General features: G+C 33.2%; 58 protein-coding genes and 2 riboswitches (1 of these 60 running past the window's edge). Of the genes, 14 read left to right on the top strand and 44 right to left on the bottom strand.

Features of this window, described 5'->3' with window-relative positions; translation table 11 throughout:
* From yqfD to gpr, 16 genes are all read right to left on the bottom strand, one after another.
* On the bottom strand, nt 1-697 hold the 5' portion of the coding sequence (gene yqfD / locus ACFHWD_RS10860; RefSeq protein ID WP_229981091.1) for a sporulation protein YqfD. It extends 455 nt beyond the left edge of the window; the window shows 697 of its 1,152 coding nt (coding positions 1-697); its start codon is at nt 695-697; the stop codon falls past the left edge of the window.
* The gene (gene yqfC / locus ACFHWD_RS10855) at nt 684-953 is read right to left on the bottom strand and encodes a sporulation protein YqfC (protein ID WP_268253773.1); all 270 of its coding nucleotides are present in this window, start codon (nt 951-953) and stop codon (nt 684-686) included. The genes yqfD and yqfC overlap by 14 nt, the downstream gene beginning before the upstream one ends.
* A 150-nt stretch (nt 954-1,103) precedes the next feature.
* Nucleotides 1,104-1,553: a GatB/YqeY domain-containing protein gene (locus tag ACFHWD_RS10850; RefSeq protein ID WP_378061838.1), complete on the bottom strand. Its 450-nt coding sequence runs from the start codon at nt 1,551-1,553 to the stop codon at nt 1,104-1,106.
* Nucleotides 1,554-1,581: 28 nt separating this feature from the next.
* The gene (rpsU, locus tag ACFHWD_RS10845; RefSeq protein WP_007061146.1) at nt 1,582-1,758 is read right to left on the bottom strand and encodes a 30S ribosomal protein S21; all 177 of its coding nucleotides are present in this window, start codon (nt 1,756-1,758) and stop codon (nt 1,582-1,584) included.
* 173 nt (nt 1,759-1,931) lie between these two features.
* A complete protein-coding gene (locus ACFHWD_RS10840) occupies nt 1,932-2,276 on the bottom strand; it encodes a histidine triad nucleotide-binding protein (protein WP_150358120.1) in 345 nt (114 codons plus the stop codon).
* Nucleotides 2,277-2,335: 59 nt separating this feature from the next.
* The gene (gene mtaB, locus ACFHWD_RS10835) at nt 2,336-3,640 is read right to left on the bottom strand and encodes a tRNA (N(6)-L-threonylcarbamoyladenosine(37)-C(2))-methylthiotransferase MtaB (protein ID WP_378061861.1); all 1,305 of its coding nucleotides are present in this window, start codon (nt 3,638-3,640) and stop codon (nt 2,336-2,338) included.
* An 83-nt stretch (nt 3,641-3,723) separates the two neighbouring features.
* Nucleotides 3,724-4,482 (bottom strand): 16S rRNA (uracil(1498)-N(3))-methyltransferase, encoded by a 759-nt coding sequence (locus ACFHWD_RS10830; protein ID WP_150358121.1) that lies wholly within the window; start codon nt 4,480-4,482, stop codon nt 3,724-3,726.
* Between the two features lie 4 nt (nt 4,483-4,486).
* Nucleotides 4,487-5,428, bottom strand: a complete 942-nt coding sequence (prmA, locus tag ACFHWD_RS10825) for a 50S ribosomal protein L11 methyltransferase (protein WP_179976975.1) — start codon at nt 5,426-5,428, stop codon at nt 4,487-4,489.
* 89 nt (nt 5,429-5,517) lie between these two features.
* Nucleotides 5,518-6,666 (bottom strand): molecular chaperone DnaJ, encoded by a 1,149-nt coding sequence (gene dnaJ / locus ACFHWD_RS10820; RefSeq protein WP_150358123.1) that lies wholly within the window; start codon nt 6,664-6,666, stop codon nt 5,518-5,520.
* 140 nt (nt 6,667-6,806) lie between these two features.
* A complete protein-coding gene (gene dnaK, locus ACFHWD_RS10815) occupies nt 6,807-8,699 on the bottom strand; it encodes a molecular chaperone DnaK (RefSeq protein WP_150358124.1) in 1,893 nt (630 codons plus the stop codon).
* A gap of 68 nt (nt 8,700-8,767) precedes the next feature.
* Entirely contained in the window at nt 8,768-9,484 is a 717-nt protein-coding gene (gene grpE / locus ACFHWD_RS10810) for a nucleotide exchange factor GrpE (RefSeq protein WP_150358125.1), read from the bottom strand.
* An 80-nt stretch (nt 9,485-9,564) separates the two neighbouring features.
* A complete protein-coding gene (gene hrcA / locus ACFHWD_RS10805; RefSeq protein WP_150358126.1) occupies nt 9,565-10,608 on the bottom strand; it encodes a heat-inducible transcriptional repressor HrcA in 1,044 nt (347 codons plus the stop codon).
* A gap of 190 nt (nt 10,609-10,798) precedes the next feature.
* Nucleotides 10,799-11,932: a radical SAM family heme chaperone HemW gene (hemW, locus tag ACFHWD_RS10800; protein ID WP_150358132.1), complete on the bottom strand. Its 1,134-nt coding sequence runs from the start codon at nt 11,930-11,932 to the stop codon at nt 10,799-10,801.
* Nucleotides 11,933-12,080: 148 nt separating this feature from the next.
* Nucleotides 12,081-13,889, bottom strand: a complete 1,809-nt coding sequence (gene lepA, locus ACFHWD_RS10795; RefSeq protein ID WP_150358127.1) for a translation elongation factor 4 — start codon at nt 13,887-13,889, stop codon at nt 12,081-12,083.
* Between the two features lie 92 nt (nt 13,890-13,981).
* Nucleotides 13,982-14,305, bottom strand: coding sequence for a hypothetical protein (locus ACFHWD_RS10790; protein ID WP_150358128.1), 324 nt, complete (start codon nt 14,303-14,305; stop codon nt 13,982-13,984).
* 147 nt (nt 14,306-14,452) lie between these two features.
* Nucleotides 14,453-15,427 carry a GPR endopeptidase gene (gene gpr, locus ACFHWD_RS10785; protein WP_150358129.1) on the bottom strand — a complete coding sequence of 325 codons (975 nt, stop codon included), beginning with the start codon at nt 15,425-15,427 and terminating at the stop codon, nt 14,453-14,455.
* Nucleotides 15,428-15,732: 305 nt separating this feature from the next.
* On the opposite strand from gpr, the gene rpsT reads away from it, so the two are divergent.
* Nucleotides 15,733-15,999, top strand: a complete 267-nt coding sequence (gene rpsT / locus ACFHWD_RS10780; protein ID WP_179976972.1) for a 30S ribosomal protein S20 — start codon at nt 15,733-15,735, stop codon at nt 15,997-15,999.
* Between the two features lie 28 nt (nt 16,000-16,027).
* Here rpsT and holA read toward each other — a convergent pair whose 3' ends face one another.
* The 13 genes from holA to ACFHWD_RS10715 all read right to left on the bottom strand — a co-directional run bounded on the left by holA (nt 16,028) and on the right by ACFHWD_RS10715 (nt 31,214).
* A complete protein-coding gene (gene holA, locus ACFHWD_RS10775) occupies nt 16,028-17,062 on the bottom strand; it encodes a DNA polymerase III subunit delta (protein WP_179976971.1) in 1,035 nt (344 codons plus the stop codon).
* Nucleotides 17,063-17,093: 31 nt separating this feature from the next.
* Nucleotides 17,094-18,842 (bottom strand): ComEC/Rec2 family competence protein, encoded by a 1,749-nt coding sequence (locus ACFHWD_RS10770; RefSeq protein WP_378061830.1) that lies wholly within the window; start codon nt 18,840-18,842, stop codon nt 17,094-17,096.
* A 79-nt stretch (nt 18,843-18,921) separates the two neighbouring features.
* A complete protein-coding gene (locus ACFHWD_RS10765) occupies nt 18,922-21,510 on the bottom strand; it encodes a cation-translocating P-type ATPase (RefSeq protein ID WP_378061828.1) in 2,589 nt (862 codons plus the stop codon).
* 118 nt (nt 21,511-21,628) lie between these two features.
* Nucleotides 21,629-21,802: a hypothetical protein gene (locus tag ACFHWD_RS10760; RefSeq protein ID WP_378061826.1), complete on the bottom strand. Its 174-nt coding sequence runs from the start codon at nt 21,800-21,802 to the stop codon at nt 21,629-21,631.
* Nucleotides 21,795-22,367 carry a sigma-70 family RNA polymerase sigma factor gene (locus tag ACFHWD_RS10755; RefSeq protein ID WP_378061824.1) on the bottom strand — a complete coding sequence of 191 codons (573 nt, stop codon included), beginning with the start codon at nt 22,365-22,367 and terminating at the stop codon, nt 21,795-21,797. Before ACFHWD_RS10755 ends, ACFHWD_RS10760 begins: the two co-directional genes overlap by 8 nt.
* A 23-nt stretch (nt 22,368-22,390) precedes the next feature.
* On the bottom strand, nt 22,391-23,527 hold the full coding sequence (locus ACFHWD_RS10750) for an acyltransferase (protein WP_179976968.1): 1,137 nt from the start codon (nt 23,525-23,527) through the stop codon (nt 22,391-22,393).
* Between the two features lie 189 nt (nt 23,528-23,716).
* Nucleotides 23,717-25,540 carry a glycosyltransferase family 2 protein gene (locus tag ACFHWD_RS10745; protein WP_179976967.1) on the bottom strand — a complete coding sequence of 608 codons (1,824 nt, stop codon included), beginning with the start codon at nt 25,538-25,540 and terminating at the stop codon, nt 23,717-23,719.
* Between the two features lie 68 nt (nt 25,541-25,608).
* Nucleotides 25,609-26,334, bottom strand: a complete 726-nt coding sequence (locus ACFHWD_RS10740) for a DUF6385 domain-containing protein (RefSeq protein ID WP_150358100.1) — start codon at nt 26,332-26,334, stop codon at nt 25,609-25,611.
* Nucleotides 26,335-26,437: 103 nt separating this feature from the next.
* Complete coding sequence (locus ACFHWD_RS10735; protein ID WP_179976966.1) at nt 26,438-27,286, bottom strand: DNRLRE domain-containing protein; 849 nt, start codon at nt 27,284-27,286, stop codon at nt 26,438-26,440.
* Nucleotides 27,287-27,470: 184 nt separating this feature from the next.
* On the bottom strand, nt 27,471-29,075 hold the full coding sequence (locus ACFHWD_RS10730) for an NAD(P)H-dependent oxidoreductase (protein ID WP_378061820.1): 1,605 nt from the start codon (nt 29,073-29,075) through the stop codon (nt 27,471-27,473).
* Nucleotides 29,076-29,310: 235 nt separating this feature from the next.
* Nucleotides 29,311-30,324, bottom strand: coding sequence for a CPBP family intramembrane glutamic endopeptidase (locus tag ACFHWD_RS10725; protein ID WP_150358103.1), 1,014 nt, complete (start codon nt 30,322-30,324; stop codon nt 29,311-29,313).
* Between the two features lie 133 nt (nt 30,325-30,457).
* Nucleotides 30,458-30,604 (bottom strand): hypothetical protein, encoded by a 147-nt coding sequence (locus tag ACFHWD_RS10720; protein ID WP_236035217.1) that lies wholly within the window; start codon nt 30,602-30,604, stop codon nt 30,458-30,460.
* A 247-nt stretch (nt 30,605-30,851) separates the two neighbouring features.
* A complete protein-coding gene (locus ACFHWD_RS10715) occupies nt 30,852-31,214 on the bottom strand; it encodes a hypothetical protein (RefSeq protein WP_229981066.1) in 363 nt (120 codons plus the stop codon).
* A gap of 565 nt (nt 31,215-31,779) precedes the next feature.
* On the opposite strand from ACFHWD_RS10715, the gene ACFHWD_RS10710 reads away from it, so the two are divergent.
* The 3 genes from ACFHWD_RS10710 (at nt 31,780) to ACFHWD_RS10700 (ending at nt 34,566) form a co-directional block, all read left to right on the top strand.
* A complete protein-coding gene (locus tag ACFHWD_RS10710; protein WP_179976963.1) occupies nt 31,780-32,157 on the top strand; it encodes a GtrA family protein in 378 nt (125 codons plus the stop codon).
* Nucleotides 32,158-32,292: 135 nt separating this feature from the next.
* Nucleotides 32,293-34,404, top strand: coding sequence for a glycosyltransferase (locus ACFHWD_RS10705; protein ID WP_179976962.1), 2,112 nt, complete (start codon nt 32,293-32,295; stop codon nt 34,402-34,404).
* Between the two features lie 24 nt (nt 34,405-34,428).
* On the top strand, nt 34,429-34,566 hold the full coding sequence (locus tag ACFHWD_RS10700; protein WP_179976904.1) for a hypothetical protein: 138 nt from the start codon (nt 34,429-34,431) through the stop codon (nt 34,564-34,566).
* 32 nt (nt 34,567-34,598) lie between these two features.
* Here ACFHWD_RS10700 and ACFHWD_RS10695 read toward each other — a convergent pair whose 3' ends face one another.
* From ACFHWD_RS10695 to ACFHWD_RS10670, 6 genes are all read right to left on the bottom strand, one after another.
* Nucleotides 34,599-35,261 (bottom strand): GntR family transcriptional regulator, encoded by a 663-nt coding sequence (locus ACFHWD_RS10695; protein WP_229981062.1) that lies wholly within the window; start codon nt 35,259-35,261, stop codon nt 34,599-34,601.
* A 78-nt stretch (nt 35,262-35,339) separates the two neighbouring features.
* Nucleotides 35,340-35,546 (bottom strand): helix-turn-helix transcriptional regulator, encoded by a 207-nt coding sequence (locus ACFHWD_RS10690; RefSeq protein ID WP_150358160.1) that lies wholly within the window; start codon nt 35,544-35,546, stop codon nt 35,340-35,342.
* Between the two features lie 14 nt (nt 35,547-35,560).
* Complete coding sequence (locus ACFHWD_RS10685; protein WP_179976961.1) at nt 35,561-36,034, bottom strand: DUF2975 domain-containing protein; 474 nt, start codon at nt 36,032-36,034, stop codon at nt 35,561-35,563.
* A 159-nt stretch (nt 36,035-36,193) separates the two neighbouring features.
* Entirely contained in the window at nt 36,194-37,351 is a 1,158-nt protein-coding gene (locus ACFHWD_RS10680) for a sensor histidine kinase (protein WP_378061815.1), read from the bottom strand.
* On the bottom strand, nt 37,344-38,027 hold the full coding sequence (locus tag ACFHWD_RS10675; RefSeq protein WP_378061813.1) for a response regulator transcription factor: 684 nt from the start codon (nt 38,025-38,027) through the stop codon (nt 37,344-37,346). The genes ACFHWD_RS10680 and ACFHWD_RS10675 overlap by 8 nt, the downstream gene beginning before the upstream one ends.
* A 154-nt stretch (nt 38,028-38,181) precedes the next feature.
* Complete coding sequence (locus ACFHWD_RS10670) at nt 38,182-38,643, bottom strand: DUF4342 domain-containing protein (RefSeq protein ID WP_179976959.1); 462 nt, start codon at nt 38,641-38,643, stop codon at nt 38,182-38,184.
* 176 nt (nt 38,644-38,819) lie between these two features.
* Here ACFHWD_RS10670 and ACFHWD_RS10665 point away from each other — a divergent pair, with 176 nt between their 5' ends.
* The 3 genes from ACFHWD_RS10665 (at nt 38,820) to ACFHWD_RS10655 (ending at nt 39,795) form a co-directional block, all read left to right on the top strand.
* Nucleotides 38,820-39,218, top strand: coding sequence for a hypothetical protein (locus ACFHWD_RS10665; protein WP_378061811.1), 399 nt, complete (start codon nt 38,820-38,822; stop codon nt 39,216-39,218).
* A gap of 1 nt (nt 39,219) precedes the next feature.
* Nucleotides 39,220-39,417 (top strand): helix-turn-helix transcriptional regulator, encoded by a 198-nt coding sequence (locus ACFHWD_RS10660; RefSeq protein WP_150358166.1) that lies wholly within the window; start codon nt 39,220-39,222, stop codon nt 39,415-39,417.
* 114 nt (nt 39,418-39,531) lie between these two features.
* Entirely contained in the window at nt 39,532-39,795 is a 264-nt protein-coding gene (locus ACFHWD_RS10655) for a hypothetical protein (RefSeq protein WP_236035223.1), read from the top strand.
* 79 nt (nt 39,796-39,874) lie between these two features.
* On the opposite strand, the gene ACFHWD_RS10650 is transcribed toward ACFHWD_RS10655, so the two are convergent.
* The 7 genes from ACFHWD_RS10650 to ACFHWD_RS10620 all read right to left on the bottom strand — a co-directional run bounded on the left by ACFHWD_RS10650 (nt 39,875) and on the right by ACFHWD_RS10620 (nt 48,321).
* A complete protein-coding gene (locus tag ACFHWD_RS10650) occupies nt 39,875-41,209 on the bottom strand; it encodes a YeiH family protein (RefSeq protein WP_378061808.1) in 1,335 nt (444 codons plus the stop codon).
* A 235-nt stretch (nt 41,210-41,444) separates the two neighbouring features.
* On the bottom strand, nt 41,445-42,716 hold the full coding sequence (locus ACFHWD_RS10645) for a lactate racemase domain-containing protein (protein ID WP_179976956.1): 1,272 nt from the start codon (nt 42,714-42,716) through the stop codon (nt 41,445-41,447).
* Nucleotides 42,717-42,734: 18 nt separating this feature from the next.
* Nucleotides 42,735-43,745, bottom strand: a complete 1,011-nt coding sequence (locus tag ACFHWD_RS10640; RefSeq protein ID WP_229981105.1) for an ABC transporter substrate-binding protein — start codon at nt 43,743-43,745, stop codon at nt 42,735-42,737.
* A 7-nt stretch (nt 43,746-43,752) separates the two neighbouring features.
* Nucleotides 43,753-44,952 carry a threonine synthase gene (locus tag ACFHWD_RS10635; RefSeq protein ID WP_179976954.1) on the bottom strand — a complete coding sequence of 400 codons (1,200 nt, stop codon included), beginning with the start codon at nt 44,950-44,952 and terminating at the stop codon, nt 43,753-43,755.
* A 170-nt stretch (nt 44,953-45,122) separates the two neighbouring features.
* Nucleotides 45,123-45,914 (bottom strand): ABC transporter ATP-binding protein, encoded by a 792-nt coding sequence (locus ACFHWD_RS10630; protein WP_150358172.1) that lies wholly within the window; start codon nt 45,912-45,914, stop codon nt 45,123-45,125.
* A 15-nt stretch (nt 45,915-45,929) separates the two neighbouring features.
* On the bottom strand, nt 45,930-46,733 hold the full coding sequence (locus ACFHWD_RS10625) for an ABC transporter permease (protein WP_150358173.1): 804 nt from the start codon (nt 46,731-46,733) through the stop codon (nt 45,930-45,932).
* A 355-nt stretch (nt 46,734-47,088) separates the two neighbouring features.
* A riboswitch (SAM riboswitch) is annotated at nt 47,089-47,195 on the bottom strand.
* A gap of 43 nt (nt 47,196-47,238) precedes the next feature.
* Nucleotides 47,239-48,321, bottom strand: coding sequence for an ROK family transcriptional regulator (locus tag ACFHWD_RS10620; RefSeq protein ID WP_378061805.1), 1,083 nt, complete (start codon nt 48,319-48,321; stop codon nt 47,239-47,241).
* 238 nt (nt 48,322-48,559) lie between these two features.
* Nucleotides 48,560-48,666: riboswitch (SAM riboswitch) on the top strand.
* 138 nt (nt 48,667-48,804) lie between these two features.
* Here ACFHWD_RS10620 and thiS point away from each other — a divergent pair.
* The 5 genes from thiS to ACFHWD_RS10595 all read left to right on the top strand — a co-directional run bounded on the left by thiS (nt 48,805) and on the right by ACFHWD_RS10595 (nt 53,905).
* A complete protein-coding gene (thiS, locus tag ACFHWD_RS10615) occupies nt 48,805-49,020 on the top strand; it encodes a sulfur carrier protein ThiS (RefSeq protein WP_378061803.1) in 216 nt (71 codons plus the stop codon).
* Complete coding sequence (locus ACFHWD_RS10610) at nt 49,010-49,831, top strand: HesA/MoeB/ThiF family protein (protein ID WP_378061801.1); 822 nt, start codon at nt 49,010-49,012, stop codon at nt 49,829-49,831. Before thiS ends, ACFHWD_RS10610 begins: the two co-directional genes overlap by 11 nt.
* 13 nt (nt 49,832-49,844) lie before the next feature.
* Complete coding sequence (locus tag ACFHWD_RS10605; protein ID WP_378061799.1) at nt 49,845-50,255, top strand: M67 family metallopeptidase; 411 nt, start codon at nt 49,845-49,847, stop codon at nt 50,253-50,255.
* A gap of 16 nt (nt 50,256-50,271) precedes the next feature.
* Nucleotides 50,272-52,605, top strand: a complete 2,334-nt coding sequence (locus tag ACFHWD_RS10600; protein ID WP_378061796.1) for a sulfurtransferase TusA family protein — start codon at nt 50,272-50,274, stop codon at nt 52,603-52,605.
* 70 nt (nt 52,606-52,675) lie between these two features.
* Entirely contained in the window at nt 52,676-53,905 is a 1,230-nt protein-coding gene (locus ACFHWD_RS10595) for an O-acetylhomoserine aminocarboxypropyltransferase/cysteine synthase family protein (protein ID WP_378061794.1), read from the top strand.
* Between the two features lie 6 nt (nt 53,906-53,911).
* On the opposite strand, the gene ACFHWD_RS10590 is transcribed toward ACFHWD_RS10595, so the two are convergent.
* Nucleotides 53,912-54,817, bottom strand: a complete 906-nt coding sequence (locus ACFHWD_RS10590) for an MBL fold metallo-hydrolase (protein WP_378061792.1) — start codon at nt 54,815-54,817, stop codon at nt 53,912-53,914.
* Nucleotides 54,818-55,028: 211 nt separating this feature from the next.
* On the opposite strand from ACFHWD_RS10590, the gene ACFHWD_RS10585 reads away from it, so the two are divergent.
* Both ACFHWD_RS10585 and ACFHWD_RS10580 read left to right on the top strand, forming a co-directional pair.
* Nucleotides 55,029-55,895 carry a DMT family transporter gene (locus ACFHWD_RS10585; protein ID WP_378061790.1) on the top strand — a complete coding sequence of 289 codons (867 nt, stop codon included), beginning with the start codon at nt 55,029-55,031 and terminating at the stop codon, nt 55,893-55,895.
* Nucleotides 55,896-56,017: 122 nt separating this feature from the next.
* Nucleotides 56,018-56,917 carry an SDR family oxidoreductase gene (locus ACFHWD_RS10580; RefSeq protein WP_378061788.1) on the top strand — a complete coding sequence of 300 codons (900 nt, stop codon included), beginning with the start codon at nt 56,018-56,020 and terminating at the stop codon, nt 56,915-56,917.
* 218 nt (nt 56,918-57,135) lie between these two features.
* Here the strand turns inward: ACFHWD_RS10580 and ACFHWD_RS10575 are convergent, their stop codons facing one another.
* On the bottom strand, nt 57,136-57,489 hold the full coding sequence (locus ACFHWD_RS10575) for a winged helix-turn-helix transcriptional regulator (RefSeq protein WP_378061786.1): 354 nt from the start codon (nt 57,487-57,489) through the stop codon (nt 57,136-57,138).
* Nucleotides 57,490-57,671 lie beyond the last annotated feature (182 nt).

The following is a 57,671-nucleotide window of genomic DNA, read 5'->3' as shown; positions in this document are numbered from 1 at the left end:
CTCCTTTGACAAGAATCTGGCCCTTTTTTACCTCGTCACCCGCTTTTACAACTGGTGTACCCAGTGTAGTATATACTCTCAATACTTTGCCATCTTTTTTTGCCACCAAATTACACGGAGTATTATCCATACTTATATCCGGTGGAGATTTTTTCTCCACTACATTTATATTTAATTCAGAGCCCTGCATTCTCACTTTAACCCACATTATGTCATCATTGTCCTTCATAAGTTTCTGTTCTATTCTATATACGTTTATTTTATTTTTACTCGTCCCTGGTCCTATCCCATAAGCTTTAAGCTGCTGCCTTATTGTATAAGGTGGAATCCCTTCAGCAGAATCTATTTTTATATTCCATATAAATGTAGACAAGTAATATATTATTGCAGCAAATAAAATCACTCCTAAAACTAGGGTTATTTTTCTCTTAATCCTAATTATAAAAAAAGTAATACCCCTTCTTTTGATTATCTTTATTCTAGTACTGGTCTTCCTGGCTATATTTTCTACTTTACCATAATCTTTTAAATCTATCTCCATAGTCATAGTGGTAATACTTTTCTTTTTTATATTTTTTATACAGATGTCATTTTCCCACATAAGGTTAATAAACTTTTCAGGTATAAGGGATTGTATCTCAATTAAAATTATTCCATTTCTATAATTTTTAAAAGAAAATTTATCAGTTTCCCTCATAAACTATAGATTTAAATTTTCCTCCTATAGTTATAGTGCTTCCACCTATAAAAAGCACTTCAAATTTACTTCCATATATTGATATCAACCCTATACCTGAATTAATTTTTATCTGACTATCCTCAAATAGTATGATGCCCTTATGATTTTCTATTATTATCTCGTTATTTCCCATAACTTTAATTTGAGGCATATTCAAAATTATATCTCTTGGCAAATCCAGCTTATCCGCAATATTTTGTTTTGTGTCATACATTTTATTTTTCACAATATCACCTCTAAGAATTTATCTCCCAACTCTCTTACCTTTACTAATTTATGAAATACAGGAATGATAAATTACTTAAAGCTGTGAACTATTTAAATTTTTCCCATTAAAAAAGGTTGAGATATAATCTCAACCTTTCTATTTATTTAAATATTGTTTTACTATTTGACTTACAAGTTTGCCATCTGCTCTGCCTCTGGTTTTAGGCATTACAATTGCCATAATTTTTTTCATGTCTTTCATGCTCTGTGCCCCTACTTCATTAACTGCTTTCCGTACAATCTCGGAAATATCCTCTTTACTCAACTGCTGAGGAAGGTATTTTAACAAGATCTGTATTTCAGATTTTGTTTTATCTATTAAATCCTGTCTCTTGCCCTTTTCAAATTCAAATATAGATTCACGTCTCTGTTTTACTTCTTTTGATATTATATCTATGATCTTTTCATCATCGTCAAGTTTTTTTCCATCAGCTTTTTCCACCAATAAAATAGCAGCTTTGACCATACTTATAGTACCTGCTCTAAGCTTATCACCTGACTTCAAAGCCTGCTTCCAGTCTTCTTGTAAATTTTCTTTAAGAGACATATTACTTGGTACCCTCTTTCAAAGAATTCTATTTAAACTTTCTCTTTCTTGCAGCTTCTGATTTCTTCTTTCTCTTTACACTTGGTTTCTCATAGTGCTCTCTTTTTCTGACTTCCGAAAGAACACCAGCTCTAGCACATTTTCTCTTGAATCTTCTCAATGCGCTTTCTATAGTCTCATTTTCTCCCACTTTTATTTCTGACACATTATCTCCCTCCCTCCGCTAGCTCAATCTAATTTTAAAAATTAAATACAGTTAACATAGGTCAAATAGCACATAGCAATTATACAATAGATCTTTGGACACTGTCAACAATTTCATATAGCTGCATATATTATTATCCCTCTGAATTCAGCATATACACCTTAATAAAATTTTTAGCCCGGCGGCCATTTAAATGATCTGCCACCTAATAAGTGAAAATGAATATGAGGTACTGTCTGCCCTGCTTCCTCACCACAGTTAGTCACAATTCTATATCCTTTTTCTGCCAAACCCAATTTATCTGCAATCTGTTTTGCAACCAAATATATATGAGCAATAATATTGGAATCTTCTTCAGTAAGATCATTTATACTCCTTATATGTTTTTTAGGTATTATGAGAACATGTACTGGAGCACCTGGTTCTATATCCTTAAAGCTTAACACTATATCATCTTCATATACTTTCTCAGATGGTATTTCACCTTTTATTATTTTGCAAAAAATACATTCTTCCATAGTCATCACCTCCTTAACAGTAATTATTCAATAATCAATATGAAATATCCTTCTGAAAGTCAAATAAAACTTTTTATTTTTCCATAAACACATCCATCTTTTACACTTTTCAGCTCAGTATTCAAAATTTTCCCTTCTAAATTCTGACCACATTTTCCTCTGGATATCACTTTTATATAATTGGGAGTATACCCCTCATAATAATCATTATTTTTCTCAAATTGGCTCTCATAAAGTACATCCATATTCTTCCCTAAAAATTTATTCATAAACTGTTTTTCCAACTTTTTATCCAATTCTATAATTTTGCTGCTTCTCTCTTCCTTTATCCTGCCATCTATCTGCTTCCTCATACTTGCAGCTCTCGTACCTTTTCTTGGACTGTACTTAAAAACATGAATTTTGGAAAACTCTATTCTATTCAAAAAATCATAGGTCTTACTGAACTCTTCTTCTGTCTCTCCAGGAAATCCCACTATAATATCCGTAGTTATAGACACATCTTTTATTTCATCTCTTAATTCTTTGACTATTTTCTCGTATTCCAGGACAGTATAGTGTCTATTCATTCTCCTTAAAGTTTCATCACATCCACTCTGAAGGGAAAGGTGGAAATGTGGACACAACTTTTTTAATCTTTTTATTCTATTTATGATACCTTCTGTAAAAAATTTGGGATCTATGGAACCAATCCTAACTCTTTCAATACCTTCTATTTTATCTACTTCTTCCAGTATCCCTGCAAGATTCCAATCATCTTTCATATCCATGCCGTAAGAGGCAATATGTATTCCTGAAAGCGTCACTTCTTTAAAATTATTTTGAGCAAGTTTTTTTACTTCCTCTACAACTTTACCTGGAGGTTTGCTGCATACTGCTCCTCTGGCAAATGGGATGAGACAGTAAGAACAAAATCTATTACAGCCATCCTGTATTTTGAGAAAAGCTCTAGTTCTGTACTGATATTTATCTATATTAAGTTCTTCAAAAACTCTGTTCTTAAGAACGTCATTGACCTCTATTATCTTGCGATGTTCCAAGCATACCCTCTTTATCAAATAAATTATGTCTCCCTTATTTCTGGTACCTAAAACAACATCCACACCCTCTATATTAGATACTTTTTCAGGTGAAATTTGAGAGTAACATCCAACTACAGCTATTATTGCGCTTCCATTTTTTCTCCTAGCCCTATGTATCATCTGTCTGGATTTCTTATCTCCCATGTTAGTTACAGTGCAGGTATTTATCACATACACATCTGCACAATCATCAAAACCAACTATATTATATCCCTCAGCTATAAATTTTTCTGCCATAGCTTCGGTTTCGTACTGATTCACCCTGCAGCCTAGAGTAAACATCCCCACTGCCTTTTTATGCCCATATACACGAAAAAATTCTTCATTGCCAAGTGATAAATCAACTTTTTCACTGTCAATTACCTTCACCTAATGATACCTCCTAAATCACCTAATTCATACATGAGAAGTGCTAGTGAAACAAAACCCGCAGTTTCTGTCCTAAATATTCTAGGTCCCAGTGTCACTATATGAGAATTCATGTTTTTGAGAAGTTCTATCTCATTTTCTTCAAATCCACCTTCAGGTCCAATTACTACAGCTACTTTTTTTATAGTATCCCTATTGTCTATAGAATCAATCACATTTCTTATGCCCAAATTTTTTTCGTTTTCATAGGGCACAAAAATCAAATCCATAGGCACTAATGATTGCAAAAGTCCTTTAAAATCAATAGGTCTATCCACTACTGGTATCCTGCTTCTCTTACACTGTTTACAGGCCTCCTTGGCAATTTTATTCCATCTTTCCGCCTTCTTAGATTGGGTAAAATCAACTTTAACCACTACCCTCCTGGTAATAACAGGAGTTATTTCATATGCCCCTATTTCCGTAGCTTTTTGTACAATCAAATCCATTTTGCTCGATTTTGGCAGTGCTTGAAATAGATACATCTTAACAGGACTTTCATTGCACAGTTCAATTTCCTCTATAATTTTTACTGTAACACTTTCCCTCTCGACACTCTCTATAGTTCCCAAAAATTCTTTGCCATCACAGTTGTTTATATTTACCTTATCCCCGCATTGAAGTCTAAGTACCTTATTTATATGCTTTACATCATCTCCCTTGATAAAAGCTGTATTACAGTGTATATCCTGTTCAGGCACAAAAAATTTATTCATCACTTCATATCATCCTTTTTGCAACTACACATATCCATTCCCCATCCTCATTTACTTCTTTTATTTTAAATCCACTATTCCTCAATTTTTCAATCACATCTTTCCTTCTGTCTTTTATTATACCTGAAGATATAAATATTCCTCCAGGAACTATAAAATTTTTTACATCATCTGTTAAGGATATTATAGCATCTGCAATTATATTGGCAACTACCACATCTGCCTTTCCATGAACCTTTTCCATGAGATTCCCTTGAAATACCTCTATGTTTTTTACATCATTATATTCAAGGTTTTTTAAGGCCGATTCCACAGCCGTACCATTTATGTCCACAGCTATAACATGTTTTGCTCCAAGTTTTGCTGCAGTTATAGCCAGTATTCCCGATCCCGTGCCTATATCAAACACCTGCGAATCCAGCTTAACATATTTCTCCAGAGCTTTTATACACATTCTCGTAGTTTCATGAGTTCCAGTTCCAAAGGCCATGCCTGGATCTAGCTGAACTACTAAATCATCTTTTTCAGGATTATAATTTTCCCAAATGGGCTTCACCACAACTCTATTCCCTGCCCTATAAGGTTTATAATACTGCTTCCAGTTATTCTCCCAATCTTCTTCATTCACTTTACTTACGGTGATAATGCCTTTTCCCTTATCTATCCCGCAGTTTTTTAAATTATTTACCCTTTCTTTTATATATTCCAGATAATTCTTAAGATTTTCATCTTCCTTATAATATCCTTTTATCACTGCGCCATCTTTTACCTTCAGCAAGCTTTCATCAAAATAATCCCAATCCTGGGGACGTTTCTTTTCAAATTCAATATCTTTAGGATCTTCTATGGACACACCTTGAACTCCTGTATTGTATAATATTCCAGAAACCGCTTCTACAGCTTCACTGCTAGTAATAATTGCCACTTCTATCCACTCTTTTTTCATGAATTTCCTCCTACACTCAATTTGGATCTACATTAAAACTATAAAGTTTGCTGACAGCCCTTAAGTTAAAAGCTGTCAGCATCTACAAATTATTTAAATCCATGTTTAAATTTATCCATAAAGGATTTTCTTCCAGTTCCTCCCGCAGGGATCTCTCCACTTGCCTCCATAAGCATCATAATAGCTTCCTTTTGCTTCTCATTTAAGTTCTTAGGCACATCCACAATCACTTTTACATATTGATCTCCTCTGCCTCTTCCATTGACTTTAGGTACACCTTTTCCTCTCAATCTAAATACAGTTTCAGATTGTGTTCCAGCAGGTACTTCATATTTCACATCTCCGTCTATAGTAGGTACCCTTATACTTGTTCCCAGAGCAGCTTTTCCAAAACTAATATGAGTATCCAAATAGATATCAAATCCATCTCTTTTAAATTTAGAATGAGATGATACTCTTATATTTATATACAGATCTCCTGGACTGCCTCCATTTTTACCTCCCTCGCCTTGTCCTCTTATAGGGATTACATTGCCATTATCCACTCCTGCAGGAATTTTTACTTTTATACTTCTACGCCTTCTAACAGTACCCGTACCCCTGCATTCAGGACATATATCCCTGTCTTTGATAATAGTACCCTTTCCGCCGCATTTGTCGCAGGTACTCATACTTACAAAACTTCCAAGAGGTGTATTTCTTTGAGTTCTCACCTGCCCCGTTCCGCCGCATTTGTCACAGGTATGTGGATGAGTTCCTCTTTTGGCACCCGTTCCATTACAGGCTTCACATTTTTCATTTCTAGTTATGGATATTTCCTTTTCCACACCGAAAACTGCCTGTTCAAAAGTCAAATTTAAGGTATATTCAAGATCTGCACCTTTTTCTGGCCCATTTTTTCTTCTTCTGCTTGAAGAAAATCCTCCTCCAAAGAAAGAGTCAAATATATCTCCAAAGCCGCCCATATCGGAAAAATCAAATCCACCAAATCCCCCTTCAAATCCAGAACCTCCGTTAAAATCAGCTGTACCAAACTGATCGTACTGAGCTTTTCTCTGTGGATCCGACAAGACCTGATAGGCTTCATTTATTTCCTTGAATTTTTCCTCGGCTTCTCTATTTCCTTGATTTCTATCAGGGTGGTATTTTAATGCTAATTTTCTAAATGCTCTTTTTATTTCATCATCACTGGCACCCTTTTTAAGGCCTAGTATTTCATAATAATCTTTTTTGGCCATCTTTTTATTTTTCACCACCTAAAACGAAAGTATTATTTAGTAAAAATCCAATTCTCTACTTAAATTAAGGGAAGAGCAAAAACTCATCCCTTAACTATTACTATTATACACGTTTATTATACAATCGTGAAGAGAAAATATTACTTATCATCATCTACTTTATAATCAGCATCAACTACATTGTCATCATTTTTATTCCCTGATCCACCCTGAGTGCCAGCTCCTGGATTTGGACCTGCTCCTGGGTTTGGACCTGCTCCTGGATTAGGGCCCGCTCCTGGATTTTGACCTGCCTGAGCATTTTGACTGTATATTTTTGATGTAACTCCATAGAGTGCCTGAGTTAGATCCTCAGTAGCTTTCTTTATTGCATCCAAATCATCGCCATCTTTTATTTTCTTAACTGCTTCTGCCTTTTCCTCTACATTTTTCTTGTCTTCACTTGAAACCTTGTCTCCTAGATCCTTTAATGTCTTTTCGCTTTGATACACAATTTGATCTGCATTGTTCTTAACTTCTATGGATTCTTTTCTCTTTTTATCCTGTTCTTCATATTTTTCAGCTTCCTTTACTGCCTTATCTATTTCACTGTCACTCAAATTAGTGGAAGCTGTAATTGTTATATTTGCCTCTTTTCCAGTTGCCTTGTCTTTAGCCGATACATTAACTATACCATTTGCATCTATATCAAAAGTAACTTCAATCTGAGGAATTCCCCTTGGAGCCGGAGCTATACCTGAAAGAGTAAATCTCCCCAGAGTCTTATTGTCAGCTGCCATCTGTCTTTCACCTTGAACTACGTGGATTTCAACAGAGGTTTGATTATCTGCAGCAGTGGAAAATATCTGGCTTTTTTTAGTTGGTATTGTAGTATTTCTATTGATGAGCGGAGTAGCAACTCCTCCCAAAGTTTCAATCCCAAGAGTAAGTGGTGTTACATCAAGAAGAAGTACATCTTTTACGTCTCCAGTAAGTACCCCTGCCTGAATAGCTGCTCCCACTGCCACACATTCATCAGGATTAACACCTTTTGAAGGTTCTTTACCAGTGAAATTCTTTACTGCTTCTTGAACCGCCGGTATTCTTGTGGAACCTCCCACTAATATAACTTTATTTATATCATTTATTGTAATTCCCGCATCATTTAAAGCTTTTTTCATAGGCTCTATAGTTTTATTTACCAAATCTCCCGTCAGTTCATTGAATTTTGCCCTTGTCAAATTCATGTCTATGTGCTTAGGGCCATTGGCATCTGCCGTAATAAACGGTAAATTTATATTTGTCTGCATGGAAGATGACAATTCAATCTTTGCTTTTTCAGCTGCTTCTTTTAATCTTTGAAGTGCCATTTTATCCTTTCTCAGATCTATTCCATTTTCAGCTTTAAAAGTATCTGCTATATAATCCATTATCTTCTGATCAAAATCATCTCCTCCAAGATGGGTATCTCCATTTGTGGCCTTAACCTCAAATACCCCATCTCCAAGTTCCAATATTGATACATCAAAAGTACCTCCACCTAAATCATATACAAATATCTTTTGATTTGTATTCATCTTATCCATGCCATAAGCAAGAGAAGCAGCCGTAGGCTCATTTATTATTCTTCGAACATTAAGTCCTGCAATCTTTCCTGCGTCTTTAGTAGCCTGTCTTTGGCTGTCATTAAAATATGCAGGCACGGTTATAACTGCTTCTGTTACAGGTTCTCCTAGATAGGCTTCAGCATCAGCCTTTATTTTTTGAAGTATCATAGATGATATTTCCTGAGGTGTATACTTTTTTCCATCTATATCCACCTTATGATCTGTTCCCATTTGCCTTTTTATTGACATTATAGTTCTATCTGGATTTGTTATTGCCTGTCTTTTAGCTACTTGACCTACCAGTCTTTCACCATTTTTCTGGAAGGAAACTACGGATGGAGTAGTTCTGGCACCCTCAGAATTTGCTATAACTACTGGATCTCCACCTTCCATAACTGCAACACAAGAATTTGTTGTTCCTAAATCAATACCTATTATTTTTGACATGTTAACTTACCTCCTAAATTTAACTCAGTTGAAATTGTCCTTATAACATTTCACTCATTTATTTAAACTTAATTTGCTACTTTCACCATACTATATCTTATTATTTTATCTCCTCTCTTATATCCTTTCTGAAATACCTCTACTATACAATTCTTATCATAATTATCATCCTCTATGTGCATAACTGCATTATGCACATTGGGGTCAAACTCTCCTTCTGAAGGAATTTCCTCCACATTTAGCTTTTCCAGTGCAGTATTAAATTGCTTCATTGTCATCTCTACGCCTTTTTTTAATGCATCCAAATTACCCTCTGACTTTGCTGCCCTTTCAAGGTTATCTAATACAGGAAGTATTTCCTTTAATATATCTTTACATGCATCAGAATAGATTCCCTCTTTTTCTTTTGAAGTCCTTTTTCTAAAATTGTCATATTCCGCCATTGTTCTGGAAAGTCTATCTTGAAGAGCTTTAAATTCATTCATAATTTTATTGTTTTCATCCTTTAGTTTAAAATTTTCCTTTTTTAATTCTTCCTGTAACTTCTTCCTTTTCTCCTCTAGTTCATCTACTTCTTCCTCTTTTACTTCTGCTTCATCCTCTGACTTTTTTTCATCGACCTTCTCTTCTTCGTCTATGTTTTCATTATCGGATTCCTGCAATTTTTCATCCAGGTCTATTTTTTCACCTGCTTTGGAATTTTTATCTTTTTCTAGACATTCATCTTCCTTTTCAGCACATTTTTTTTCAGCATCCTGTGCATTCATATCCTCATCTTTCAACATTTAGACACTTCCTCCAATCTAACTAACATTTTATTGTTATCTCCAGCAAACGGCTTTCAGATTCATTCAGCATAATATCATCACTTATTTTCATCAGAATAAGCATGACTTAAAATACTATTCATTTCCTTCACCACATTTGCCAATACAGATATAACTTTAGAATAAGGTATTCTTGTAGGTCCTATTACACCAATTTCCCCTATTGGTTTTTCATTTAAACTGTACACTGCAGATATTACACTGCAGTCTTCTGCGCCTTCTATATAATTCTCATTTCCTATTTTTACCGAAATACTCGAGGCACTGTTTAATAAACTGCTTACCTTTTGTTTATTATCCAGCATAGATAAAAATTCTCTTGCCTTCTCTATGTCCTTATACTCTGGATAGTCAAATATATTCATAGCTCCCTGCATATATATTTCCGAATTATCTACATTATTCAATCTATCATACAAGACGCAAATTATTTCATCAACTACATCCTCATACCCTCTTAAATCCGACTTCAATTTGTCTACAATTTCTACACTTATATCATCAGCACATAAATTTTTTAACTGGTCATTCAATGCATTGCTCATCTTAACAAGAGTACCGTCAGAAATAGCCTTCTTAATTTTTATAAGGTTATTTTTTATAATTCCACTGTCAATTATAAGCACTAATAGAATACTGCTGTTAGATTCTATATTTATCAATTGCATATGCTTTATACGACCTTTTTTTGCAAAAGGTGCTCTAACCACAGAAGTAAGCCTCGTTAATTCAGACAAAAGATAAATAGCCTGCTTTATTATCTTATCAACTTCAAATAATGCGTCACTTATAATCTGACTTTTTATTATATATATTTCTTCCGGACTCAAATTGGGTATATGCATCAATTTATCCACATACAACCTATATCCTTTGTTAGAGGGTATCCTTCCTGAAGAACTATGAAGCTGTTCCAAATAACCCATTTCCTCCAAATCTGACATTTCATTTCTTATGGTGGCAGAACTCACTCCCAAGTTATATTTTTTAGCTATGGTTCTGGATCCCACAGGCTCAGCAGTATTTATATAATTATTTACTATTGCCTGAAGTATTTTTATCTTTCTCTCATCCATTTCCATAATATCACCTCTTTATTAGCACTCATTGCTGTTGAGTGCTAATCACTATGATTAAAAAATATCACTCATAATTTTTTTTGTCAACACCACATAAAGTATATTATTTTAACAAATAGAATAGTTTATTACATTTAAAATGAATTTTATGATATTTTCTCATGATTACTCAACATATCTGATACAAACGATATTATGTCAATATAAATTCACACATCACACTATTGGATACTTCTATTCCTCTCTTATTTAAATACATCCTATCTCCATCCACTATTAGTATTCCCTTCTCCACGTATTTATCTATTATACCGCCGTACACTGAATAAATATCCCTATTGAATCTATTTTTAAAATCTCTTATTGAAATTCCATTTATCTTTCTAAGTCCCATAAACATAAACTCTTCCATATCATCATAAATGGAATTTTTATGTTTATCCAGCCTTATAAATTTCCCCTCAATGCCTTCCAAAATATACTCTTCTATATCTGACGTATTTCTGTATCTATATCCATCTACATAGGAATGGGCACTTGAACCGCATCCTATATAAGATTTTAAATTCCAATACACCAGATTGTGCCTGCATTCATTTCCCATTTTGGCAAAATTGGATATTTCATATTGATTGTATCCACTTTTGTAAAGAAACTCCAATGTAAAATAATACATCTGCCTTTCCTCTTCCTCCCGAGGAAGCTTTAGTTCATGGTTTTTATACATGTTGTAAAAAGGAGTTCCTTTTTCCACTATCAGACTGTAACAGGATATATGTTCTGGTGCCATCCCAACCACATTCTCCAGAGATTCCCTCCAGTCCTTTAAAGTCTGCCCTGGAAGCCCAAACATGAGATCCACATTTATATTTGAGAAGCCCAGCTTTCTCGCCATCTCATAACCTTTTAAAAAATCATCTAAAGTATGAATTCTGCCAATTTTTCCAAGTAAAGAATTCTGCCATGCTTGAAGTCCTATACTCAATCTGTTGACCCCTATATTTTTTAAAAACCTTAATTTCTCTTCGGTAAAAGTACCTGGATTTCCCTCCACTGTAAATTCCAAATTGTCTTCCAATTTCAACTTTTTCAGAGCTTTATATATATTATTCCAGCTCTCAAGTGATAAATAGGTAGGTGTTCCACCGCCTATAAATATAGATTTTATAGATCTCTTACCTATAAAATCTATATCTCCAGCCAACGCCTTTGAATAATTCCACATAAATTCTTCTTTTCCACTGTAAGATGAAAAATCACAATAGAGGCATTTTTTCCTGCAAAATGGTATATGTATGTATAAAGCTGCAGGCTCCCCTGTAATCATGTTTCCTTTATCGTACACAAAAACACTCCCCAGTTTATAAATTTTACTTATAAAAAAAGCACATTCAAATATCAAATTCGGTTGATTTTCGTTACAGCCGAAAATCTTCATTAATTGTCAATTGTAAACTGTCAATTGTAAACTGTATTCAGTCTTCTGTTTTAAGTATTGCCATAAAAGCCTCCTGGGGAATTTCCACAGAACCTACCTGCCTCATTCTCTTTTTTCCTTCTTTTTGCTTTTCAAGAAGTTTTTTCTTTCTGGATATATCTCCTCCATAGCATTTCGCAAGCACATCTTTTCTCATGGCCTTGACAGTTTCCCTAGCTATAATTTTCCCACCTACAGCAGCCTGTATTGGTATTTCAAAAAGCTGTCTCGGTATTATTTCCTTAAGCCTTTCAGCTATACTCCTTCCTCTTTCATAAGCCCTTTCTTCAGGCACAATCATGGAAAGGGCATCTACAGCTTCCCCATTTAAAAGAATATCCAATTTTACCAATTCAGCAGCCTTATAGCCCTTTAATTCATAATCAAGAGATGCATAACCTCTTGTTCTAGATTTTAATACATCAAAGAAATTATATATTATTTCATTTAGTGGAATATCATAATTTAAGGATACCCTGGTGGTCTCTATGTACTGCATATCTCTAAAAGTACCTCTTCTGCCCTGGGCAAGTTCCATAACTGATCCTACATATTCCGAAGGAGTTATTATGGAAGCCTTAACTATTGGTTCCTCCATGTACTTTATCTCCGATACTTCAGGCATGTTAGTAGGATTGGTAAGTTCTATTAGAGTACCATCTGTCTTATATACCTTATATATAACAGATGGAGCCGTAGTTATTATGTCCAGGTTAAATTCCCTTTCAACCCTTTCCTGTATGACATCCATATGAAGCAGTCCCAAAAAACCACATCTAAATCCAAATCCCAGAGCTATAGATGTCTCCGGTTCAAAACAAAGTGCTGCATCATTAACCTGAAGTTTCTCCAGTGCTTCCTTCAATTCACTGTATTTTTTTCCATCTACCGGATATATGCCGCTGTATACCATAGAGACTACAGGTCTATATCCTTTAAGAGGTTCTGACGCCTCTCTTCCCGCTTCAGTTACTGTATCTCCAACCCTTGCATCTCTCACATTCTTAATGGAAGCTGTGAAATATCCCACATCTCCAGCCTTCAATTCTGATCTGGGCATGAAATCCGGGACAAATATTCCCGTTTCTGTAACTTCATATACCTTGCCTGTAGCCATGAGCTTTATCTCTTCTCCTGTCTTAATACAACCTTCTTTTACCCTTATATGACAGACCACTCCCTTATAGCTGTCATAATTTGAATCAAATATAAGAGCCCTCAAAGGCGCATTCTCATCTCCCTCTGGAGAAGGTATTTTATTTACTATGGCCTCCAAGACCTCATCTATATTTAACCCTGTCTTTGCAGAAACTAGAGGAGCATCTTCCGCATCTATTCCTATGACATCCTCTATCTCCCCTTTTACTTCATCAGGTCTCGAACTTGGCAAGTCTATTTTATTTATTACCGGAACAATTTCCAGATCGTGATCCATGGCCAAATAGCAATTAGCCAGTGTCTGTGCCTGTATGCCCTGGGTTGCATCAACTACTAAAACAGCTCCCTCACAGGCTGCAAGACTTCTTGAAACCTCATAATTGAAATCTACATGTCCCGGCGTATCTATAAGATTTAAAATATATTCTTCTCCATCAGGCCTCTTATATATAAGCCTCACTGCCTGGGATTTTATAGTTATCCCCCGTTCTCTCTCCAATTCCATATTGTCAAGTACCTGGGAATTCATCTCCCTTTCAGTAAGAGTTCCTGTTTTTTCAATTAACCTATCTGCAAGGGTGGATTTACCGTGATCTATATGGGCAACTATAGAAAAATTTCTTATATGTCTCTGTCTTTCACTCTGCATACTACTTCCCCCAATATCAATGAAATTTCTCCACAATTCGGACCAACAACTACAGTAAATTATATCATAATCACCCTACAGTTAAAAGCACATTATTTGGTGAACCTATCCTCTATATTTTCAAATGTATTTTGAGTCATATCTATTATATAAGAAGTTCCAGAATATATTTTACTACCTACCACATCTATAATTTTTTTAGATCCGTTTTTAAAATTATCACCTATCCTATTATCTATGCTAAGTGAGTAATTTCCCATATCCACGCTAAAATCAAAAGGTGTCTGAGTGTAATCTATCTTAAAATCTGATTTATCCTTTATAAATTTAGGCAATCCTGCAGTTATAACTGTAAATCCTAAAATAATTATTACACAGCAAATTATCATTACAGTTGCAATAGCTTTCCTATTCATAAAAAAGTCACCCCCAAACAGGAATAAAATTCTCATTATAAAGGATGAGCTTTTTTATGAATTTTATACATTATATTCCAAATTATAATCCCACAGTCAATTATTTTTCACTTAATACTCAAAATTACTATAAAATATCATCTGCTACTAATTCAAGAAAGTATTTATATCGTCTAAGTCCAATGCAGGCTGGAGTGCTATGTTTATAGCATTCGCAATGACCTTTGAAATGGAATCCACTACCAGATCCACATCTTTAGGTGTAACCATGATATTTTCCTTATAAGGCTCAAGAAGTGCCCTTATCATCTGATGCTTTTCATCCTTATCCACGGATTTCAACATCTCATAAAATTTTTCTCCCTTTTTTGTCTGCCTTATCATTTCGTCCAGAACCATATCAATAGTATCATTGGCCATAGTAGCCGCATCCACCACTGTAGGAACTCCTATAGCTATTACAGGCACCCCAAGTGTTTTTTCACTCAATTCCATCCTTCTATTGCCTACCCCAGAACCAGGAGATATTCCCCTATTTCCTATTTGCACTGTATAATTGACTCTGTCCATCTTCCTTGACGCCAGCGAATCTATACAAATTATCAGATTAGGTTTTACTTTGTCCACAACACCCTGTATTATTTCACTGGTTTCAATGCCAGTAATCCCAAGTACTCCTGGGGATATGACACATACAGGCCTTATACCCTCATCTATCTTGTCAGGTACTAACTGCTTCAAATGCCTGGTAACCATAAGTTTTGAGACCACTTTAGGCCCCAGAGAATCAGGGGTTATGTTCCAATTTCCCAATCCCACCACCAATGCAGTCATGCTTTTATCTATATCTATCACACTTGACAATACTTTTCCCACGACCTTGCTCACTTTATCCCTTATTTCCCCATCGTAATGAGTGAGTCTTGGCATATCCACAGTTATGTAGGAGCCTTTTGGTTTTCCCATGATTTTTTCCCCAATATCCTCCACTATTTTTACACAGGTCACCTTTATACCATCCTCCATAGTTTCCTCCACTTCCACTCCAGGAACTTCCCCTCCTCTTTCCTTACGGCACTTTTCCCTGGCTTCTACCGCCAAATCCGTCCTTACATCAAACATTCACATATCACTCCCTTTACATTATTTAAGCTTGGTAAATTCTTTGATCAAGCTAAAACCTGGATTTTTCTCTACATATTATTATTAGTTATTATCTTTTACAATATACCAGATCGACAATTCACAGTTTACAATAAACATTTTACAATTAGATAAAAAGTTTGAAAGGCATATATTTTTGACAGTATAATTTTACTTGAAGTGGTTAAAATTTAATGCTATAATAGCACTTGTTAAATATAATGATTTGATGGCAAATTTCCCCAAAGCTATTGAAATCTATAAAAATACAAGGGGGTGAAAGCATGGCAAACATAAAATCTGCAAAAAAGAGAATAAAAGTTATTCAAACTAAGACATTGAGGAATAGAATAATAAAATCTTCATTAAAGACTACTATAAAAAAGTTTTTAGCGTCTGTTGAGAATAAAAATGTAGAAGAAGCTAAGGTTAACTTCACTGCAGCTATAAAAGCTCTAGATATGGCGGCATCAAAAGGTGTTATTCACAAGAATAAAGCTTCAAGAGATAAATCTAAGCTGACTTTAAAATTAAATGGATTAGTTGCATAATAAATGACCGGCGGTGACCGGTTATTTATTATGCAATAGTATTTATTAGTAAGAGCTCTAATTCAGTTTTCTCATTGAGAGAGGAACTTTTCATATCTTTTTCCGTATCCAAGCATAATTGTATGGACTTTTTAAGTTGTTTTAATGTGAATTTTTTGCTCTGCTGAACCATTATATTATATCTATATTGGGATCTAATGTTTAATAACTTCATAATCTCGGTCTTTTGTTTACCATCTTCTAGGAGTAATTTAATTTTAAACAGAACACTAAATTGTCTTTCTATCATAACTAAAATATAATTTATTTTAGCACCGCTATATATGAGTTCATTTAACAGATGAAGTGCATCTTTTAAATTTTTATTGGATATAGCATTTATAACATCAAAGATATCCTCTTCACTGTTTTTTAGAAACATTTCCTGAATGTCTTTTCTTTTTATATCCCTGCCATAGGTATAACAGCATAGTTTTTCCACTTCATTTTCTATTGCACTTAAGTTATTCCCTTCCATGAGGTTACAGAACACTCTAAGATCAATCTTTTTTATATTCTTTCCCCTGAGTTGAAAAAATTCTTGAACTTTATTTTCAAGTTGATATCCCCTTATTTTATCGGCCCTAATCACACATATATCTTTATCCAGGCTGTATATCCTTCTACCCGGTTTATCCCTTTTACTTCTAAAAAGGTAATAAAATATTAAAACACAATGTTCGGGTACATTCTTTAAATAATCATGTATTTTTTTAAATTCACCAGAAAGCTTACTTTTATAGCCCTTTTCTTCTCCCATAAATGAAGCCCTATATATAAGTACAACTTTTTTATCACTCATAAAAGGAAGGGTTTCACAGGCATTTATTACAGTGTCAAAATCCTCCAGAGAACTTCCATCAAATTTTACATAATTTAAATCAATAAAATCAGATTTCACAACTCTTTTGATCAATTCTCTTATATTTTCCTTTATAAGAAATTCATCACTGCCGCAGAATAAATAACAATTTTCTATATGTCCATTTTTTAAGTTCTTGTTAAAAGCAGTTATATCAATCAACCTTCACTCACTTCCTCCTTTGCTCCGATAATCATCGAAGCTTAAAAAGCATATTAAACATTATAACATAAGAGCTGCTATCTTTTATATTCATTTTCGGTATAAAAACAGCTTTTTCTCCGTCAAAGGCCAGTTTATTATCTTTAACATTTTTATTCAAAAGAAATTTGAATTTTTTATTTTTGGAATTAAGTGTTACCTCCATATGAGCTTTCGAGTTTTCGTTTACTTTTAAATAAGAACCATTACCTAAATTATATACAAAATTTTCATGAGGATTAGTTATAATTTTATCTACTGACTGCTGCATTTTAACTTTCCATATCCAACTGGCATCTAAATAATTGTAATTGCATATCATAACTTTATTGAAACCTCTTTTTATAAGGGCTGCTTCTCCATTATCCGTATTTATAAAAGATATTCCGGTAAAAAAAGAATATCCTCGAAGTATCATCAGAATCACACAGGCAGCAGGAATGTGCCTGAATTTTTCATATCCCTTCTTGTACATTACAATAGCTGTAAATAATGCAATAGCCATCAATCCATCTTCATATTTTAAATACATCACTCCAGGACATAACTTCAAGGCAATTATACTTCCACCATCTATCACAGTAAAAATAAAATTAATAATTGTACATATGTATTTAAACAATATTTCCACGGGATATAGGCACAGTGCCCCATTTCCAAGCACAATTATTATCGAAAACAGGGGAATCAAGAATAAGTTTCCCAAAATAAATCCATAACTGAAATTCTGTATTGTAAAAGCTATATAGGGCAGTGAAAAAATCTGTGAGCTAAGGGTTAAACTTACACTGACCGCTAGTTTTTCAGGCAGTTTATACAATTTTCTGCATATGGCTTTACTGTATAGAAGTATACCTAAAGTCGCTAAAAAAGAGAGATCAAATCCTATATTTACTATATAATAAGGTTTAAATGCTATCAAAATAAGAGCTGCCAGACTTAAAGAGGATATGCTGTCATATTCTTTAAAAAATACACTTGACAGTTTAAATATAAGTATCATTATAAAAGACCTCATGGTTGCTGCTGCCATGCCTGTAAAAAATACATAGAATAGAGATACAAATACAGCCATTTTAAGCCCAACTGTAAACTCCAGCACTTCATATATCAATGCCATGTGGAATCCTGAAACACTTACAGCATGAATTATTCCCAATTCCTGAAAATTCTTCATCTGATCCTGGTTGATATAATTGGTTTCTCCATAACACAGAGCCATAATAAGAGCTGCTCTATCTTTTCCAATTATATTTTTGAATTTTTCATAAAGATTTTTCTTGAATTTATAAGAATAATATACCAGATCCTTTTTACAATACTCATATCCCGTTAAATAATAGTTTCCAATAAATCCATTTTCTATATCAAAATTTTTTTGAAATCTCCCATATACTTTTGTTATCTTCTGACCTTCTTCCAGTCCCTTCGTTTTTCCCTCCAATATAATTTTTCTTCCCTTAAAATCTCCTATAAAATAATAGTTTTTACTATCTACAATTCTAATTTCAACAGGGTTCTGGATACTTACATTAAAATAAATACAAAAGCTGAATATTCCAAGGAGAAAAAATAGCACATTTATTGTAAAAGCTTTAATTTCCAATGTAAAAAATAATATTATAAGAAAAAAAGCAGCTACTAACGCTGCTGCCAAAATACTGTCTAAAAATAACAGGACAAATAAACATCCTAGATATAGGGATACAGAATAAAATACCAATGGCCTTTTCATAGTCATAGATGATACCTCCGGCTAATCTGATATTCACTGCATATGGCACAATTGCTATTATCTATATTTGCCTAAAAACAACTTATTAATCATATTGATTTTTATGAAATTTATAATTTATACATAAGATAGACCACAATATAATGCATGCAAAAAATATCTTCCAATAACCTAAATTAAATAGAATCAATAATTTGCTAGCAATGAAGATTATACCTAATTGTACAACAATATCTATAACTGTAATTATATTTGAAAGTCTGTTTTTAAAAAACTTTTCATTGGAAAAACTATATACAAATAATACAGCACAGACATTTAAAACTGAAATAGAAGTCAAAAACGGAAAACTGATTCTCCACAGTTCCGATACATACAAAGATGCAAAAGATAAAATGCCCATGAAAACTCCACTAAAAAGTATAAAGCCTAAATTTTCTCCTATTATGCTTTTATCAATGGTAGATGGTATATAATCTCCCTCTTCATCCCTGTACTGATACATGATGGATAGAGATGATAAGAACATAATTACACCATTAAACCAAAGTGATTCTATAACAACATATCCGGAAACATCAAAGCCATATAAAAAGATCATCAATAAAAATGCTGCCAATCCCACACAACAGCTTATAATATACACAATTATCTTTTTAATCACACTTATAATTTTTCTTGAATCCTCTATAGTATTTAAAAAGCTCATGAAATCCATATTTTTAACAAAAATATCACATAATTTTCTCACTACTTTGCTCTTAGTATTGGTTATTCCTATATTTGATATTTTAAGTGCAGGTAAATCTGTAAGTTTCCACCCCGTTATAGCTGTTATATATCCATAACTTTTTAATGCTTTTATTATCTTCACCTTATGTTTGGAACTTATTCTGGAAAAAAAACTTACCTTTTCTCCAATACGATTGAATTCTTCATCTGTCATATTGTCCATCTCCACACCAGAAACTATCTGGGAAAGTCTGGATATAACGTTTATCTTTTTTCCTATTGCCAAAGCTGTAAGTTTGCTGTCATCTGTAACAATAATGGGTTTTACTGAAAGGGACAGAGCCTTTTTTATGGAATCTGATGCATTTTCTTTTAACATATTGTCAAAACCAATTAACCCTACGAATACCAAATTACTTTCGATATTTTCTTTAATACTCGGTTCATAATTAAAATTCCTGTAGGCAAATCCCATTACATACAAACATTCATTGGACATGCTAATATCTGCATTCTTTATAGATTCTATATCCTCCTCTGTTATTTCCAGTTCCAATCCATTTTTCAATATATGCGTACATCTGCTTAAAATAGAGTCCGTAGCCCCTTTTACGTGAGCTCTATATTTCTTGTCCACTTTATTTACAGTAGTGGTTATACGTCTCTCACTGTCAAATAAAATCTGAAATATTCTATCATATTTCTTATCCAGTTCTTTTTTATACATTCCATTTTTGGCACCAAACCTTACCAAAGATGACTCAAGCAAATTTTTTACCCAATTTTCTTCATTTTTCTTTACAGATTTTGTATCATTACATAAAAGTCCTATATTCATCATTCTATACAGGCTTTCACTTATACCGTCTTTTAAGGTCTCTCCATTTATATCTATAAGGCCATTACTTCCATAAGCTTTTACTACTTTCATTTTATTTTTAGAAAAAGCACCTATTTTATCTGTACAAACCGCTGAAACTTTTGAAAACTTCTCTACACTCAATAGGTCCTTAAAAGTTATATCCATTTTTTTGAATCTTTTTAGTAAAATTGCTCCCACAAGAGAAATAATAATGATCATCGCCTGTGGAACAGTACTTAAAAACGTAATTGATAATATTTCTAAATTGTAGGAAAAATCTTTATGAAAAATAAAATTTAACATAAATCCAAGTATTAGGATACAAATGGCCAGCAGCATACTAAAGGCATTCATTACCTCATATATTCTAGTCCCAAAAAATTCTCTCTTTTCTTCACCTTCAAGTAAAAGTTTTACTATATTTGCCACCTGAGTATCCATTCCCACTGCTGTCACCACACCTGTACCATCACCTGTAACTACAGAAGACGACTTAAAAAGCATATTTTTCATATCTGAAAGAGACGGTTCCCGATCATCTATTTTAAATTCGTATTTTTCTACTATAAAATTTTCTCCGGTAACGGAACACTCATCTACCTTTAGATCATTACTTTCAATAATTCTCATGTCCGCAGGTATTCCCTCTCCTTGTCCAACTATAACTATATCACCTACTACAAGTTTTTCAGATGGTATCCTAACAGTTCGTCCATCCCTTATTACTCTTGCCGTTCCTGAGTTCAACTTTCGCAGTTCTTTTATATCTCTTTCCCCTTTATATTGCTCCTGAACTATAAAAGACATATTTAAAAATAAAATGATTAAAGATATAATTCCATAGTTCCACATGCCTAAATATGCAAATAAAATTGCACAAAGGATCAATAACAACACCCATATTTCTTTAAATTGCATAAATATAAGATAAAATAAGCCTTTGGTCTCCGGCATTATAATTTTATTCTCTCCATACTTTTCTCTAAGAGGCCCTATTTGTTCTTCATCTAGTCCATAATATGTATCACTGTTCAGTTCTTTTATTACTTCACTCCATGTATATTTATACCACTCAATCATACATCTACAACCTCCAATAAAAAAGGACACTATTTAAATATCGTATTTACATACATTAACTTTAAAAAATACCTTCACATTTTATTCTGTGAAGGTATTTTTTACGCTAAACTATTTATTATGAAAATTTTTTATGTCTGCTCTCATTTTTCACCTGCTTCATAATTCTTTTCTTCAATGCCTTTTTTCTTAAATCATCCATTTCAAATTCCAAATTCTCCTCTTTATCGTCAAGTTCAACATAATTGAACAATTCCAGCAGATCATTATCCTCAAATTTTTTACTACTCATTTATGCATCCCCCCCCTTGCAAGATCTCAAGTTTTTTTCTAAGAATCTTTCTTCCCCTGGAAAGCCTGTTGTCAACTACAGATCTCTTTACCCCAAGTGAATCTGCTATATCAACTATATCCTCTTGTATTAAATATCTTTTTATAAATATTTCTCTGTCCAATCCTTTTAATTCTTTTATTGCCTCTATTATTTCTTTCTTATTTTCCTCTGAAATAACCAGGTTTTCCACTTGCTGTGAGGATTCAAAAATACAGTTTTCCATATACTCCGTATTTGTATTTCTAGTAATTTTTTTCTTATAATTTATAGCCTTATACCTGGCTACAGCCTTAAACCAGCACTTGAAGCTTCCCTTATTCTCATCAAACTTATCCGCATTATTCCACAGACACATGAATATATCATTAATGCATTCATCCATATAGGTAGAATACCTTTCAGAACCAAATACTGAAAACACTATTCTATATACATAATCACAATACCTGTCAAAAGCGTATTCAAGAGCTTTTGGATCTTTGCACTTCAATCTGTAAATAAAATTATCTTCTACAATCTTCATATTTTCCCCCTAGCAGCAGATTATCAATGTGCTGTTCTCGTATTCATTTTTATATTATGATGCAATTTATTTCCCCGGAAAACGGAATTTTTCCTGACTCCCGTAATATATCTGCTAAATGGAATAAAGCCTATGATGTAAAAAATACAGGGAGTTATAAATGCAGTCAACATCAAAAGTATAAAAGGCGAGTACAATTTCCCCGTCTGATGTATATTATTGGCAAAATACTGAAGTATCACTACATGAAACATATAGGATGGAAATGAATACCTGGCTATAAATTTAAAGAAACCGCACAATATTCTTTTTTTTACAATATGCAGTGAGATCAAATAAAAAAACATCATGCATAAAATATTGTGTATTATGCCTATTCCATAACTCAATTTATCATATACGAAAAATTCATCTCCAAATAAGTTCATGTTTTTGCAGTACACTGCTGCTGCAAAAAACGTGTACAATACAGTAATTGCCTTTCCATACCTCAAAACCATATTTTTAAACTTGCTGTAATTAAATATTATATAAACACCTATCACAAAATATATAGACCATGATAAAGGTGATATATTTATAAATTTTTGCTGAAGTTCTGTAGGATTTCCAAATATGATTCTTCCTAGAAAATTATAAACCCTATTACTATTTTGAATAAAAAATATATAGGCGGCACTGTATAATACAATAAAATTTATTTTAAATATGCCTGACTTTTTTCCTATGATTCCTATAATAAAAATTATAATTGGAAAATAAATATAAATTCTAATAGCCATGCCCATATACCAGAGATGATATGCCGCATTTCCCGTGACAATTTGTCCAAAAATATTCCTTAATTTCTCCCAGTCCTTCAGCAAGTACATGTCCAGTATTGAAAAAATCACATAGGGTACTATTAGAAATTTTATCTTTTTTATATAAAAGGATTTCCAATTAAATTTATCAATATATGTATATATAAGCGTCATGCCCATCAATATCAGAAATATTTTAACTGCCGGCTGGGCAATTGTATAAATAAATCTGGACAGTGCTAAATCCATGTATGATATATCTTTTGAATATGAATATCCCCCTATTGTGTGCTGAACCACAACCATGACAAACGCAATACCTCTGAGTACATCAAGTTCTACAAGTCTCTCCTTCATATGTTTTACCTCAATTTCTATAATTTATTATCTTCATATATTAATACAATTTATTTTCATATTTCTATCAATAATTTCAGTAAAACATTTTAAAAATACTCAAATTGACAATAAGAAATTTCAATACTCCCTCATAAATACAAAACAATAAGGGCTTTAACTAATTTTAAAGCCCCCTGTTCATTAAAATCAACATCTTGAATTATTAAAATACAGTGCCTGTTTCATCATTTCAAGTCCTTCTACATCAATTCTATCGTATATTTTTATGGATCTTAAAAACTCCTTATAGGCAAGATCCATATATCCATTTTTGTAGTATAACTTTGCCAGATATAACAGTACATTGTCATCTTCAATTAAATTTAAAAGTTGAAGTCCCTTTTCAAATTCTTCAAAATAATTCATCTTTAACAAAATAGACAATAAATTAAATATTGGCTCCAAAAATTTTTGAGATGATTTTACACCTTCTGCCAAAGCCGTACACTTTTTCCCCTCAAGCAGATCTTTAAACTTCATGTATACTAGATACTTTTTATCATCTGGAATTTCTTTGGGATTGTCAATTAATATATCCCTAGTTGAAATGCTGTCATTAAAAGTACTGCAAAGTGCACTGTAATAAAATGCCCTATCAATAAAATCCCTTTCCGCAATTTTTCTAAATAAATTATATGACTCATTAAATTTTTTTTGATAAAATAAACAAATCCCCTTGTAGTAATATATTTTGGACATATTATATTTATCTTCACATATTCTTTCCGCTTTTTCTGTATAATCATAGGCAATATCAAATCTATTTTGACTGTAAAATACATCCGATAAAAACAAATACAGATTCTCGCCTTCACTTCCATCAAGGTAGCTGTCAAATTTCTCTTTCATTTCATCTATTGTGAACTTTTTAGCTCCCATTATCTGAGAAAGTTTGGAAAATGCCTTCATGTATCCTGAATTCAATTTCAGCACCTTGTCACAATAATACATTGCTCTGTCATATTCCCTCAGAACAAAATATATATCGGACAGAACATAATAAGTTCTATAAGAACCTACCCCTACCAATTCATTTATCTCAACAGGAGGTTCACCCATTTTAATACATTTATTCAATGAATCTATAGCTGCCAGATATTTGCCTTGTCCCATAAGAGTATTTCCTCTTATAAATTCCAAATCTGTAAAATTGGGATAATACTTCAACCCCTCGTCAATGAACTTATATTCCACTTCATAATCTTTCAATACTTGATTGCATGAAACTATCCTCAACATCAATTTAGAGCTAAATCCCTCCTGTGGTACAAAACTCTTATAACTTTTCATATAGTATTCCAGCGCCTTTTTATATTGAGCCATGGCATAGTATTCGTTTCCCATATTAAAAAGCATAAATGAGTTATTGGAATTTTGCTCCAAGCTTCTGCTTATCAAATTCATATTTCTCTTTCTCTTATTTTTATTCTTTATAATTTCATTCAAATATCCATAATGATAAAACCTTATATTTTCAACTTTTACGTCCTGTGAATGATAAGTATGATTTGGCGGAGGCACTATCTGTTCATGTATATCTCCTACGAATTTATATCCTTTCCCGTTTTTTATAAGCCTTACATTTAAATTCATAGTAACACTTTCAAAAGTAGGTCTGTCACCGGAATAACTTAATGTCCGTAGGAAATATACATAGGTTTGACTGTTCTTGTTATTGACCAGTTCAAGTAATTTGTCACTATCTTTTTTCTCGAATTCATCATCTGCATCCATTATGAGAATCCACTCTTTTGTAGCTTTTTCCAAAGAATAATTTCTGGCACTGCTGAAGCTATCATCCCATTTATAGTAAAAAATCCTGGCACCATATTTCTTTGCAATTTCAACTGTAGAATCTGTAGAACCTGTGTCTACTATTATAATCTCATCTACAATATATTTCACACTTTCAAGACATCTGATCAACACATCCTCTTCGTTTTTGACTATCATGCATAGACTTATCGACACATCATGGCCTCCTTTTACAGAGCTATACTAATATGATGCAGTCCAAAAAAGAGGACAGCATCATCATATTAAACGCTTGCATTATAATAAGCTTCTAAATTAGCAGTGTTGTCACCAGTATCATAATAAAGCCTTGTATATTGTAGATAATACTGAGCGGTCAAAACCGTTGCAGTATTTGGAGCAACAGTTACAAAACCAGCAGCATCATTGATAAAATAACTTGAATTGCTGGTTGGAGAAATTTGGAGTGCAACTGTAACAGCATTTACAGCATCATTATTTTTAATATAATAGGAGTATATCTTTTGCTGTGAAATATCTTCCTGCAGTACAAAATTCATACCAGTCCCAGTAGTTTGAGTAATATTATCTGTGGTAAACAGCGTCCCTTCAGTTATTGAATTTACCGTTCCAGTTACGGTCACTGTATTGCCTACATCTAATGTTCCAGTCACAGTCACCGTATTTCCCACATCCACCGTTCCTGTTACAGTCACCGTATTTCCTACATCCACTGCTCCTGTTACGGTCACCGTGTTACCTACATTTACTGTCCCTGTTACAGTCACCGTGTTGCCTACATCTAATGTTCCAGTTACCGTTACCGTATTTCCCACATCCACCGTTCCTGTTACAGTTACCGTATTTCCTATATCCACTGCCCCTGACACCAATAAATTACCTGAATTATCCACTGTCAAGGCCTCAGCCTGATTTGAATTTATATTATAGGCATATAATTGAGTTCTTAACTGTTCAGCCACTTTGTTAAATACCAAATTATTAGGCATATCTTTTCATCTCCATTTTAATTTTAAAATATAGCCGGACTTTCCAAGCCTAATAATATATTATTCCTCAATTAATCAATTGTGCTTTCATACTATCATTTCTTTACCTATAAGCTTGATATATAAAGTTTACTCTTACAGTGCCCTGTTCTAAGCACTGTAATTTTACTCTATAATATTTCCCATAATATTTAGCTACTAAAATTCCAGAGCTATTGGAGTCCACTATAATTTCATCATCTTTAATCCAGCTGCACAAATCACAGCTAACTTCAACAGCAGCTTTCACTTCCCCATTACCTATATTGTCAATAAAAAATGTGCCTTGAATAATGCGCTCAACATTTATTGGCGGGGAACACCTTATTCTGCGAAACTCTAAATTCCAACTTTTTTCCATTACATTCACGGTTTCACTGCTATTGTTGTGATGATTCAACTCCGGAATACTAATTATAAGCTTGGGAATAAATTCGTAATCACAGATAGAATTGGAAGTAAAACTCCCAAGAGATTTTTTTCTCTCATTGCTTTTTATAATTATACCTTTATTTTTCATGTACCCACTGTTCCACTCATTAAATATGTCTGTTATTTCCACACGTACAGGGCCGTGAAAATTTTTATTTATTTCAAACTTAGCCTGTCTATTATAATATTGAGGTTGTTTTTCAAAGGTAGTATATTTATCAAAGTCCTCCTGAAGTGGTTGTATATAGAAAACGGTCCTGGAATGTTCAGTGTCAATTTTATTTAAGTATATATATAAATAGGCAGAATTTACGAACTCATCCTTAGGTATATTGTCTATATTAAAATACATATAACTTCTGTAAATATTTTTTCCATCAAATCCAATTTTCAAGGTATCATTTATTACATTACTTTTAGGCTTAAAATCCGTTATGGTAAGACTTCTCACACAAATGCTTTGCACTCTTATATAGGACAACTTAAAATCACCTCCTTATAATCATCATATGTACCATATGGGAAAAAATCCCGCAAAAAATATAACTTTTATAAGAAGGTTAAGACGGATATAAGAATAACTTGATAAAAATAGCGGCTGTAATCTCTACAACCGCTTATTTAGCTGATCTCCCAGCAAGAGTCAGAGCGAATTTAAAAATAAATTATCCCCTGGCAACTTTTGCAGGATACCAGCTGGCAAACCATTTTGTAAAAGCTCCCATAACTGCAGGCGCAATTGAATTCACAAGACCGGTATAACTTGATAAAACACTTCCCATCAGGAAATAGGTACAAAAGGCAATTATCAGGAAGAGTACACCCCAAGCTGCAGTCAAAATCCTATTTGTCTTCAAAAAAAGTGGATTTTCAAAGGCATCCTTCCCGTTGTAATCATTGCATGAATAGTATGCAGTCAAGGGTATTTTCCCCCAGCAGGACAATATCCACATAAAGCCAAATATCAGATATGAAAGACATATTAAAAATGTTGGATTAGTTCCAAACACCGCCAGAATACCCAGGACACAGATCAATGGAATACTTATTTCATCATAAATAGTAAGTTTAAACTTATAGGACAGAAGAGGTATAACGGAGCAAACGATTATTCCCACAACACCTCCCCAAATCTCATCTATAGGCAGTACTACCCAAAGTGCTATCCACTGAAACAAAAGCAGGGTCATATTTGTCTTATTTCCCGCAGATTTCTTCTCGGGTATCTGACTTTTTATTCCAAAATAGCCATCCATTTTAAGCATTATGCTGAAATCCCCCAGTACTCGGTACTGCTTTTTCATCAATGCCTTCGCCCCGTTGACCTTACCCTCTGAAATCTTTTTCCAGAGCTCAAAAGTAGTTTCAATTCTAGTAGTATAGGTCACAAAATTCTCAGTATTGACGGTGCATTTTTCCCTTCCCAGAAAAAGCTGATAAGTTTTGTCGATATCTGTAAAATATATTTCAATCAGAACATCCTTTGTATAACTTTTAGGATTGTATACAGCGGCCATCTGTTTCATAAAATTATATGATCTATCCTGCTGCTGCCTTTTCTCCATAGAGCCCTCTGAAATATTCCAGCTGGCATTTGCCATTTCCACAAACACATCCGGAGGATACAGCAATTTGCCAAGTTCATCTTTTGTATCACTGCTGATAGCAGAATTATATCCAAATTCTCTGCCAGCCTGTTTCGCATAAGACAGGTACTCTAAAATTCTTCCCTCAAGCTGGGAAACATGGAACAGCTCTCCTTCAGGACAAATTATTTTTGACAGTTTATCTCCAAACAGGATGTCAAACTGTTTAAAAAGAGCATCATAATTTTTCTTTGTGCTGTAAAATCCACAGGTCGAAATAAGAACATACCTTTGATTTGACAGATCATACCGGGAAGGGTGTCCGCTTGTTCCATCCTTGTTTAAACTCATATATGGCAGATTTGTAGGAAACATTCGATCAAGAAATGCCTTGACTTTTGACGGCATACCAAAATAGTAAAGTGGAAAACTCCAGATGACAACATCTGATGTCACATAGCTTTCTATAAGCTCTCTCATGTCATCCCTTATTATGCATTTACCCGGAGTTTTAGTCCAGCAGGCAAAACATCCCCTGCAGTGTTCAATATTTTTCTCACTGATATTCACTATATTTACACTGCAGCTTTCAATTTCCTCTAGCCCTTCCAAAAAAGCTCTGGTTATCCTAAATGTATTGCTTTTTTCTCCTTTTGGACTACCATTGAGCACAAGCACCTTCATACTACTATACCCTCCAATTTATATAGATTATATCATATAACAATACAAACCTAGACAATTCACAATTTATAAATCTTAACTTGACTATGCTTATAATTATACAAATTTAGACATATGATTGCACTACAAATCCAAAAAATTAACTGTAATTAACTAGAATTTAACATTTAAACCGAATAAAAACTTTCTTATACTGGATAATTTGATGACATGAACGTGATGAAAGCGAATACCTTTAACTATAGAATTCACAGGTCCTTCGAGATGATTTTTTTCTGTACTCTTTAGTAAATATGAAGGGTAAAAATACAATTCCACAAACAGCGATATTCAATATTAATATTTCAGGTGTAAATACTATATTATTTGCATTACCGCTGCCAGAGGCCATGTAATTATTTATCAAATGAACAATTATAGTTGACCAAAGATTTCCCGTTTTCATATAGACAAGGCCTAAAAAGATACCGATGAATGTACAGTAAAATATATGAAAAATTAGGCAGTAAACAGGAGTTTTAGGACTGTACAGCATAAAGCAGAGGGGTAAATGCCACAGTCCCCATATAGGTCCCAATATTATGACACCAAGTTTTTTGCCAAACAGAACTTGAAGTCTAGGCTGCAAGTATCCCCTCCAGCCAAATTCCTCTCCAAAGAAACTTATAAAAGATATAAGAATACCCAGCAGTAAATTAAAAGGTAGAAACTCCAAAAGTTTGATGCTCTTTTCTACATTTTCAATAAAATTACCATAAATAAATCCATTTAGAATTGCTATTACAAATTCAATTCCTATAAATATCAAACATAATATAAAAACATTCTTAAAATTCTTTTGAAGAACCATACCAATCTTTTCAAAACAATTATTTCTATTGTTAAATATCAGGTAGAAAGCAGCAATACTAAATGCGCATATAAGCCCATACAATATTTTAGATATATATTGGGGAAAATCAGAAACTCCAGTGAGTAAAACAATCATGGATAAAATACATAAAACAATATAAATTTTAAAAAAATAAATCAAATTCCTGTCAATATTATTTTTTTCATTGCTAATCATCAATATAACAGCAGTTAAAGCCGGATAAAACATCTGTACTAAGGCAAAATCTGAAATAGCAGCCTTATCAATATATTTATATACAAAGAACATAACTATTCCCATGGAAAATGTAATGATAAAATTGACTGACACAAACATCAGTATTTCATTTTTAATTTTAATTGAATTGGTTTTCATAACATTCTCCTTTAATATTTGTAATTTCTGTCATAGCCTCAAGATTATTTTAAGCGGCAAAGAGATGCTCTTTACCAGTCAATTATGCATATAATTATATCATATATCAAGATAGTTTATTTTCCATAGCATTTTATATATTTCCCTCAGTTAAGTCCATTTCTTTATATTTTTTCTCCGCCGCTTCAATTGCCTGGACACCCGTTTTGCACAATACATTTACACCTTTGACAATAGTTACAATTACAAACTGGAGAATATTTAGAAAGTATTTCGGCAAAAGGTGGATTCCACTTTAACTCATTTTTATAATAATCAAGTATACCTTCAACATCTTTCATATTCAAACTTGCCCTCCCCCTATTTTACAATTATCAACTTCCTATAGTTCAATGTGCTTTACTATCGCATTTCGCCTGTTTTCTTTATAACTTCGCTGAATTCCTCAAATTCCTTAATTATAATTTTTGCCTGACTCTTCCATATATCTGTTTTATACACCGTACCAATAACCGGAATCCCACAATTTAAAGCATTTCTCCCGGACCATCCGCAAAATTATTATTTGTCAGCTGTTCCGGCCTGCTCTCTATTAAAAGTAAATCAGGCTTTAAATTTTCAATTACTGCCTTTAGATTTAAATAGGAAAAATTTTTTGAATCCAAGCTCATGAAGTGAACAGTCCCCAGAAAATATATATTTTGATTTCCCTTAGTATATTTTTCAAAGGACGAATCTCTAAAATAAGTTGTCATAGATAAAGATGAATACATTCTGCCAGCAATTTTATTCAATAATTGAGGATAAATAACAAATAACAGCAATATTAGACATATGAACAAAATTACTATATTTCTAAATATTTTTAGCATTGATCTCAATTTATACACTGAAACTTGCACTCCTCCTATTTCATCCTTATTAGCATTATATAAAATAAATACCAACGTTATTCAATAAATCCATTTACACAATTGTATTCAACTCTCAGCTTCATATTTTTCACTCCTGTAATAAATATAAATGATTACGTCGTGTAAGGTACAAGTAAAATTTTAATAAACTTGCCGATTCGTATAAAAACCTACTATTTTATATTTTAATATGTTTATTTAATCACTATTTTAAAAAATTCTTAGGAATTTTTAATGCAATTTTAATATTCTGAAGTTACTATATTAAAGTTAAAAGGTTTTTTATAATTCTCTAACAAAAATATTTTAAAAATTTTATAACCACATATAAAAACATAAAATAGATTGGTGCATACATTATGGTATTCGTTGCAAACTATTTATATAACTTTTTTAATAATCTAATAACTTCATCAAAAGTATAATACTGAAAGGATTTATAAATTGCAATCTATAATACAACTTCTTAATCAATACGAATATATAGTTTTGTCAGGAGCACTGACGAAGGTAATTTTCCTGTAATAGGAGATGATATATATTGACTTTTAAATTCATTGGAAAATATACAATTATTTCGTTTATAGTTGGCAGCATAGATTTTTTTTTAGCATATTTTCTATATCAAGTCTTGGGATTACATTATATGCTGGCTAGCAATATCGGCATAGCTGTGGGATTCCTTCTGCAATTTATGGCAGGTATGAAATATGTGTTTAAATCTAATAGCTATACAAAATCTTTTGTTGTATACATTGTGTCACTTTTTCTAGGAGTAGCTGTATCAAATTTAATCCTGTGGTTTAGTTTCAACTTTATGAAAATGTCTTTTTTAATTTCAAAGTTTCTTTCCATGGTGCTTCCCTTTTTTATAGTCTATTTTATGCGGAGAGTTATGCTTGAAGTACATGACTCATGAGCAATAGAGCCGGTGGTGAAAATAATGAAAAAAGTACCCAATCTAAAAAGATACATTTATATAGATATACTTTTTTTATTTATATTAATTTTAATAAAAGCATACATATATTTTTTTGAAGCTGATTTTCAACATATGAATATAAGAAATATTGACGCAATCAAGACAAAAACAGAAAATAAGCAGAGTATTTCCTTTGAAGTATTGGGCAATGTCAATAATTCCATAACTATATTTGAAAACAGGATAATTAAGAAAATCAATAGTGATTTTCCTGATTTTGTTATTTTAAATGGGAATTCAGTGATTGATGGAGCAGAAGATAAATACAGGATGTTGTACAAAAGCTTAAAAAAAATAAACAGCTCAGTTATTGTTGGAATTGGAGAAAAGGAAATTAAGGATAACGGATTAAGTAGGTATTACAAACATTTCGGAGATACAAATTTTTCATTTAAATTGAGTAATTCTTATTTTATTTTTTTAGATACCACAAATGAGTCAGAAGAATCCTGGCAGAAGCAGTGGATAATCAGCGAATTAGAAAACTCACAATACAGTAAATATAAATTTATTTTTATGAACAGGCCTCCTTATAAATTACAGGATAAATCAATACTGGCATCAAATGATAAATTCATCCTGAGCGAAGAATTTAGAACTTTTTTAACTCAGGCTTTTTCCAAATATAATGTTACTGCAGTATTCGCTTCAAATATAGAGGGGCTTGATGAGCGAAAAATAAATGGGGTTTCCTATTTTACAAGCGGCGGTGCAGGGGGGATAATTACAGATGAAAATAATTTCTATCACTATATAAAAGTAAATGTTTCCCCAAAAGGTGTGTCATATAACGTCATAAAGCAAGAAAACATATCAAATTTGGGAGTGCATAATATAGCAGAATCAATATGGTTATACATTCATTCTCTATTCTACATCAACTTTATAAATATTCTTATTTTTTTAAGTATAGTAATATTGATATCGATGATAATTTATACAAAAGTATTTGTAGGCAAAGATTATTATAAAAAATACGACGAAATAACACAAACTCAGGATATAAATAAAGCGCTGAAAATAGCCATGTTTACCAATAATTTTTTACCATTTATAGGAGGTGTACCCATCTCCATAGATAGATTATCTAAAGGATTGAGATATCTTGGACACGATGTATACGTCTTTGCCCCTGAATATCCTGATTATACGGATAGCGAAAATTATGTTATCAGGAATAAACTTTTAATTCCCTATAAAACATTAGGATTTCAATTTCCTGTAATCAATATTTTTTCATCTGATATTGAAAAGATATTCAATGAACATGATTTTGACATTGTTCATGTCCATCATCCATTTTGGATGGGGAAAAAAGGGTTGAAATTAGCCAGGAAGAATAATATACCTGTTATTTTAACCTATCACACAAGGTTAGAGCAGTATGCTCATTATATACCAGTTTTTAGTATTTTATTTAAAAATGTTATATCCCATCATATGATTAAGAATTTTTCTCAAAAATGTGATGTTATAATTGCACCTACTATGAGCGCAAAGGAGTATTTGAGAAATATTGGTGTAAGCAGGCACATCGAAATTCTATCCACTGGTGTAGATTTTGAAAATTACCCTGAACCTGAAAACAGTAGTGTCAAAAATATAGAAAAAGTTTATAGAGGTGAAAGAAAAATCCTATTATGTTCGGTTTCTCGTCTGGCAAAAGAAAAGAATTTATATTTTCTTCTAGATGGAATTGAATATATTAAAAAGAATTTGGATATTTCATTTAAATGTATAATAATTGGAGATGGACCTGAAAAAGAAAATATTATTGAGGCAATAAATGATAGACATTTAAAAGATGTTGTTGAGTTGATAGGCTCAAAGAAACAGAATGAAATTTACAGCTTTTATACAGCTTCAGATATTTTTATATTTGCTTCTCAATCAGAGACACAGGGAATGGTTATATTGGAAGCTATGGCAGGAAGGTGTCCTGTAGTATCTGTACGCTCTAGTGGAATAGAGGACATAATCCAAAACGGATTCAACGGGTTTAAAACAAGAGCTGATGTAAAAGAATGGGCAGACAAAATAATATATCTTATGAAAGATGATGAGCTAAGGCATAGAATAAGTGAAAATTCTTTTGATTTTGCAAAACAGAATTCTGTAAAAGGAATGTCAAAAAAAGCTTCAGATATCTATCATAAGGCCATTATTAATAAAAGAAAGTTGTAAGCTGCAGCAGCATGAATTATACTCATGGTAATAGATAAATATAGAAAGTTGATTTTATTATTTGCCTTATATGGTCTTTACAGTGCATCAACGGACGGCATACAAAAGGCATTAGTTTCAGATCTTGTAGATGTGTTTTATAAAAAACGAACTGCAATTTAAGCAGTCCACAATTTCATTTATATTCAAAGATGTTACCTATTTTGTTCGTTTCTTTTATTTAAATAAGATACAAGTGTACTGGATGCATTTTTCAGGTGCTGATTTATAGAGTCTACTGCTTTCTCTACGTCTTTCTGCCTGCATGCATTGAGTATTTTATAGTGCTCCTCCTGAGATTTTTTTTCAAAATTCATAAGATCCAGATATATACGAATATAGCGGGCTACATTAGTATGAAGATTCTTTATAATAGATAGAAGTCTTGGACGATTGGCTGGTAAATATAAAGATGAATGAAAATCCCAGTTAAGTTCAAGCCATTTGTTGGCATCAGGGGCATTGTCAATTTCTATCAATATATTTTCAGCCCGTTTTAAATCCTCTTCTTTCAAATTCATAATGGAAAGCTTTATAGCTCCTGTTTCCAAAAAAGATCTTATTTCATATATCTCCTGAACTTCACTGGCATTTAATTCAGAAATAACAGCACCCTTATTAGGATACTGCTTCACAAGTCCCTCCGCTTCAAGCTGTTTCAAGGCTTCACGCACAGGAATCCTGCTCATTCCAAACTCCCTTGCAATATCAGCCTGTATAAGCTGTTCACCTGCCTTTAACTGTCCCTTCAAAATAGATGTACGCAATATATCCGCTGCTATGGCTGCAGTAGTTTTTCTGTGTTTTAGCTGTTCCAACAATTTTTCATCAATAATCATATTTAAATTGTATATTTTATATTATTTAAAGTCAAGGGAAGTTTTTTTGACTTTAAATCATTCATCTCTATACTCCAATAAATCTCCAGGCTGGCATTGAAGCTCCCTGCATATTGCCCCAAGTGTGGAAAATCTCACCGCCTTGGCCTTGTTGTTCTTCAATATAGACAAATTGGCATTGGTGATTCCAACCTTTTTCGCAAGTTCGGAAAGAGATATTTTTCTCTTCGCCATCATCACATCCAGATTTACCACAATAGCCACCTTCAACACCACCTTTATATAGTAAGATCATTTTCACTTTTTATCTCAACAGCCTTAGCCAAAACCTGAGAAATCACCAAAAATACACATCCAAGTACTATAAATACAACTACATCTATTTTCATAGAACCGTCTTTATTAAACGCAAATAATATATGAAATTCACCATTCAACATATCATTTACCATATAAAAAATGCCCAACAGGAACGTATAAATAGATACTCTTTTAAAACTCACTGCATTGTCCTGTGTGAAAACCTTTCTTTCTTCAATTCTCCCGGTTATACCCTTGAGCTCATAAATTACAAGCAATATTACAATAGAATTTATTTCTGCAATGGCAATATGTCTTACTACATGATTAGTATAATCAAAATTAAAAAACAATGCCGGAATGAAAATCAACACTATTATTGCCATTACGAAAAGAATATTAAGAAATACATATAAAAAAGTTACAATGGAACTACGGTCTTTATCAAACATATATATACCCCCAAAACAGAAAATTTACTTTTAATTGGATTATACAATATTTTTAATTGAAAATCAACAATTTTTTATTGTTTATCGATATTTTTATAACTTAATACAGCTCAAGGGCTGCAATTCGATTTACAATTGAGGATGCAGTCTTTTTACTCTTTAAACATGAAAAAGGGGAAATGTTATTTTCATTATGGTGCCAATCTGAAGCTCACTCCACACATCTATTTTCCCATAATGCTTGTCAATTATCCACTTTGCTATAGAAAGTCCAAGGCCTGTTCCACCACTGGATTTTGTTCTTGATTTATCCACCCTGTAAAATCTTTCAAATATATGAGGAATATCCTCTTTTGAAATTCCCACTCCGGTATCGGCTATAACTATAACAGCTGAATTTTCCTTTACATAGGAATCAACAGTTATAGTTCCACCTTTCTGAGTATATTTAATACTGTTATCCACAAATATTCTCAATGCTTCCTTGATAAGCTCCCTGTCTCCATATATGCTGATTTTATCATTGTATTTACTTTCTAGGTTGTGTTCCTTATCTATAAGTTTTGTCTCTCTTATGATCTCGTCTATAATTTCATCAAGTTTGATTTTAGCTTTATTCACTTTCTGAGTGTTTTTGTCCCCCCTTGCCAGAAACAAAAGTTGTTCCACAAGCCCCTTCATATTTTCCGCTTCACTTCTAATGGATTCAATTGACTCCTCAAGAACTTTTTTGTCATCTTTTCCCCACCTTGCCAGAAGATTGGCATATCCTTGAATTACGGCAATAGGAGTCCTGAGTTCATGCGAGGCATCTGATACAAATCTGTTCTGCTGTTCTACAGAATTCTGTATTCTTTCCAGCATTTCATTGAAGGTTTTTGCCAGGTCTTTCAATTCATTTTTTGATCCCTTTACATCAATGCGCGTATCCAGATCCTCTATGGATATTTTATTTACAGTATCGGTCATCTCTTTAACAGGCAAAAGAAATTTTTTACTTGCCTTTAATCCAAGAAATATTATAATAATAAAGCCAATTACACCTGTAAGCAGCATAACTGCAGTTAAAAATTGAATATATTGATTTTTTCCTATATTTTCAACATAATATTGGAGCGCAAACAAACTGCTTGTAATCATAAACACAAGAACTCCAAAAAATATGCAGCCATAAGTTACAGTAATTTTAAAACTTATGGAAAATCTAAGTCTTTCCAGTATACTTTCCATAAGTTTGCAGATTATGTCGTACAAAAAAGCTAAAATATACCTGATTATACGATATGTAATTCTAAAAATTGATTTCGACCTATTCATATTTCAATTGATACCCCACTCCACGAATAGTATAGATGAGCTTTATATGGAACCTGTCATCAATTTTGCTTCTTAAATAACGAATATACACATCTACTACATTTGTATCACCCATATAGTCATATTGCCAAACATTTTCCAAAATATTCTCTCTGGAAAGAGCTATATTTTTATTTATCATAAGATATCCAAGAAGATCGAATTCCTTTTTGGTAAGTTCTATTAAATTATCATCATAAGCTACAATATGCTTATTTCTGTCCATCTTCAATTTCCCTATAATTATCACATTATCGTTGACTTTCACATTAGTCTTATATTTAAATATAACTCTTATACGTGCCAGAAGTTCTTCTATTGCAAAAGGCTTTGTTACATAATCTTCAGCCCCCACATCCAGTGCCATAACTTTATCTATGACCTCATCTTTAGCTGTAAGCATGATTACCGGAACATGAGATACCTTCCTAAGCCTCCTCAAAACCTCCATGCCATTTATAGAAGGAAGCATAACATCCAGTATTATAAGGTCAAATTTTTCGTTCAAAGCTTTTTCCAGCCCTTTTCTTCCATCTTCACAACAGTCTACCTCATATCCCTCATGCTGGAGTTCCAATTGAACGAACCTTGCAATTTTCGACTCATCTTCTATAATTAGAATTTTTTTACCGGCCATATTATCCTCCCTCTCTTTAAATTCATCATATTAACTTTATTATACCTTTTTTATCTCATCTTAACAGCCAAATATCCATCAAATGATCCTTAGGTTCAGTCAGATAAAAATTTAGAGGCTGTTGCACAACTAAGTTTGTACAGCAGCCCCTTTCCTAGGCATTCTTGAAATCTTCTACTATTTTATCTTTAGCATTGTTTACAGTGGAAGTTACTTTTTCTATTTTGTGGTTAATACTGCACTCCTCTCCACTGTCTTTGTGAAACCTTATCCTACAATTCGCGATTAATGCAATGACTACAGCAGCTATAACAGCTGGAAATGCAATTACGGTAAACACCACTGCCAATGTCAGCGGTAAGTTCAATATGGTCTTTTCATTTCTTGATATAACAATTCTTATTTTGTTTCCCTTTGAAATAATACTCTTAATTTTTTTTATAAAAGAAGAATCTTTAAAAACATCCTTTTCGGGCTTTATCTTATTTTCATCTTCCAGATACGAAAGTGCCTCCACTATATCCCCATTGCATCTCTCCAGCGCTTCTTTTGCCTCCTTATAACCCACATCTGCTCTCTTCCTCAATAGATCAATTTGTTCAATTGTAATAGACATATTATTCTCATTCTCCTCCAAATTTATTTGTTACTTCTATATTAAAGGGAAAACATTAGACAAAAATTAGCGAAAGATTAACATAAGATTAGAAATAGCTGCATCAAAAATCAATTGATTTATAAATACAAATGTGATATATTTGTATCATAATGAAGAAATGGATGTGATTTGTAATGAATGAAAACAATAAAATATTTACCGCAATATTTTTTATTGTTTGTACCATTATACCTATGTTCTTTGCAACTATGAACTGGTACAACACTTACAGCCATAAACTTAACTCAGGAGAAATCAACCCTGCAATATTATTAATTATAGGTTTAATTTCCCTTTTAATAATATTCATTGCTGTTTTTAAATTATTCCCTAAAATTAAAGATGAATTATTCAAATTAAATGTATTAAAGGCTTCTATGGTAGGTTTTATAAGTTGTATTATTGGTATCATCATAATGATATCAGTATTTTCGTTAAATATTATACCTAATTTTCTAGTAGTTTTATTAATTTTTTATTTTTCAATTATAGCAATTTTTATTTTCTCATTTTTTTATTTTGAGAGGAACTAAGATGAAATTAATAACAACAATTAAACAGTACAGAAAATTAAATAATATTACTCAAGAACAATTGGCAAAAATGGTCAATGTTAGAAGAGAAACTATACAAAGATTAGAAAAAGGCCGTTATAATCCATCCTTAAAGCTTGCATATGATATTTCAAAAGCCCTTAATACTCCAATAGAAAAATTATTTATATTTAAATAGAATTAGAACATTTAAGAGAGGAAGTGTTTAATAGTGGATAAAGATCAAATCACATGTATACAAAACGTCCGTATAATCTTTAAATTTTTTCAACCCTTCCCGGAAGCTTCTAAATTGGAAGACATGGAAACAGTTGTTGAATCACTGAGGAATCTAGGTCATTTGCTTGAACAACGTTTTTCGAGAATCGCCTCTATGGTGGAAATTTTAAAATCAGCTCACAATGACTGGAAAATAACTTCTAAGAAAGACAGAATAATCATGGAAACCGAAACTTTTGACTTCAACTATGCAGTTAAAATGTTAACAGAGAATGGATTCAAAGATGAGGAATACATTCTGAAAGTAGAATACGAGAGAAAATGGGGAATGCTTTAGCTTAATAGTTTTTCTCATGCAAAAAAAGAGGACATCCTGAATAAGGATATCCCCTTTCTCCTCAAATTCGAATTTCAATCTATAAGCTTGACCAATAGGATCCCAGAATTACTACAGAAACTAAATATCCAAGTATCACATTTATAACTGCACCGGTTGAAAATGCGGCAAAAGGCTTCCAGCCGACAGCTGTAAGCTGTTTAAATCGGGTGGTAAGTCCAATGGACAGAAAACAGAAAGTAAATGCCCAGGTTCTGATCTCCTTAATTGGAGCAATTACATTGGAATTGACAGTTACTGCTGCAGCAGGAGAAACACTTGAAAGCAAAATGGTGAGAAATATTGAGCCCGCAAAAAATCCAATTACAAATTTGGGAAATCTATGCCAGATATCAGAAGCGTTGGCTTTTACTCCAGTTTCTTTATCCTCCCATTTTGTAATGGAGATTATAGCCAAAATAAAGCACCAGATTCCAATAAACATATCACGACCTACAACCTTCATAAGAGTAAACGTAGTTATGGCCTTATCTCCAAAAGAACTGGCTGCTGTAACTCCTGCGGCATCTGCAAATTCAGACGTTCCAATCCATGCTCCTGCCGCTCCTGCAGATATGCCTGTGACTTTTATAAATATGGAGAGTGCAAAAATCATCACCACTGCCCAAGCCACTACCAGAGAGATGGCCACAGACACATGTTCTTTTTTTGTCTGTATAGCACTTCCTACAGCTATGGATGCTGAAACTCCGCAGATAGAACCACCCGCTCCTAAAGTGGCAGCAAACCTCTTATCCAATCCCAGCCATTTCGTACCTACAAAATAAATTATCAAAAATGTAGATACAGCAATTACAGTTGCCTGTAAGAATGCAACAGGACCAGCTTTTACAATCAGTGTGAAGGGAAGCGTAGCACCTAAAAGCACAATACCCACTTTTACATATAATTCTGTCCTGAGCGCTGTTTCAAACCATTTTGGAATAGAAAACAAATTGCTGATTATAAGTCCTATGAACAGTGCAACAAGAGGCGCTTCCAAATTATACTTTTGCGCCCACCCCCAGGAACTAAAAGAATTGATTATAACACTTAAAATAAATAGAAGTAAAAATCCTATAAAAAAGTCCTTAAATCTGTAGTGTAAAAATAAATTTGCAATAGAAAATAAAATTAAAAATACAACGAACAGAAGTACAATGGACCAGATGTTATTTCCCAGTGCGGAGAAAAGAACGCCTATATTTGTCCATTTTGGAATTTTGGCGGTAATAAATTTTATTGAACTTCCTAAAGACCAGAGAATAACTGCTGCCACCACCAGAATCAATCCTATCCATACTGCCCACCAATCTTCCTTTTTTACAAGATCGCTCCAGCCATTTTCCTTTGAGTTAAATTTCTTTTCAGACATATGAACACTCCTTTCATAATTCAAATATCAAAAGTTCAGAGCTAAAATATTAAATACTGTTCAATTAATATTGCTGCAACTGCTGCTCATAATTACAACACCTCACATTCCACTATATTTTTTAAAGTTATAAAAAGATCAGATTTTATTGGTATATCAATAAAACCTGATCTCTAGTTTTTCTAGTCAATCAAGTAAAAGTAAAAAATTTCTGTTAGCTTATAATAATTTTATCTTATAAAAACTCAGGCTCCCCTTTATAAAATTTCAAATCCCTTGGTTCAGTCAAAATATCTAAACTTGAATTAAGCTGCACTTCCTTCAAAAGAGGTTCGCTTACTAAGATATTCTCCAACTTCATCGTATTTTTGATCCAAACAATTTTTGTATCTTCATTTTTTATACCATTACAAATTTTTACTGCCATTTTTATTGCATCTTCTGAATTTGATGCTACCATAGGCACTTTAGCTGGCTCAACATAGGTACTTGTAAAACAATTAGTATACATTGTCTTAAAATCTATTTTATCAAATAACTTTCTGGTAATAACATCGGATACTCCTACACCATTGGCATTCCCATGAGATTCTTCAGTTAAGTCAAGTATTACACATTTTTTGAATTTCGGGCCTCCATTGGCATACTTTGTGAAATATAACCCAGTCACATTAGGATCCTGCCCATTACCGCTTATATTTTTTCCTATTTCACTTATCACAAGCACATCAAACTTAGGTATGAGTATCCTACCCATAAGTCTTCTACTTTCTTCAAGCAGCATTTCCTCTTTTTTTAAATTGATTATTTCATCTTTAGTCACAAATTCTATTTTACAAGTTTCATCATAGGCATTTTCAACTAAAGCCAGTGCAAATAGTAGATTAGTTTTTTCAGCCACCATGCACCCAATGCCTGGTATTAATTCAGAGAATCTTCCGAAGCCTTTGCTGTGTATCGAATCTGCTCCCATCTGTTTTCCAAGTCCTATCGATAGCATTTTACAAATACCGCTTTCAACTTTTCCCCTGAATCCCGTATGTGGCTTTATTCTTGGTATTATAACTATCCCATCAGCAGAAATGGCACTTTTCGAAATATATACAGGTAGCCCTGGTTCATACTCTCCTATAACTTGCACATCCATTGATGCATTTATAGAAACACCCATTGATTTTTCCGTAATACCATAAGAAGCCAATATTTCCTTTTGTCCACTTTCCGTTGATCCTCCATGGCTTCCCATTGCTGGTACTATGAATGGTACAGCTCCTTCTTCTTTCAATGAATCTACGACAGTTCTTGTTATTATATTTATATTGGCTATTCCCCTGCTGCCTACTCCTACAGCAATTCTTTTATTCCTTAAATTAATTATATATGGTTTAATACGTCCTCTTATTTTATATGATATATTTTCGATTTTATCTTTTTTAAATTTTTGTCTTATCTTGAAAAATTTCGGCAGCCTTATTTCTGAAAAACTATTTAAATCAAGTGACTCCATATGAATACCTTCTTATGATCATTTTATTCCTGCAGCATTCAAATAGGTTTTATCTACAAGTTCATCAACCTTTACATCTTTTCTTATAGTTTTATTTTGCCTTAAAGTTTTAATTGTAGATGAAAGTGAATTCGTAACCTCATCTGTCAACCTTATGTCAAAATCTTCTCTAGAAAGACCTTTTTGAACAACGACTTTATTTAATTTAAGCTCTTTAGCCATAATATTTGTTGCTTCATCGGGATTTGCTTTAACCCAATCTTCAGTCTTTTTATATACCTTCAGTAATCTCTTTACTATATCAGGGTTCTTTTTTGCAAAATCATTGTCTACTATAATAAAATTAATATCATATTTTAGATTTGTTCCATCACCTATCAATTTTGCTGTTTTTTCGTATTCAATAGAGGACGCATAGGGATCCCAAACAACTGCAGCATCAATATCCTTGGATGTAAAAGCTGTCTTTATATCGGGCGGCTGCAAATTGACAAGTTTTATGTCACTTTCCTTAAGTCCAGCAGATGCCAGATATCTTACGAGAAGGATGTGTGCAGATGACCCAACTGTAACTGCAACTTTTTTTCCCTTAAGATCTTTAGCAGATTTTATGTTTGAACCAGTAGCTGCCAATATTGAATTCAATTTATACCCTGCTGCGTAAACTCCTACTGCTTTAATGTCAATATTATTTGCCCTAGCCTGAATTGAAGGTTGATCACCAACTTCTCCTACATCAAGCTTTCCTCCCGCAAATGCTTCAATCATAGGAGGCCCTGAAACAAAACTTTGAAATTTTATTTTGATATTATCCTTTTTAAATTCTTCATCAAACCATCCTTTATTTTTAGCAATAATCAAAAGTGAATGATTTATTCCCGGCTGAAATCCTATATTTATCTCTTTAGGTTTTGAATCACTTTGTTTTTTACTGCTTGAAGTGTTATTTGTCTGTCCGCAGCCTGAAAATGCGAATATACTTATAAGTAGTATTGCAACTATGGAAAATATTTTTTTCACAACAACCATCTCCTTTTTAAATATCATTGTCAATTTCAATTACAGGAAGTTTTTCACTAACCAAATTAGGATATTTCAATCCACTCCCAGTATTTAAAAGCACAATTTTTTCATTGGATTTTAAGAAATTACTTTTTCTAAGCTTTTCAACTGCTGCAACAAGTGCCGCTCCTTCTGGGCATATAAATAGCCCCTCAGTTCTAGCAATCAAATTTATAGAATCTAAAATTTCTGAGTCTTTTACCTGAACTGCCGTACCTCCGCTCTTTTTTATGGCATCTAATACTATAAAATCTCCCAGTGCTTTGGGAACACGTATACCACCTGCAATAGTATTTGCTCCACTGCAGAATTCAGAAACATCCTTTTTCTTATTAAAAGCTTTAACTATAGGATTACAACCTTCTGCCTGAACAGAAATAAGTTTTGGTATTTTATCTTTTATCCATCCCAGTTGCCTTAACTCATTGAATGCCTTCCATATACCAATTATTCCAACACCTCCTCCTGTAGGATAAAGTATGGCATCAGGAAATTCCCAGTCAAAATATTCTGCTATTTCAATTCCCATAGTTTTTTTACCCTCGATTCTATAGGGTTCTTTTAAAGTCGCAGCATCAAACCAGCCATGCTTTTTTACACCTCTCGATATTATTTTACCTGCATCAGATATCAAACCTTTTACAAGATAAGTCTTTGCTCCATATATATATGCTTCTTTCTTAGCAAGCTCAGGAGCATCTTGCGGCATAGCAACTACAAGCTTAATGCCAGCTTTAGCCGAGTATGCCGACCACGCTCCCCCCGCATTTCCCGCAGTAGGCATAGCTATTGTTTTTATGCCCAATTCTTTCGCCTTCGACACACCAACTGCAGCACCTCTTGCTTTAAACGTTCCTGTCGGATTAAGCCCCTCATCTTTTATATACAGATTTTCAAATCCTATTCTTCTTCCCAAGGTTCTAGCCTCAGTTATAGGGGTATCACCTTCTCCAAGGGTTACTATATTATTCTCATCATCTATTGGAAGTAGTTCTTTAAATCTAAATAGCCCCTTCTTTCTTGTCTTAAAAATATTTTTGTCCACATTTTTTTTAATCTCATCAAAATCATACCTAACCAGCAGTGGTCCGCCACATTCACACAGATTATGAGGTTCATCCTTTGAGTACTTTTTACCACATTTTGAACATTCCAAATAACTATAATAGCTCATTTATTAAGTCTCCTTTATTTAAATATTTTCATTAATTTTAGTTATAAAAAAATCTCAGTGATTAAATTGAGATTTTTCAATCCAATTAAAAGTATAATCTTACCATTATTATGAATATTCCAAATAAATATATTAGCTAATTTACTTCTCTCTCCCATTATATTTTAAATCTACATACTACATGAAAATGGATTATCAACTTTCGTAAAAAACTCATCATATATTTCACTTTTAATCTGCGTAAAATCATAATTACCTCTATCCCTAGGTCTCGTCAAATTTACATGTATTATTTTTTTAATTTTTCCAGGCCTCTTTGATAATACTACAACCCTATCTCCAAGATAAATTGCTTCATCTATATCATGGGTTACAAGTATCATGGTTGTATTTTCCTTTTCCCATATTTTTAGAATCTCCTGTTGCATATTAATACGTGTCATAGCATCAAGCGCTCCAAATGGTTCGTCAAGCAATAGCAGTTTTGGTTTATTTATAAGTGCCCTTGCAATACTTATTCTTTGTTTCATCCCTCCTGAAAGCTGATTTGGATATGATCTTGCAAAGCCAGTCAGTTCGACTAATTCAAGTTGTTTATAAACTAATTCTCTTTTTTCTTCACTCGACATTTTCTCACTTATCCCAAATTCTACATTTTTTTCTACTGTAAGCCATGGAAAAAGTCTTGCTTCCTGAAATACCATTCCCCTATCTATTCCTGGTCCATTAACAGGTTTACCATAAGAAAAAATAGCTCCGCTATAATCTTTATCCAATCCGACTATTATTCTCAGCAACGTGCTTTTTCCACATCCACTTGCTCCTACAATACTTAAAAATTCTCCTTTTTTGACTGACAGGTTTATATCTTCTAACACATTAAGGTTTCCGCCATCTAATTTGAAATTTTTATTTAAATTTTTTATCTCAATAGCATTACAATTTTCTTGTTTATTCAAAATATTTATACTCCCTTCCTAATTTCCATTATTAACATCCCATTTTACAATTACATACTGTAATTTTTTTATGAAATAATCTATCAAAAATCCAATTACCCCTATTGAGAAAACTCCAACCAGCATTACATCAGGCTGTGATAACTCCCTTGCATAAGATATTGCATAGCCTATTCCAGAAGTAGCAGCTATTATTTCTGCTGTAATAACACTCATCCATGCACTTCCGATTCCGATGCGAAGTCCTGTAAAAATTGACGGAAGTGCAGAAGGAAAAACTATCTTTATTAGTTTTTCAAATTCATTTTTTTCCAATATTTCGGAAATCTCTAAATATTTTTTATCAGTACTTTTTATACCATAAATTGTATTTATTAATATTGGCCAAAAGCTGCCAATTACTATTACAGTTATTTTAGATGCCTCATCAATACCCATCCACAAAATAAGAACTGGTACCCATGCAACAATAGGAATTGGTCTTAAAAATTGTATCAGTAAATCTATGGCTCTCTCTGCTATTCTAAATAACCCAATAAATATTCCAAAAATTATTCCTAAGGCTGCACCTATACAATATCCTTTTATAACTCTAACTACACTTACATATAAATTTCTAAGAAGTTCTCCACTTTTAATCATGTCAATCAAAGTTAAGAATATTTTGGATGGAGAAGGAAGAACTGACTGTTTAATCAACCCCTTACTACTTAACACCTGCCATAATATCAATAACATTACTGGGACTATCAATGCAATAATTACATTCCCTAAAATTTTTAATTCTTTATAAGAGTTAATTTTTATATTTGCTGCCTTCATCTTTATTTTCTCCTTATAATTCAACTCATATTATTTTAAATATGTAAACATTGAAATTGTCATAATTTAGAATCACTACAGAATTCAATTCATTTATTTACACCCTTTTTACTATTTTGGTAAAAAGTATTTGAAATTTCTCTATTCTATATTTTAAATCTTCATATCACATCCTAACCTCCATTTATTTTATCAAGTAGATACACTAATACACAATAAAAGGCCAAGTATAACTTACTAAGTAGAGATTATATAATCCATCTCTATAATAAGTTCAACTTGACCTCTAGTTTTTCTAGTCAGTCCAATAAAAAAACTTCCTGTGGAGAAACCACAGGAAGTCATATCCTCTTGTCTCTCATCTTTCAGGGTATACCTGCTGGAATTAGCACCATTGAATACAAAATCTATTCAGGTTGCCGGATATCATAGGGCCAGTCCCTCCATCACTCTTGATAAGAAGTTATTCATTATTCATTTTTAATTTACGTATATGATATAACTTTTAAAATACTTTGTCAACAACAATTTTTTTATATTTTGAATTTTTATTATCAATACACCTTTCAAGAAAAAGAGCCGCTGCACCTACTGAAACCGAGTCTTCTTTAAAATATCCGTATCTTTTTACGGATACTCTTTCAGGAATATATTTTATACAGGTTTCATAAAACGTATCAAAATCAATCAGAAATCCGCTTAATACAATACATTCAATGTTCAATAAATTTGTATAGGATTCAATGCTTTTTCCCAGTTTTGATGCGGCATCTAAAATAAATTTTTCAGATGTTCCACAATTTTTCATACTCCTTGAATACACTTCATTAAAATCAATATAACCATAAATGTTTTCAATCATATGTTCAAAGGCATACTCATTATCTCCGGATGATCTCATAATCCTCCCCTGTATGACTGCCGCCTGCTTCAGTCTAGCACCACAATCAAAATAAGCCATATTTTCAAAATTCCTTCCTGCTCCATAAAAATACTCCGCAGTAACAGCTGAGTCTGCACAATTACCGCTGGTTACACTGCACCCCAACTTTTCTTCAAGTATTCTACTTATGCGCTCATTATCCCAAAACCCCGTTTCAACTGCAAGCCCAATTCCCACAAGCTGGAGAAGTTTTAGATTTAATTCCTCATAGGCACTCTTTATAATATAGAGAATTTCTTCTATGACTTCATCACAAGAATTGCAATAATCGATATAAAAGCCCTTTTTATAAAAAATTTCCATTCTCAAGTTCACTATAGATACCTGCACATGAGTGCTGCATATACTTATGCCCATAATATAAAACCTGCACACATTTACATCATACAGCACAGGTTTCCTTCCGCCTGTAGATTCGCCCATACATTTTTGAACCAAAATGGATTTTTTTTCAAGTGGGTTCATAACTCGATTCAGCGTAGTCAATTTCATACCTGTTTTAAATAAGATTTCATTCTTGGTCATAACACCATTTTTTTGTATTAAATTGAATATTTCTTTTTCTTCTGAAGCTAGATCTCTAAATAATCTGTAATTGTCTATCATAACATCATACCTTTTATCATTATTGTATACTTTAGTCAATGTACAATTCACATTTTACAATGCACAATTATGAAGATTTTCGGATAAATCGAAAATCTACCAAAATTGAATTCTTAATTCTTATTGAGAAAAGTATTCTTTGCAATCAAACTCCCTCCGCATCCAAGAGCCTAATAAAAATACAGTACGAAAGGGAGGCAGGTGTCAATACGGCAAAAATAAATTTATTGACAAATTTATTTTAAATGTGTTAGTATTTAATAAATTAAACATTGAATTCTTATCAAGAGAGGCAGAGGGACTGGCCCTATGATGCCCGGCAACCTGATTATTTTCAAAGGTGCCAATTCCAGCGGGTTATATAATTTGCCTGAAAGATGAGAAAATTAATTATAAAAATGACTTTCTTGTAAATTATAACAGGAAGGTTTTTTATTTTGTCACAGTTTAAATTAAGTGTAAATTCTTTTTTCCAAAATGGTTAGAAGATAAAAATGTTAAATGAACAACGAGGAGGGTATCATGAAAGTAACAATTAATGGTAAAATTAAAGATATAAAGGAGGGAGTGACTGTAACAGAACTTTTAAAAATAGAAGACGTGGAAATGCCGGATATGGTTTCCGTGCAGTTAAACGATGAATTCGTGGACAGGGCCAACTTTGGCAGTACTATTCTAAAAGAAAACGACAAAATAGATTTTCTGTACTTTATGGGAGGTGGAAGCAGTGGATTTTAGTGAGGATCAGATAGAAAGATATTCGAGGCACATAATTCTGTCCGAAGTAGGTGTGGAAGGTCAGGAAAAACTTTTAAACTCCAAAATCCTCATTATAGGTACGGGCGGTCTGGGAGCACCTGCTGCCATGTATCTGGCTGCTGCAGGGATAGGAACTATAGGCCTTGTAGATGGAGACATAGTGGATCTTTCAAACCTTCAAAGACAGATAATCCATCGCACAAAGGACGTGGGAAAGGCTAAAGTTCAGTCCGGAAAAGAAACCATAAATGAATTGAATCCAGACGTAAATGTAATAACCTATAATGAACTTGTAAATTCCGGCAATATCCTGGATATCATAAAGGACCAGGACTATGATTTTATAATAGACGGTACAGATAATTTTCCCGCCAAATTTTTAATAAACGATGCCTGTGTAATTTCCAAAAAACCATTTTCACATGGAGGAATAATAAGATTTCAAGGGCAGCTCACAACTTATATACCTGACAACGGTACTCCCTGCTACAGGTGTATTTTCCAGTCACCGCCCCCGGCAGGAGTTGTTCCAAGCTGCAGGGAAGCAGGTGTGCTGGGTGTAATGGGTGGAATCATAGGATCTCTTCAGGCAACAGAAGCCCTCAAATATATACTCAAAATCGGCAGCACTCTTGCGGGATATCTTTTGACTTACAATGCAGTGACAATGGAATTCAGAAAAATAAAGGTATCCAAAAACAAAAACTGCGGTATATGCAGTGAGCACCCTACAATAAAAAAGCTGATAGATTACGAACAGGCAGCCTGTGATCTCAAGACAGCAAATTAAGCAGGTGATAATTATGATATATATAGACAAATTGCAGTATGAAAAAATTTTAAAACAGGCCAGGGATGAATTTCCCGACGAGTGCTGCGGTTATCTTGGAGGACTGGATTCTGGAAAAGACATTTTTATTAAAAAAATATACTCCCTGACCAATACAGATCACAGCAGCGAACATTTTTCCATGGATCCTGCCGAACAATTCAGGACCGTAAAGTTCATGAGAAGCGAAAAATTCAACATGATTGGCAATTATCATTCTCATCCTTATTCACCTTCCAGACCATCTGAAGAGGATAAAAGGCTTGCTTTTGATGACAAAATACTGTACGGAATTTTATCTCTTGAAAAAGAGAAACCAGTATTTAATTTGTTTAAAATCGACAAAGACAAAAATGTTGAAAAGCTTGAATATAAAATAGTTTAAAAAGGAGTGAGATATTATGATAAATATAAGTGAAGATCATTATAAATCCATAGAAGACATAAAAGAAAAATCACAGCAGTATTTAAACAATGCAATAGATCCTGTGAGATTTAAAGCTTTTAGGGTTTCCATGGGTGTATACGAGCAGAGAAAAAAGGAAACCTACATGGTGAGAACTAGAATACCCGGAGGAGTCATAACTTTAGAACAATTCAAACGTATAAGTGAACTTGCAGAAAAATATGCAAAAGGCAAATTGAAATTCACCTCCAGACAGGACATTCAATTTCAAAGTGTTGATTTGAAAGATGCCTATCCAATAATAAATTCTTTGATAGAAGTAGGCATAATAACAAAGGGCACCGGTGGAAATACCGTTCGAAATGTGGAGTGTTCCCCTCTTTCAGGTGTTTCAACAGATGATGTTTTTGATGTAACCCCCTATGTAAAAGCAGCCACCAACTACCTCATAAAGGATCCAACTACCATGAACATGCCCAGAAAATACAAGATAGCCTTCTCCAATAGTCCAGAAGATACAGGCAATGCAACCATATCCGATCTGGGATTCATTGCAAAAATAGCAGATGGCAGGAGGGGCTTTGAGGTATATGGGGCCGGAGGATTTGGCGGAAGTCCGAGAGTTGCTTTAAAGCTTAAGGATTTCATACCGGCAGATGAAATACTATACTATATACAGGGCCTTAAAAATGTATTTGAAGTCGAAGGAGACAGAACCAATAAAAACAAGGCCAGAATAAGGTTCATACTCATGAGACTGGGTGAAAAAAAATTTGTTGAAGAATTAAGTTCAGAGATAAACAAACTAAAGGAAAAAGGCGGTCTCAACATACAGGTGGATGAAAATGAATTTATACTGCACCCTGATGCCAAGATTGTCCGGGACGTAAAGGTGGATGAAAAACTTAAAAATGTACTGTTTCCGCAAAAACAGGAAGGCTACTATTCCGTCTATGTTCATCCTCAAAGCGGAAATTTAAAAGTTGAAAGCTTAAATAAAGCACTTGCTTTCATAGAAAATTTGAATTATAAAACATCCATCAGGGTTACAAACACCCAGGGATTTTTTATAAGAGATTTAAAGAAAAAAGATGCTGAAGCTCTTATAGAAATAACAGGCAGCTTTACTTCCATATACAACATAGACAACTCTGTAACCTGCGTGGGTGCTTCCACCTGCCAGCTTGGATTATGTCTTTCACAAAATCTATTAAAGGCCATAAAGAAAGAATTCGAGGGTGCATCATCTGAAGTAAAAGCTGCCCTTCCAAGACTGTTTATATCAGGATGCCCAAATTCCTGTGCTCAGCACGAAAAAGGAGCCCTTGGCCTTCACGGCAGAGCCAGACGAACAAAAAACGGCCTGGTTCCAATGTACTCCATATCCTTTGGAGGAAAAATAGGATCAAATGTAGCCAGAATGGGAGATACCTATGGAGATGTACCTGCAAAGAAAGTTCCCCTGTTCATCCATGAACTTGCAGAACTAAAAATTAATTCCGGATATGAAGATTTTTATGATTTTCTGGATAACAGGTCATCGGATATAAAAACTCTTATGAGCAAGTACACCGATGTGGATAAATTTGTAGAAGATCCCGATATTTACTTTGATTTTGGAGCCTGCGAGAGATTTTCATTAAAGGGCAGAGGACCTGGAGAATGCAGTTCCGGTGTAATGGATGTTATAAAACTGGATTTGTCAAATGCCAAATCCTCACTTGAGAAGTACAAAGACACAAAACAAAATTCCGATCTGTATTCCTCTGCACTGTCCTCGGCCAGAACCCTTCTGGTACTCAGAGGAGTGGATTCAAACAAAGACAGAGAGATATTTGAGGAATTCAACAAGAATTTTGTAGAGACAGGTTATGTAAAACCCTCAATTAAAAAGCTTTTTGAAGATCTCATAGACTACAAAATAGACGGTACAAATGATATATCCAGCAAAGCTTCAGAAGTAGAATACCTGTACAACAAAGTGGATGCAATGTATAGATCCTTAAACGGAAAATTGGAAATAACCCTTCCAAAAGAAGAGAATACGCAGTCAAAATCCTATAATGAAGACAATGGTGAAGTGAACGGCCATGATAAAATTGGAGACTTTAAAATTGTGGATTTAAGAGGAGTAAAATGTCCTATAAATTTTGTAAAAGTAAAAATAGAACTTTCTAAAGTAAAATCCGGACAAAAGCTGGGATTTTATTTGGATGACGGCGATCCTATAAATAATGTTCCCCAAAGTGTAAAAAGCGAGGGACACAAGGTAATCTTTAAAGATACAAACTACGATGGTTACAATTTATTGGTGATACAAAAAAAATAAACATGAAGTCAATGGAGGGTGGTATGCCTGTCACATACCATCCTTCAAATAAATTACTGGGAGTGAAACAATGAAATTCAATACAAAACTCATACATGGAAATTTTAATACAGACTGTACTGGAGCCACCAATACCCCCATCTACCTTTCAAATGCATATGCCCATAAAAGTGCAGAAAATCTGGAGGATATATTCACTGGAAAATCTATGGGCTATGCCTACACCAGAATATCCAACCCCACCGTCATCTCTTTTGAAAGAAGAATGGCCAGTATAGAAGACGGACTGAGTGCAGCATCTGCAGCATCGGGCATGAGCGCCATCTACCTTGCAATTATGAACATACTGGAACCTGGAAACGAGATAATTGCCTCCTGTGGCCTCTATGGCGGCAGCTATACCCTGATAAGAAACTTAAAATCCTTTGGAATAAAAGTAAAATTCTTAGATAAATTAAGCAAAGAGTCTCTGGAACCAGCCATAAATAAAAATACCAGATTGGTTTTTGCAGAGACTATAGGAAATCCCAAGCTGAATGTTCTTGACATAGACCCTGTTTCAAAGATCTGCAGGCTGCACCACATTATTCTTATGATTGATTCAACCATGACAACTCCATATCTCATAAAACCTCTGCAGCATGGAGCAGATGTGGTAATACATTCCACCTCCAAATACATAAACGGAACCTCCAACTCCATAGGCGGAATTATAATAGACGGTGGAAGCAGCAAATATTCTGATTCAAAATACAGCAATTTTGAACCTTATGTAAAAAAATTTGGCAATATGGCATTTACGGCCAAGCTCAAAGATACAATAGGAAGGGATATAGGTCCTGCCCTGTCGCCTTTCAATGCATTTTTAAACCTCACGGGAGTGGAGACACTGGCCCTCAGAATGAAAGAGCACTGTAAAAATGCCCTTACAGTGGCCAAATATCTGGACTCTAACAAAAAAGTTTCAGAAGTAAACTATCCCGGCCTGGAAAGCTCCAAATACCATGATCTGATTAGAAAATATTATAAAAATGGAGCCGGTGGTATTTTGACTTTCAGACTTGGAACCAAGGAAAAAGCCTTTACTTTTCTAAACAGCCTGAAACTCATATTAAACCTTACAAATATAGGCGACACCAAATCCATAATAATTCATCCTTCTTCCACTATATGTTCCAATAATACGGAAGAAGAAAAAATACAAATGGGGGTATATGATGATCTGCTCAGATTATCCGTGGGAATAGAGGATGTGGAGGATATAATAGAAGATATGGATCAGGCTCTGGAAAATGTCTGAAAAGTTTTAATCAGGAGAATGTACTTTTGAATATTTAAGAAACCCACTATCTATGTTCAATTTTATAGCTCCCGTTTCATTTAAATACTCCACATAGGACTCAAGCATTTTCTTCATAATAGCATACTTGTATTTACTGTTTACATGCAGTGTGAATTCTTTTATAACAGCATTCATTATGTTCTCCATCGTCATAGAGTCCTCTATGGCATTATATATCTTTCTTGCTCTATTTCTATAAAAATGTATATTGTCTGTTATAAGTTTTGTAATATCATCAAAAATACCTTTATGAGCCACTATATATTTACTACAGCTTAAATGATAGAGCTTTTTTTTGCTCTTTAAATCCTCTGTAAGTATATAGGCATAAGGCATCTTGGCTCCCTTCATAACTTCATAGCTTATGAGGGCATCTCCAAGATATGCAACATTGTCGGGAGTTACAATGCACATATGTGCAGGACTGTGTCCTGGTGTATGAATAAGCTTAAATTCAATACCACCTACATTTATTCTGTCCTCATCATTTAAAATCAAAATATCAGTTTTACAGATCATGCTGTCAAAATGCTCTTTGACTTCTGACAGCGTCTGGCTGTTGTAATAAAGTTTCAAATTTATTGCAGAACTGCAGATAAGGGCCTCGTAAGCCGGCATGGCAATAACACATCCATATTTCTCCTTAAGATACGAATTATTCCCAACATGATCTATATGTGCGTGGGTGCATATTATTCCCTTAACCTTAAAGCCGTTCTCTTGAAGGATTGCATCTATTCCCTTTCTCTCTCCCTCTGCCCATCCTGTATCCAACATGATAATCTCCTTATCACTGATTTTATAAAAAGGTATATAAGTCATTCCCGTATCAATGCAAAACGTATTGTCTTTTACTCTTTTTACTTTCATAATTTATCTTTAGTAAACTTTACTAAAGCCCAATCCACCTCTTTTACAACGTTTTAATAAAATTCTTTGCAAATTACAGTTTTTCATCAATGTAAAAATTATAACATCAATAAACTCAGAAAGCTATAAAATATATTTTTATATAGGGATATTTATCTTATAATTAGTCTGTAGACATTTTAAAAATAAAACTTTTTAGGGGGAAACGGAAATGAATGCTAAACTCAATATTATCACATCCATGCTTATATTTGGAAGTATTGGTGTATTTGTAAAAAATATAAACTTACCTTCTGCAGAACTCGCCTTTTTCAGATCTTTTATTGGAAGCTTATTTTTAGTCTGCGTGTGTTATCTCACAAAGAAAAAAATCTCCTTTCAATCAATAAAGCAAAATCTCCTGCTTCTTCTGATATCAGGAACAGCCCTCGGATTAAACTGGATTTCGCTGTTTCAGGCTTACAAATACACCACAGTATCCATTGCAACTCTAAGCTATTATTTTGCTCCTGTGTTTGTAATAATATTATCTCCCCTGATTCTCGGGGAAAAGCTTACACCGCTCAAAACCGGATGCGTTATTATGGCACTTGTAGGACTATTTTTAATTCTCAATACTGGCAATAATGCCGCAGCAGCAGGATCCTATAATCATTTAAAAGGAATATCTTACGGAATTTTGGGTGCAGTCCTTTATGCCAGTGTGATTTTAATGAATAAATTTATTAAAAATTTATCAGGTTTTGAAACCACGCTGATCCAGCTTATAACAGCAGCTGTAGTACTTCTGATCAGTATGCTTTATAAAAACGACATCCACATTGGCGAGATAAGTCATAAGGCCTTGGTTTTTATATTGATAGTAGGTATTTTACATACAGGCATAGCCTATTTACTTTATTTTACCTCTATAAAAAAATTAGATGGACAATCCATAGCCATCTTAAGCTACATAGATCCAATTTCAGCTGTATTTATTTCTGCCATATTTTTAGGTGAAACTATGACACTTATTCAAATAATAGGAGGCCTCCTTATTTTAGGCTCAACATTTTTAGGTGAAATTGTAAAAAATTAAGCCACTTATTCCCGATTTTTATGCTGCATTACCTCTGTCTCTGTCCATGTTCATATAATACTTTAACATATATGGGTATATATGCATAAATTATAGAGAAAATCTTTTTTGGAGGAATAACTTTGTTTTTTTCTTATCCATATTTAGGTTATAAAACTCAATGTAGACAAATTCCAATAGCTTTTCCACCTCAGCATCAATCTGTTCAACCTGGTCTTGAATATATTATGAGACCAAGACCGATATTTGATAATCCTGATTATACAGGCAGCTGTAAATTAAAGAATAAAGTTGCTTTAATTACTGGAGGAGATAGTGGAATTGGAAGAGCCGTATCGCTGGCATTTGCCAAAGAAGGTGCAGACGTCGTCATTGTATATTTAAATGAGCATAGAGATGCAGAAGAAACAAAATCTTTTGTTGAGAAACAGGACAGAACGTGTCTCTTAATTGCAGGGGATTTAAGAGAGGAATCTTTCTGTAAAAAAATAATTAAAGAAACCATATCAGCATTCGGCCATTTGGACATTTTAGTCAATAATGCTGCTGTTCAATTTTCCCAGAAAGGACTCGAAGATATTACTACAGAACAATTGGAAAATACATTCCGTACAAACATATATCCAATGTTCCATGTAACTAAAGCAGCTCTGCCTTATCTCAAATGTGGAGATTCGATTATAAATACAGCTTCAATTGTAGCTTATGAAGGTAATAAACTTCTTATTGACTATTCAGCTACAAAAGGTGCTATTGTCAGCTTTACACGTTCAATGGCACTTTCGCTGGTATCTAAAGGCATACGTGTCAACGGAGTTGCGCCAGGACCTATATGGACTCCCCTTCAACCGGCAAGCTATCCAGCAGATTATATTACAACATTTGGAATAGATACCCCTATGAAGAGAGCTGGTCAACCTGTAGAACTTGCACCTGCTTATGTATATCTTGCATCTAATGATTCCACCTATGTTACAGGACAAATTCTACATGTAAACGGAGGTAAATATATAGGTTCATAAATAGCTATTTATTTGATAGTCATTTTGAAGTACAGCAATATAAAAATAGACCATATGGTAGAATCAGCATACATCATATGGTCTTAGCCTTAGTTAGCATAATTACCAGATAACATGGGTTTGTCATATTATTTAAATACTCAACTTTCGAACATAAAAATTAAGTCCCGTTTCCGGAGCAATAATTATTTCTATATTTAAACTCTACGTCAATAAACCTATAACATATATTTTTTGCCCCAGATGCATAATTCGGTTAATATATTTTCTAATGACCTTCCCCTATCAGTAGGTATATATTCCACTTTAGGCGGAATTGTTGTATAGGGAATTCTTTCAATAAGGTTATCCATCTCGAGTTTTTTCAATTCCTGTGATAATACTTTATGGCTTATATTTGGAATAGACTTTTTTAATTGCCCATACCTTATTGGTTGTCTCTTTAATATATACCATAATATTATTGCTCCCCATTTACTGCCAATAACATTCATAGAAAATCCTAGAGAACATTTGAAGTCTTTTTGTCTTTTTGCCTGATCTTTAAATTCTTCAATTTTAGTTTTATCCATTTTTTATTCTTCTTTCTAAATAGTAAGTATATTACAAAAAAGTGCGTACTTGTATATACTGTCTAATAAAATTATAATTTACTTTGTAACAATATCTTATATATATTATAACTTATAAAATGCTTTATAAAAAGTTCAAAGGGGATGTTTTAATGGATAAAGTCAACGTTTATGAAAAATTA

Source organism: Clostridium sp. MT-14, from assembly GCF_042436595.1.
Classification (GTDB): domain Bacteria; phylum Bacillota; class Clostridia; order Clostridiales; family Clostridiaceae; genus Clostridium_B; species Clostridium_B aromativorans.
Note: the sequence above shows the minus strand (reverse complement) of the source record. Positions and strands in the feature narration are given on the sequence as shown.

Excerpts from the sequence above, each read along its gene's own strand:
- ACFHWD_RS10770 (WP_378061830.1), bottom strand. The coding sequence starts at position 18,842 with ATGACTATGAAAAGGCCATTGGTATTTTATTCTGTATCCCTATATCTA.
- ACFHWD_RS10635 (WP_179976954.1), bottom strand. The coding sequence starts at position 44,952 with ATGAGCTATTATAGTTATTTGGAATGTTCAAAATGTGGTAAAAAGTAC.
- ACFHWD_RS10575 (WP_378061786.1), bottom strand. The coding sequence starts at position 57,489 with ATGGATAAAACTAAAATTGAAGAATTTAAAGATCAGGCAAAAAGACAA.
- ACFHWD_RS10680 (WP_378061815.1), bottom strand. The coding sequence starts at position 37,351 with ATGAATAGGTCGAAATCAATTTTTAGAATTACATATCGTATAATCAGG.
- prmA (WP_179976975.1), bottom strand. The coding sequence starts at position 5,428 with ATGAAAAAAGAGTGGATAGAAGTGGCAATTATTACTAGCAGTGAAGCT.
- ACFHWD_RS10590 (WP_378061792.1), bottom strand. The coding sequence starts at position 54,817 with ATGAAAGTAAAAAGAGTAAAAGACAATACGTTTTGCATTGATACGGGA.
- ACFHWD_RS10675 (WP_378061813.1), bottom strand. The coding sequence starts at position 38,027 with ATGGCCGGTAAAAAAATTCTAATTATAGAAGATGAGTCGAAAATTGCA.
- rpsT (WP_179976972.1), top strand. The coding sequence starts at position 15,733 with ATGGCAAACATAAAATCTGCAAAAAAGAGAATAAAAGTTATTCAAACT.
- ACFHWD_RS10760 (WP_378061826.1), bottom strand. The coding sequence starts at position 21,802 with ATGAGTAGTAAAAAATTTGAGGATAATGATCTGCTGGAATTGTTCAAT.
- ACFHWD_RS10645 (WP_179976956.1), bottom strand. The coding sequence starts at position 42,716 with ATGGAGTCACTTGATTTAAATAGTTTTTCAGAAATAAGGCTGCCGAAA.
- dnaJ (WP_150358123.1), bottom strand. The coding sequence starts at position 6,666 with ATGGCCAAAAAAGATTATTATGAAATACTAGGCCTTAAAAAGGGTGCC.
- thiS (WP_378061803.1), top strand. The coding sequence starts at position 48,805 with ATGAAAGTAACAATTAATGGTAAAATTAAAGATATAAAGGAGGGAGTG.
- ACFHWD_RS10705 (WP_179976962.1), top strand. The coding sequence starts at position 32,293 with ATGAATATAAGAAATATTGACGCAATCAAGACAAAAACAGAAAATAAG.
- ACFHWD_RS10850 (WP_378061838.1), bottom strand. The coding sequence starts at position 1,553 with ATGTCTCTTAAAGAAAATTTACAAGAAGACTGGAAGCAGGCTTTGAAG.
- hemW (WP_150358132.1), bottom strand. The coding sequence starts at position 11,932 with ATGATTACAGGGGAGCCTGCAGCTTTATACATACATATACCATTTTGC.
- lepA (WP_150358127.1), bottom strand. The coding sequence starts at position 13,889 with ATGCAGAGTGAAAGACAGAGACATATAAGAAATTTTTCTATAGTTGCC.
- ACFHWD_RS10605 (WP_378061799.1), top strand. The coding sequence starts at position 49,845 with ATGATATATATAGACAAATTGCAGTATGAAAAAATTTTAAAACAGGCC.
- ACFHWD_RS10670 (WP_179976959.1), bottom strand. The coding sequence starts at position 38,643 with ATGTCTATTACAATTGAACAAATTGATCTATTGAGGAAGAGAGCAGAT.
- ACFHWD_RS10840 (WP_150358120.1), bottom strand. The coding sequence starts at position 2,276 with ATGGAAGAATGTATTTTTTGCAAAATAATAAAAGGTGAAATACCATCT.
- ACFHWD_RS10685 (WP_179976961.1), bottom strand. The coding sequence starts at position 36,034 with ATGTTTGATAAAGACCGTAGTTCCATTGTAACTTTTTTATATGTATTT.
- ACFHWD_RS10730 (WP_378061820.1), bottom strand. The coding sequence starts at position 29,075 with ATGAAGGTGCTTGTGCTCAATGGTAGTCCAAAAGGAGAAAAAAGCAAT.
- ACFHWD_RS10650 (WP_378061808.1), bottom strand. The coding sequence starts at position 41,209 with ATGTCTGAAAAGAAATTTAACTCAAAGGAAAATGGCTGGAGCGATCTT.
- ACFHWD_RS10660 (WP_150358166.1), top strand. The coding sequence starts at position 39,220 with ATGAAATTAATAACAACAATTAAACAGTACAGAAAATTAAATAATATT.
- yqfC (WP_268253773.1), bottom strand. The coding sequence starts at position 953 with ATGTATGACACAAAACAAAATATTGCGGATAAGCTGGATTTGCCAAGA.
- ACFHWD_RS10585 (WP_378061790.1), top strand. The coding sequence starts at position 55,029 with ATGAATGCTAAACTCAATATTATCACATCCATGCTTATATTTGGAAGT.
- mtaB (WP_378061861.1), bottom strand. The coding sequence starts at position 3,640 with ATGTTTACTCTAGGCTGCAGGGTGAATCAGTACGAAACCGAAGCTATG.
- ACFHWD_RS10700 (WP_179976904.1), top strand. The coding sequence starts at position 34,429 with ATGGTAATAGATAAATATAGAAAGTTGATTTTATTATTTGCCTTATAT.
- ACFHWD_RS10790 (WP_150358128.1), bottom strand. The coding sequence starts at position 14,305 with ATGAATAGGAAAGCTATTGCAACTGTAATGATAATTTGCTGTGTAATA.
- ACFHWD_RS10665 (WP_378061811.1), top strand. The coding sequence starts at position 38,820 with ATGAATGAAAACAATAAAATATTTACCGCAATATTTTTTATTGTTTGT.
- gpr (WP_150358129.1), bottom strand. The coding sequence starts at position 15,427 with ATGTTTGATGTAAGGACGGATTTGGCGGTAGAAGCCAGGGAAAAGTGC.
- ACFHWD_RS10725 (WP_150358103.1), bottom strand. The coding sequence starts at position 30,324 with ATGAAAACCAATTCAATTAAAATTAAAAATGAAATACTGATGTTTGTG.
- grpE (WP_150358125.1), bottom strand. The coding sequence starts at position 9,484 with ATGTTGAAAGATGAGGATATGAATGCACAGGATGCTGAAAAAAAATGT.
- hrcA (WP_150358126.1), bottom strand. The coding sequence starts at position 10,608 with ATGGAAATGGATGAGAGAAAGATAAAAATACTTCAGGCAATAGTAAAT.
- ACFHWD_RS10595 (WP_378061794.1), top strand. The coding sequence starts at position 52,676 with ATGAAATTCAATACAAAACTCATACATGGAAATTTTAATACAGACTGT.
- ACFHWD_RS10750 (WP_179976968.1), bottom strand. The coding sequence starts at position 23,527 with ATGAAGGAGAGACTTGTAGAACTTGATGTACTCAGAGGTATTGCGTTT.
- ACFHWD_RS10600 (WP_378061796.1), top strand. The coding sequence starts at position 50,272 with ATGATAAATATAAGTGAAGATCATTATAAATCCATAGAAGACATAAAA.
- ACFHWD_RS10640 (WP_229981105.1), bottom strand. The coding sequence starts at position 43,745 with ATGGTTGTTGTGAAAAAAATATTTTCCATAGTTGCAATACTACTTATA.
- dnaK (WP_150358124.1), bottom strand. The coding sequence starts at position 8,699 with ATGTCAAAAATAATAGGTATTGATTTAGGAACAACAAATTCTTGTGTT.
- ACFHWD_RS10740 (WP_150358100.1), bottom strand. The coding sequence starts at position 26,334 with ATGCCTAATAATTTGGTATTTAACAAAGTGGCTGAACAGTTAAGAACT.
- ACFHWD_RS10755 (WP_378061824.1), bottom strand. The coding sequence starts at position 22,367 with ATGAAGATTGTAGAAGATAATTTTATTTACAGATTGAAGTGCAAAGAT.
- ACFHWD_RS10830 (WP_150358121.1), bottom strand. The coding sequence starts at position 4,482 with ATGAATAAATTTTTTGTGCCTGAACAGGATATACACTGTAATACAGCT.
- ACFHWD_RS10625 (WP_150358173.1), bottom strand. The coding sequence starts at position 46,733 with ATGAAGGCAGCAAATATAAAAATTAACTCTTATAAAGAATTAAAAATT.
- ACFHWD_RS10765 (WP_378061828.1), bottom strand. The coding sequence starts at position 21,510 with ATGATTGAGTGGTATAAATATACATGGAGTGAAGTAATAAAAGAACTG.